Genomic DNA, 57313 nt, shown 5'->3' on the forward strand with positions numbered 1-57313 from the left:
CGATGGGCAGTCTTCAGATCGCCGGCGATATCACTGATTGGAAAGCCCGAGCTATTGCTCCCAATCGGAATATGTGAAGGGACTCTTTGATCGAGATCGGCGAAGATCTCCTTTTTAAGATCTAAGCGCTCAGAAATAGTTTCGATCACCAAAACAGTATCTTGCCAGTCATTCCAGTCAGCAATGCTCCCGGCAAGAAGCCTTGCTCCAAGCTTTTGCCATTCAGGATTAATGGAGGTGGCACATGCTTGGATTGCCTCAAAGCACTTTTCAGCCTTTTCTTGAGTGCGCCCAAGAATAATGGTATCGGTCCCATAGGCTATAAATCCTGCTGCTATGCCTACACCCATGGTGCCACTTCCAATAACGACAACTTTGCGCATAGTCCATCCACCGGTTAATTGCTGAATATCTTAATTATTCCCTATTCAGGCTGACGCCACACATTTAAATTATCGATACAATCGTTTTTTGAAATAAGGAGTCCAGATGCCAATTATTGAATCCGTTCAGGTTGCTTCAGTAGCAGTACCTTTAGATAAAGTCACTTCATTTTCTACTCGCACCGTTTCTGAGCGCCACTATTGCTTAGTCAAGGTTCGTGGTAAGGATGGCAATGAAGGTATTGGTTTTTGTTACGTTGGCAGTGCTGGCGGTGATATTGCCAAAATTGCTGTCGAGCAATTATTGGCGTCAAAGTTGATTGGGCAAAACAGTCATCGTAGCGAAGGTTTGTGGATGGAGATGTATAACGAATCCATCCTTCAGGGGCGTACCGGCGCCGTCATGCGTGGCATCTCTATTTTAGATACCGCACTGTGGGATCTCAATGCGCGCTCTGTTGGCCTACCTTTACATCAGTACCTTGGCTCTGTAGTGGATGATCGAGTCCCTGCATATGCAAGTGGCGGCTATTACCTTGAGGGCAAGACTCCAGCCAAGCTTGGCAAGGAAATGGAGTCTTATGTTCAGCAGGGATTTAAAGCCGTCAAGATGAAAGTAGGTCGTTTATCACCTGCTGAAGAAGAGGCTCGAGTGAAGGCTGCTCGCAAAGCGATTGGTGATGATATTTTACTGACTTTAGACGCCAATAATGCATGGCGTGATTTACCAACCGCACTAGAGTATGTGCGCCGTTTTGAAGCCTATAACCCATACTGGATTGAAGAGCCATTTTCACCAGATGCGATTGACTTACATGCTGCTCTCGCCCGCCTAACTAAGATCAATGTTGCTACTGGCGAAATGGAGGCTGGACGCTGGCGCTTTAGGGAGTTAATTGATGCGGGTGGGGCAAGGATTCTCCAATCGGATGCAGCGGTTTGTGGTGGCATTACCGAGTGGCGCAGGATCTCTGCCTATGCAGATTTGAAGGGCGTCACGGTTTGCCCACATTGGATGCATGATTTGCATGCACCATTAGTCGCTGCTACACCCAATGCCCGTTTTGTAGAGTTCTTCCTAGATGATCAGGTGCTCAATTTCCGTAGGCTCATTAATAAGCAACTGACTTTTAAGAACGGTGATTTGATTTTGCATAAAACACCAGGATTAGGGTTTGAGTTCGATGAGGCTGCAGTGAAAAAATATGCCGGTAAAGCAGCCTGGACAAAAATTACCTAAATCCCTAATTAGGAGGGCTTGCGATTTAACTTTAAATGGGTCAGTGTTTGCGTAATGAGCACTAAACCAAACCCAATAAAGCCAATCAGGTCAGCCTCACTGGATGGATAAGCTAAAGCAACTCCTGAGACGACCATGATGACGCGTTCAAAGATTTTGGTTTTTTCAATAAACCAGCCTTGTAGTCCACCGGCTAAACAGATAATGCCAACCACTGCAGTAAATGAGATCCAGCCAATCTGCATCCAATCTGCTTGTTCTAGGGCGCTACTAGATCCCATCAATAGTAGGCTGACCCCGGACTTGTCTAACACAAACATGAATGGCACCAGAATCGCTGGAGCTACATATTTCCAAGTTTGCAAAGTCGTCTTATAGGGGTTGCCTTTGCAAATCGCTGCAGCTGCAAATGGAGAGAGCGCTGTTGGAGGAGAAACCTCTGAGAGAACGGCGTAGTAAAAGATAAACATGTGAGCTGCAAATGCTGGCACACCTAAATTGATTAATGCTGGTGCTGCAATCACTGCGCAAATAATGTATGACGCAGTTACTGGAACTGCGAGACCCACAATCCAAACAATTAAGGCAGTGAAAATCGCGGTAAGTAATAGTGAGCCACCTGCATACTGAATCACAATGGAGCTAAATTTCAAACCAAGACCAGTTAGGGTCACGGTGCCAACAATCAGACCAGCGCCTGCACAGGTTGCAGCGATAGCCAACACACCGGTTGATCCTGAGGCAAGTGCTTTAGTCAGGTTAGAGTTATAAAGCCCTGAAAGAATAGGCTCCTTGCCCTTAAACCAGGCCCAAGGAATGATTGCAGTGTCTTCACGCAACATGCTAGAGAAAGCAGATACGACGGTTGCCCAAAACACCGACATCACAGGCGAGAAGCCATACATCATGAATACTACAATTGAAATGAGGGAGAAGAAATGAAACCAGTATTTTTTTGTAAGTGACCAAGCACTTTCTGCTGTTTCGAAATGAATATTCTTCATGCCGTATTTACGGACATCAATCTCAACCATTACAAATAAACCAAGATAGAACAGAATGGTTGGAATGGTTGCCATCAGCAACACATCTAAATAAGAGATCTTGAGAAAGTCTGCAATTAAGAATGCAGCAGCACCCAAAACTGGCGGTGAGATGATGGCACCAAGACCCCCTGCAGCTAAGAGACCGCCAGCAGCATTCTTTTCATAGCCCACTTTCTCTAGCATGGGCGCGGCAACTGAACCTACGGTAACAGTAGTTGCGACACCTGATCCAGATGGACCACCCATTAAGAATGAGGACAGCACAATAGTTCTACCAACCCCTGAGGATTTGCCACCCATTGCAGCAAAGGAAAAGTCAATAAAGAATTTACCAGCGCCAGTAAATTGCAAGAATGCGCCAAAGATCGTGAAAAGAATAATCAGAGTTGCAGAGACATCGACTGCAGTGCCATAGATACCCTCTAGACTCATATACATATAACCCACTAGGCGATCGAGATCATAGCCTTTGTGTGTCCATGGCGCAGGCAGGTAGTTGCCAAAGAAAGCGTAAAGTAAAAAGAGCACGGTAACGGTTACTAAGACCATGCCATTGGTTCTTCTAACGCTCTCTAGTATGAGTAGGATGAGGAAAATACCTACCATGACGTCAGTAGAGTTTGGCGCGGTGTTTCTGTCCATAAATTCATCGCCACCACTCAGGATGTAATAAGCGATAGCAACTGAGCCTATGGCAAATAAAACATCCCACAACATCAACTTGTTTTTAAAGCGAGCAGCAATAGGAAAGCTTAAGAACACTAAAAATAAAACTAAGGCAACGTGGATTACACGTAATTGCTGCGTTGGAACAATGGAGTAGGCAGCATAAAGATGAAATAAAGACATGCCGACTGCAACCAAGGTGATGAACTTGGCCAATAGACCCTTGTAATCATTAGAATCCCCCTCTTCTTGCTTAATGAAGGCATCTAATTTTTCTTGGGTTTCGTTGTCAATCACGTTTTGATTCATGTCCCAGCCTGTCTATATTTATATTTATGCACTGCACTAAAACAGAAGGGGTGAGATTAACTCACCCCGATATAACTTAATTTACCTTGACACCCTTTTCTTTAAGATACTTCAATGCACCTGGATGATAAGCAACTGGTGTTGCATTCGCTTTTTGGCTCTCTAATTTAATGTTTCTGAACTCAGCATGTGAGCGGACCAATTCAAGTTGATTATCAAATATAGCCTTGACGATTTTGTAGGCCTCTGCATCAGGCATAGAAGCGTTAACAACTAGAAGATTTGCAACTGCTGCAACGTTGTTATCTTTCGCCATACCACTGTAAGTTTGCTTTGTAATCACAGTTGGGAAGTAAAGGTTGCCATATTTTTTATTCATAGCAGGAACTTCAGCAGCAGTATCTACCATCACAATTTTCATACCAGGACTGTTTGCAAGATCAGTCACTGCTGCAGTGGGTAAGCCGCCTACCCAGAAGAATGCATCAATCTTGCGATCCTTTACCGCATTGACAGATTCAGCAACGCTTAAACGCTCACGCTTGACATCTTTATCCTTATCTAGACCTGCAGCCTCTAGCAAGCGAAAGGCCATGACTTCAGTGGCACTTCCTGGCGCGCCTGTACTGACACGTTTGCCTTTTAAATCCTTCATTGTTTTAATGCCGGTTGATTCAACGGTAGCTACGTGCATGAGGTTTGGATAGAGTATCAGTAAGGCTCTTAGATCCACTGGTTTATCTTTGAATTTATCGTCACCAACCGATGCGTCTTTAGCAGCATCAGCCATTGAGAAGGCAACGTAAGGTTTGCCAGTACCAACGAGTTTTAAGTTATCTACAGAGCCACCAGTAACTTCAGCCGTAGCTGACATACCTGGTACTTTGTTAGATAGCATGGCAGCAAGGCCGCCACCCATTGGGTAATAAACACCGCCAGTGCCACCGGTTGCAATCGAAATATTCTGTGCTTGTGCGCTTGCCCATAAGAAACTGAGGGAAAGAATAATGACTTTAAGTAGTTTCATTTTGTCTCCTGATTATTTTGTAATAAATCGAGTTAAAGACCTGGCATGCTGAAATTGGCCGCTTTAAGTTCACTCAATAATTTAGCTTGTTGATCAGCAGTCAATTGCATGAGTGGTGGGCGTACTCTTAACCATTCAGGATCTTTACTGAAATGGGCAACAGCAGTTTTCATCCCAGCAATCATTTGGTACTTGGCAAAAATACTGCGCAACCGATCTAGGTCTGCTTGGCGTTCATCGGCATCTGATTCTCTCCAGTGCGTTGCAACATCAGCAATTGCTTTTGGATTGACGTTTGCGGTTGCAGAAATACAGCCAACCCCACCAGCACGTAAGGTACGCATGAGGAATGTTTCACTACCGGCGTATACGCGGAAGCCTGAGCTAGCCAGTAGTTTAATAACGGATTCTGTGTATTCCCAATCACCAGAGCTATCTTTCATGCCAATAACAGTTTTTGGATACTCTTTAATTAAGCGTTCTAGCAACGAAAGGCTTAAATTGATTTTGGTGACAGGGGGTATGTTGTAAATATAAACTTGCAACGCTGAGTTACCCATCCTTTGAATTACTTCAGAGAAGTAGGCAAACAGACCATCATCGGTAATATCTTTGTAGTAGAAGGGTGGCAGCATTAATACGCCCGCACACTTATGGCTTACAGCATGGGCAGTCATCCGATAAGTGCTCTCGACAGAAGTCGAGCCAGTACCGGGCATCATATGTTCTGGATTTAAACCACCTTCAATCAGCGCGGTAAGCGTATTCATCTTTTGTGTGGCAGACATCGAATTTGCTTCGGAGTTGGTTCCAAAGATTGCCTGACCAACGCCATTTGCATCTAGCCATTTGCATTGTTTGAGCAATTTTTGTGCGTCTGGAGTGCCATCTGCTTTGAACGGTGTTAATACAGGAGATAACACTGCAGGTAGGGTGGATGGAATTAAAGAAATGGTCATGCTGACTCCGTTTTAATTAGATACTTCTGATAGAAGTGGTTGTTGTGCAAAAAAAGCTTCTAAATTATCTACAGCTAAATTGGTCATGGCTATCCGTGTTTCTGTGGTGGCACTACCTATATGAGGTGTTAGTAAAACATTATCCAACCTTAAGAAGGCTGGATTGGGATTTGGTTCATTCTCAAAAACATCTAGAGCAGCACCAGCAATCTTTTTATGTTGCAGCGCATATAAAAGGGCCTCCTCATTTACTACGCTACCACGGGCAATATTGATTAAAAAAGCTGCGGGTCCTAAAGCCTCCAAAACTTCTGCATTAACCATCTTGTTGGTCTCTGGAGTGGCAGGACAAGCTAAGAAGAGAACATCGCTATTGCGAGCTAAATCTTTAATATCTCGATAGTAGGTGTAGGGCACCTGTTTTGGGCTCGGGCCGCTATAGGCAATCTCAACTTTGAAAGGCTCAAGTCGTTTGGCTAAATCTTGGCCAATACGGCCCATACCCACAATACCAACAGTCTTTCCAGCCAGAGTAGTCGCTAACTTAAAAGGGGTTTTTGACCAGGCACCGCTTTTGAGAAAGGCCTCGGATTCAGGAATGCGGCGAAGAAGGCCAAGCATCATGCCAATAGCCAGTTCACAGACTGCATCATTGAGGACGCCCGGGGTATTGGTAGCTTTGATGCCGTGCTCTTTAAGGTACGCCAGAGGTAGATTGTCATATCCAACCCCGCAGGTGGCAACCATACGAATGCTGGGAATTTGTTTGACTAGAGCCTCAGGTAGCTTAGTATTGGAGCGCAGCAAGATAGCATCAAATCTTCCAGCAGGTGCGGGAGCTTGAGGATCTGGATGGTAAATGGGGGTAAAGCGGCGATTGATTTCTGCCTGCATTAATTCAGGGAAATGGCCTACCTGTAGCACCGAATTGACGGGGATCATGTCTCACAATGTTTTATATTGAATAATGACCCCCATTGTATGTGCATTTTTAGGTAAAAGTCTGTCCCTTTAGGAGAATGTGTGATGTTGTTTACCCCAGCTGAAACCAAGGTAGTGATCGTCGGCGGTGGCACGATGGGCGGGGACATTGCTGCAGTCTGTGCTCGCGGCGGCTGCGCTGTGCAAGTGGTGGAACCAACTACCGAGCGTAGAGCCTTACTGCCAGATTATTTTGCCAACACCATGACTGAGCTGGGCTATGAGAATCGCATTCATTTATTGAGTGTGGCGGGCTCTCTTGAAGAAGTAGATTGGTCTGATATTGATCTGGTAATTGAGTGTGTGCCAGAGCGCATAGATATCAAACAAGAATTATTTGCAAAGCTAGAAAAATATGCAAATCCTGAGGCGGTATTAGCTAGTAATAGCACTAGCTTTCCAATTAGTGAAATTGCCGACGGTTTAAAAACTGCTGCACGGATGATCGGTTTGCATTTCTTTATGCCTGCTCATTTGGTGCCCTGTGTAGAAGTGGTTTATGGAGCAAAGACATCCCCATTGGTAGGCGAAGGCTTGACAAAGTTGATGACTGCATGTGGCATGGTTCCAGTAGTTGTAAAAAAAGATTTACCTGGTTTTTTGGCTAATCGTTTGCAGCACGCTATCTTACGCGAAGCTTTTTCAATGGTTGATGACGGTGTCTGCAGTTTTGAGGATATTGATAAAGCAGTGCGTTTTGGTTTTGGCTTTCGTTATATTGCGGCCGGACCGATAATGCAGCGAGATCATGCAGGGATTGAGATCCATGCTGCTGGTGGTGCGAAGATTTATCCTACTTTAAATAATTCACCTCATGTTGCTAAGTGCGTGAGTGAGCGTGTAGCCAGTGGAAAGTTCGGCATGAAGACTGGCGAAGGATTTTTTCCATGGACCGCTGAAACGATGAAGGTGGAACGGGAGCGCTATCAAGAGGCTTTGCGTGCAGGATTAAAAATTATCCAAAAAGACTTGCCTCAGATCAAATAAAAGTAATTTTTTTGCCTTATCCTGAAGACATGAAGAAAATCATTCGCGTTTGGGATTTGCCGATTCGCGTCTTTCATTGGCTATTAGTACTCTGTATTGTTGGCAGCTTAGTGAGCGTCAATCTTGGCGAAAATGCTATAGAGTGGCATGCTTACTTTGGGTACAGCATATTGACCTTACTAATCTTCCGCATTGTTTGGGGTTTTATAGGCTCAACGCATGCGCGTTTTACTTCCTTCGCTCCTAATCCCAAAAGTATTCTGAATTATCTTCAAGGTAAGGCGCCACGAGTTCTAGGACATAACCCCTTAGGGGCAATGTCTGTGTTTGCACTCCTTTTGGTTTTGAGTATTCAGGTAGTTACTGGCTTATTCTCAGATGACGAGATTGCCTTTCAGGGGCCTCTAGCAAAATTTGTTTCAAACTCAACTGTGTCATCGCTTTCAGTTGTTCATGAATGGAATCACTTACTGATTTATGCCTTAATCACCATTCATATTGCTGCCATCATCTATTACCAGAAATTCAAAGGTGAAGATCTGATTACCCCAATGATCAGTGGCGATCAAGAAATAAACCCAAGCGAGGAAGCAAGTTACTTGCCTTCTGACTTGGGTCGTGCGTCCAAGGACGGTGCCTTACAGCGCGGTCTTGCTTTAGTGCTCTTGAGCTTGATTGGAGTAGTGGTGGGCTACTTGATCACTTCTTCTTAAAGTCATCATGGCAATTCTTACAACTTGCTCCTGCAGTACTAAAGGCCTTCTTAATACTTTCTAAGTCGCCTGATTGTGCCGCTTTATTCAGATCTACGACAGCTAATTGCATCTTTTCAGAAGCAGCTTTAAATTTCGCGTTATCAGACCAAATTTCAGATTGCGCTTTACCACCTTCAGTACCTGGACCAAATGCTTGCCATGGCAAGGTGGACATCATTGCAACAATAGCGGCATTCCTCGCTACTTCATCTTTGTTGAAAGGTGCCTCACCTTTTACTACTGCGCCAATTTTTCCAAAGGAGTTGGCCATCACAGTAAAAGCGCTCTGGCGATACTTAATGGCATCTTCCGGTTTTTGGAATTGAGCAAAAGCAAAGCCTGCACCAATAGCAAGGACTGTTGCAGTAGTTGCTAAAACAATCTTGTGTAATTTCATGTCAAACCTCTAATGAATAGTTATATAAGTGTTACCGCGGTGCTACTGCGCTACATACTAAGAATTAGCATACTCCAGAATAAGGTCTTTTGTCTGACTGCTAACCTAGAAGAGCATTTGCAGGGGGAGTGTTAGAAAGTAAATCAGAGATTTAAAGAGAGCCATCAGTGGTTCCATCCAAAGACTACCGATGATTCCAGTAAAAACGAGCGCTAAGACTATAAAAAAGCCCCAAGGTTCCAGTTTTCCTAAGGCAATCGATTGGCGTGTTGGCAGCAGGCTAGAAAGAATGCGGCCACCATCTAATGGTGGGAGTGGGAAGAGGTTGAAAACTAATAAGCCTAGATTCCACAGAATTCCTGCTTGCGCCATAGAGATTAAAAATTTTTCATCGATCCCAAAGCCCAGCAGAACAATAAGTAATACCGCCCAGATTAGGGCCTGAATAAAGTTGGATCCTGGGCCTGCTAAGGCTACCCAAATGGAGTCGATTCTGGGGTTGCGTAAGCGCCCAAAGTTCACTGGTACTGGCTTGGCATAGCCGACTAAAAAGGGTGATCCAGCTAAGATCAGTGCCAGTGGAATCAAAATAGTGCCCACAGGATCGATATGTTTGGCAGGATTTAAGCTAACTCTACCCAGCATATAGGCGGTGTTATCCCCGAACTTGCGGGCAGCATAGCCATGGGCTGCTTCGTGAATGGTGATAGCAAAAATCAGGGGAATCGCATTAATAGCGACGGCTTGGATAGAATAGTCAGTAATCATGGCAATATGATATCCATAGGAGCTAAAAGTGACTGAAGATAAGAAACCAGACCCAAAAACCCCGGCTAAGCCAGTAGTTGCCAAGCCCCCAGCTAGACCGCCAGCACCCAAGGGCCCATCTGGCCCAGCTGGAAGGCCTCAGGCCGGCTTTGGTGGTGGGAAAGGCATGATGCGTAAGGCTGGTCGCGGACGATAGTGGATAATTACATTACTAACTAATGTATCTACAAGGAATTTACCGTGAACGAATGGCATAACGAATCAAAAGAAGAAATTAATAAAAAGATCATTACCTTAGTCGTCATGTTAGCCGCAGCTACCAGTTTGGCCATTTTGTTTGCCTTAGTTGCTGCTCATACTGGTTACGTATTCGGTTAACCAGTGTTCATGACTAGCCATCGCCAACCTGCAGTATTTGCTGGCCATGGTAGTCCGATGTATGCCATAGAGCCCAACCGTTTTACAGCGGCATGGACAGCTCTCGGTAAATCATTAAAACGCCCAGATGCAATCTTAGTGATCTCTGCACATTGGGTTACTCGAGGTGTTTGGGTTACTGCAATGCCTAAGCCTAAAACGATTCATGACTTCGGCGGTTTTCCGCAAGAGCTCTTTGAGATAGAGTACTCAGCTCCTGGTAGTCCTGCTTTAGCAGATCGTGTGCAAGAGCTGCTTAACGTTCCCATCGTGATGGAAGAGAATGAGTGGGGCATTGATCATGGCGCTTGGTCAGTCCTCAAATATATGTACCCCAATGCTGATGTGCCTGTCGTGCAGTTGAGTCTAGATGGCTCAAAGTCAGCCCGCGAGCATTACGAGTTAGCTAAACAATTACGGCCTTTGCGTGATGAAAATATTCTGATTCTGGCCAGTGGCAACGTAGTGCACAATTTGCGAACTATCCATTGGCAAGAGGGTGCCGAACCTTATCCTTGGGCAAAGGAATTTAATGACTTCTTTATTGCCCAGATTCGTATCAATCATCATGAAGCTTTGATTGATTGGGAAAAATATGGTGAGGCCGCTAATATGTCTATCCCTACAGCAGAGCATTACTGGCCTGCTTTATATACTTTAGCTTTACAAGAAGAGGGTGAACATGCGACAGTCTACACAGACGGCATTGAGATGAGTTCAATTAGCATGCTGAGTTTTTCAATTCAATAAATACTAACTATGTGGCTATCCATTTTTGCAATTTTCTTCGGTGCAGGCTTCGGTGCTTTGCTCAGGGCGGGGTTTAATCTTCTAGCTGCAGGTACAGCATCAATGGTCCCCTTAGGGACTTTGCTTGCCAATTTGCTTGGTGGTTATCTAATCGGTATTGCCATCGCCTTTTTTGGTAATAATCCTAACCTCTCTCCCGAGTGGAAACTTTTTGTGATTACTGGCTTTCTGGGTGGCTTGACCACCTTCTCGAGTTTTTCTGCTGAGGTCATTACCCTCATACAGCGTGGAGAATTGACTTGGGCACTAGGCACGGCCTTACTTCACTTGATTGGCTCGCTAACTCTCACCTTCTTAGGCATTCTCACTTATCAAGCCTTGAAGTAAATATCAAGCCATTTACTCTGGCTTGATATTGGCTGTTTTAACAACAGCGCTCCACTTTGTAGATTCTGATTTTATCAGCGCCGCAAACTCTGCTGGGGTACCACCACCAATTTCATTTCCTTGTGAGAGCATGAGCTCTCGCAATACCGGATCTTTTAAAGCTTCATTCGCCGCAGCATTTAATTGATCAATAATTGCCTTAGGCGTTCCTTTGGGTGCGATCAGTCCCTGCCAATTTAATACCTCAACCTTTGGATAGCCAATTTCAGAGAAACTTGGAATATTGGGCAGAAGAGGCGAGCGCTTTTTGCTGGTAATTGCAATTGCGCGAAGTTTTTCAGCTTTGATACTGGGCATAGCTGAGTACATTTGGTCAAACATCATCGTGACATTACCTGCCATCAAATCAGTTAATCCTGCAGAGCCACTCTTATAAGGCACATGAATCATCTCGATGCCCGCATTTTGCTCAAAGAGTTCGGCAGAGAGTTGATGACTGCCACCAATTCCGCCGGATGAGAAGGTAAGTGTGCCTGGTTTTGCTTTAGCAGCTGCCACAATATCTTGTACTGTTTTATAGGGCGAGTTTGGGTTGACTACTAAAACCAATGGACCCTTTTCAATTAATACGATGGGAGTAATGTCTGTTTCTGGGTCATAACGTAAATTACCAAAGAGGGTTTTATTGACTGCCATCGGCGCAAAGTTGCCCATGCCAATGGTGTAACCATCCGGCGCAGCCTTAGCAATAAATTCTGTACCGATATTACCCCCAGCACCAGGTTTGTTATCGACGATGATGGGCTGTTTTAGGATCACACTCATCTTCTGGGCGATCTGGCGGCTACGAGAGTCGGCACCTCCACCTGCGCCATAAGGCACGATGAAGTTAATCGGTTTATTGGGGTAGTTACTTTGTGCAAAAGAACTGGGGATGATTAATCCAAGAGTAAGCGCACAAATAAATAGTTTTTGAATACATTGCATACCCATACCTCAATTTAAATTAAATAAAACCTAAGACGCCTAAGGCTCCACCAATTGCAATGAGATAAAGTGGATGCCAACGCGTTAAGAGAGTAATAGCGATTGTTCCTATCGTCAAGATATATGCAGCTTGACTGTGATTGATTTGCAAAGCGATTTGAAATGCAGAAGAGAGCACTAAGCCAATCGCTAGGGCAGCCGCAGCATATTGAATTGTTTTTTTGCTTAAGGGATTTTTCATTCCTGTGATCAAGCGCTGTAAGTAGTAAACCAGAATAGATGATGGCCAAGATACGGCAAATGTTGCTAGTAGCGCTCCAAGAACACCATAAATATGCCAGCCGATGAGGGTGACGGTCATAAAGTTAGGTCCTGGCGCAGCCTGGGCTATTGCAAAGTAATCAGAAAATGTTTGGACATCAATCCAATGCTCTTGATTAACAGCAAGATCAAATAAGACCGGCAATAAAGCGTTTACACCACCAAAGGCAATGAGCGAAAAGGCTGAGAGTTTTAAGAATAGGCTAAGCAGAATACTCATAGAGCCTGAGCCTTTTTTCTTGCTAAGAGTACTGCGATTGGGGCAACTAGCAGCACTACGTAGCCTAAGCCCAGATGAAATACTGTAGCAGCAATGATAGTGAGCGCTACCACTAAAAACATTGCCGGATAGCGTAACTCGTCGCGCATCATCTTAAAACCAGTTGAAGCGATTAAGCCAACACCTACTGCAGAAATGCCGCGAAGTAGCCCCTGAACAGTTTCAAGATAACTATAGTGTTCATATAAAAGGGCTAAACATAATACGATTGAAATGGGTCCGAGACATAAGCCAAGGGTTGCAGCCAATGCACCCCTTGCACCACCAAATCGAGAGCCAATACAAACAGCTAAATTCATAATATTGGGGCCCGGAACAATTTGGCAAATTCCTAAGATGGCGCTGAATTCTTCCGAAGTCAAAATTTTGTCACGCTCAACTAAAGTCCGCCGAGCCCAAGGTAGGACCCCCCCAAAACCAGACATCCCAATCTTGCTAAAGGTTAAGAATAGTTGCTTAGGTGTGAGCGTTTTCAAAATGAGTGGGACTTACGAGGACTTATTGCGGCTTGAATGGGTGTGGTGCTGGTTTGTGATCTAGCCAAGCCTCCAAAGTTTCTGTAATACCCTTAGCAAAGGCTGCAAAAATTGGCTCAGCAATAAATCCTAAATGGGGCGTCACTAATAAATTGGGCGTATTACGTAATGGATCGTTTTCAGGCAGCGGCTCAATATCAAATACGTCAACTGCAGCTTGCCCAGGTCTACCTGCAGCAAGTGCTTTTTGCAGATCACTCATGTTGATCAAAGCAGAGCGTGAGGTATTTACCAGTATCGAGTCGGGACGCATGAAAGCCAATTGATCTTCACTAAGAAGCCCCTTGGTTCCAGGGCCTGCTACGAGATGCATGGTGACAATCTTAGAAGTTTTGAGTAACTCTTCCATGCTGACAGCTTTAGCATTCTCAGCCGCAGCGCGTTCGGGTGTCATGCGCGGACTCCAGGTCACTACTTCCATGCCAAAGGCTGCGCCTACACGAGCTACGCGACTGCCTATGGCGCCAAGCCCCATAACACCCAAGCGCTCTCCAGAGAGCATTGGTAGAACCGAGAGTTGATCGCGCCAGCCACCAGAAGTGATCAGCTTATTTTGTTCAATCAGACGCTTAGACGCCCCCAAAATTAAAGCCCAAGTAAGTTCTGCAGTCGTTTCTTTAGAGGGGCCACCAGGTGAGCATGCCATTGGGATATTACGTGCTACTAAAGCAGACGCTTCGAGGGTGCCATTACGCTCACCAGTAAACATCAGAAATTTCAACTTTGGTAAGCGCGCAATCATGGCCTCATTAAAAGGTGAGCGATCGCGTACGATCGCAATTGCATCAGCATCTTTGACGGCTTCATACAAAGGCTCATCACGCAAAGGCTTGTGATGGAAAGTAAGATTTGCGCGTTGCTCTAATTTATTCCAATCAGAAAACCGACGTAAAGCCTGTTCGTAATCTCCAAGGATGACAATGTTTGGTAATGAAGCCATATCAAATACTTTCTAATAAATTAATCTGGAGTACAAAGACTCAGGATTTTTTTGAGATCGGATGCTTGGCCTAATTTCCAGAGTTCAGAGATGAGTTGGCTAGTCTTTTCTTTGCCGATCACTGGCTGTGCTAGGTTAGTAAACTTCTGTTCTAAATTAGCATCTGTCATAGGGTTTTCTACAGAGCCAATCGCGTTCTTCACAAAAATGTGAACTTCTTTGCCATTCTTCAAAAAGGCTTTGACATCTACAGAGGCCTCGCTGATCGATGTATCTGTCGTCGCATTCACCTTGGCGCGTAAGGCTACGACATCTGCGCGATTAACAATGTCATCTGCATATTCACCTTCACCGGCTTGACCAAAAATTAAGCCAACAGCACAACCGTGATAAACGCTGAACTTCCCTTCTAGACCATCTTTAGGAGTCTTCTTGCCAGTGAGTTCTAAAACAAGGGGATGAGCGCGTAATTCGATACGCTCTACATCTTCCGCCTTAACGCCTTGGGCGCGCAATTGGGCGCAAGCATCTATTGCTGGATGAATCACAATTCCACACGCAAAAGGTTTGTAAGTATTTAATGAAATCTCAAAAGATTTACCTAAGGCGCGATCAATTTCTGACCAATCACATTTAGTAGATACAGTTTGCATATAGCCACGACCCGCTTCTAATGCTTTTGTGCTCGCAGTAAAGCCATGCTTAGCTAAGAGTGCTGAGAGCTGACCGGCGCGTGCAGCACCACCTGGGTGGAAAGGCTTAGTCATCGTGCCAAACTGTTCTCGCATACCAACTGGTTGTGAAGCTGCAATACCTAAAGCCATAGTGGTTTTCTGAAGATCAAGACCCATTAGGCGTGAGCATGCAGCTGCAGAACCTAACATGCCAGTAGAGCCAGTAATATGCCAACCACGATGGTAGTGGTCTGGATACATGGCATTGCCAACACGGCATGCAACATCAATACCCAAGACAAGTGCGTCAATCATTTGGCGACCACTGACATTGGTGTGTTCGCCCAATGCCAGGATAGCTGAGGCTACTGGGCCTGCCGGATGAATCACAGTCTTGAGATGAGTGTCATCAAAGTCAAATGTGTGCGAGCTAATACCATTAATGAGTGCGGCACCACCCATATCCACTTTGTCTTTCCGCCCCAAGATGCTAGCTTGAGCAGCGGGCTGAAATTCTCGAATAGCTGCCAAGGATGATTCAACACTTTCATGGTTAGCAGCCCCAATAGCGCAGCCTAGCCAGTTTAAGAAGGTGCGATGAGCCTCATGATCAACTTCAGGCGTCCACCCTTGACTTGGATGGGAGCTAACAAACTCCGCCAGAATTTTAGTGACTGGTGGTGCGTTTAGATCGGCTGCAGCGGCAATAGCTTGAGACATATGATTTCCTGTGAATAGTATTCAGTTGTTAGGTGTAGATTGATTTAATCAATTTCAATATGGCGGTCTTTAGCCACTTTAGCCCAGCGCGCAATATCGTCTTTGATGTAATTGCTAAATTGGGATGGAGTCATTGGCATGAGTGTCATAGCCTCACTCGTCATTTTTTCGGAGAAGTCAGGCAAGGCAAGCACCTGATTAAGTTCTGTATTTAATTTTGCAATGATGGCAGGTGGCAGATTGGCTGGGCCAACTAAGCCATACCATTGCTGTCCATCAAAACCGCTATAACCCAGCTCTTTAAATGTGGGGATGGTAGGTGCTGCTGAACTTCGCTTGGCTCCAGTAACAGCAAGGCCACGGACTCGATTTGAGTTGATATAAGGCAGCGCTGCAAACAGGGTTGGGAACATGGCTTGAGTTTGCCCCGCTAACAAGTCTGTATAAGCAGGGCCAACACCGCGATATGGCACATGAACCATGAATATCCCTGCAGCTAATTTCAACTGCTCCATGCCAAGATGAGTAAGAGTGCCAGGGCCTGCTGAGCCGTAACTGAGTTTTGCTGGATTCTTTTTGGCGTAATCTACAAATTCTTTAAAGTTTTTAATCGGTAGTTCTGGGTTAATGACTAAAACGTTTGGCGTAGCACCAATCATGCCAATGGGCGTGAAATCCTTGATGGCGTCGTAGGGAAGTTTTCGAACTGCAGGGTTGGTGCCATGTGTGCCGACATAGGCGATCATCAGAGTGTAGCCATCAGCAGGCGCTTTAGCAGTTGCTTGGGAGGCAATCGATCCACCCCCACCACCCATATTCTCAACTACAACTGTTTGACCTAGAGAGCGAGAGAGTTTTTCTGCAACAGCTCTAGCAATATTATCTAGACCTCCACCGGCAGCAACTGGGGCTATGAGTTTGATAGGTTTTACGGGGTAAGCAGTGGCGCTTTGAGCTTGAGCTCCGATACTAAGCGTCAGGCTAGCTATGGCGACAATAAAAGATAAAAAAATCGGCATTGACCGATTGCTTGTTTTAGGCATTTTTTAAATCCAGATGATTGTGATGAATTAATGTAATCTTACGGAGTAATTTTACTATTGATGACAAATCTATTTGGATAGAGGAAATAGCATGATTTTGGAACATTGCGACATAGAAATTGACCCGGCAAAGCAGAAGGAGTTCGAGGAGGCTATTTTGCGGGGCGTAGAGACAGTAATATCGAAGGCTAAGGGTTTTAGGGGTTACAAGGTAAATCACAGCATAGAAAGACCAGCGCGCTATTTATTACTCATTTACTGGGACACCTTAGAGAGTCATACAGTCGATTTTCGGGGATCTGCATCCTTTGCGGATTGGCGCGCCATTGTTGGACCTTTCTTTGCAAAGCCACCCCATGTGGAGCATATGACTTTGGTTGGCAAATCAACTTAAATTATTTAGCCCACTTTGAGTTTTTTTCTGATGGATTCCTCAATTGGGATGGAATCCAGAGTGGGCTCAAGAGCTTCGCGCTCATCAAAGACAAAACAGCTACCCTTGTAGTGTGCTGAGCCAACTTCTTCAAAATATTTAAGAATGCCACCCTCGAGTTGGTAGCTATGTTGCATACCAATCTCACGCATATAGAGTCCTGATTTTTCACAACGAATTCCGCCAGTGCAAAAACTCACTAGCGTTTTATCTGCAAGTGCTTCTTTGTGTGCAGCAATCGCCTTCGGGAATTCTGTAAACTTTTCGATATTAAAGTGCAGAGCATTTTCAAAAGTACCATAGTCAACTTCAAATGCATTGCGTGTATCTACCATGACTACAGGGCGACCTAAGTCATCGGTGCCACGATCAAGCCACTCTCGTAACTTCTGAGGTTTAATGAAATTTGCGCGGCCTTCTTCAGGACGAATCGCAGGGTGATTCATGCGAATGATTTCATTTTTGAGTTTAATCAACATCTTTTTAAACGGCTGATCTTCTGACCAACTTTCTTTTACTTCGAGAGGTTTAAAGCGAGAGTCTGCACGCAACCAATCCAGAAAGCCGCGCAGCTCCATTTCTTTGCCAGCGAGAAAGAGGTTGATGCCTTCGCCAGTGAGTAAAATGGTGCCTTTCAGTCCTCGGTTATTACATTCATTCAGCATTTTGGTGCGCAAGTCTGATAGACCATCAAGGCTGACGAATAAATAGGCGGCAATATTCAGAATCAACTTCATTTTTCCTCTCTCCAAGCTACCCGTGCATTATCGAGCAAATAGGTCTTAGGGGTGGTAATCTTGAGGTCTTATTTAAAGGAGGCAATCCATGCTGTATCTAGCCAAAATGGCCAAAAGAGCCCTATTTATAAGCCTGGCCACCTTGGGATTGGGCAGTTTAGCAGTAGCCCAAACTACTGGAGTAGGAACTTGGCCAAGCCAAAAACCCATTCGTTTGATTGCGGTATTTCCACCCGGTGGATCGGTTGATCAAGTAGCCCGTGTTTTCGCCCCCGCTTTGCAATCAGAATTAAAGCAAAACGTGATTGTTGAAAACATTGGTGGCGCATCTGGTGTGATTGGTACTTCTGCAATGACGCGAGCTGATGCCGACGGCTATACCTTTGCGGTTGTGTTTGATACTCATGGCGTTAATCCAAGTCTCAAAGACAAACTTCCCTACGATACGATTAAAGATATTGCGCCAGTCATTCTGGTGGGTACCTCACCAATGGTGTTGGTAGCAAGCAAGAACTCAGGTATCACTAGCTTCAAACAACTTGTAGAAATGTCTAAGGCAGGTAAACAATTTAGTTATGGCTCAATTGGCATTGGTAGCTTAGGCCACTTAGCAATGGCACGTCTTGCTAAGCAAGCTGGCTTTGATTGGAATCACATTCCCTATCGTGGTGGCGGTCCTTTAATGCAAGATGCTCTTGGAGGTCAGGTGCAGTTGGCTATTGGCTCAGAGTTTTTAGTTAAACCCCATATCGAGAGTGGCAGCATCATTCCTTTAGTAATTACGACTACCAAAAGAGTTCCAGGTTTACCTAATGTACCTACGGTTTCTGAAAGTGGTTTCCCTGGTTTTAGTGCCCCAGCTTGGTGGGCAATCTTAGCTCCAGGAAAAACCCCGCCTGCGATTGTAGATGCGATGAATAAAGCTCTGAATAAGGCTTTGAAAACTCCAGCCGTTGCCGAGAAATTTAAATCCCAGGGAATTGAAATTGTTGGCGGCTCCCCTGAAACTGCACGTGAATTTATTGGCAAGCAAATCGGTATTTGGGGTAAGTTCGTGATTGAGAACAATATTAAAGAAACTAGTCAATAGAAAGCGTCTATGTCTGAACGTTTAATTCCCTATCAACCAATGGATTTAGCTGAGCCAGCTGAGCTGGTTGCAGCAATTCGCCAAAGACGCGGTGGCCAGTTTATTAATTTAGATCGCATGCTTTTGCATAGCGTACCGATCGCTGAGGGCTGGAATCATTTCATCGGTGAAATTCGCAATAATCTTTCTTTGGATCCGAAGTTACGTGAATTAGCAATGTGTGGGGTAGCAGTGCTCAATGGGGCTGAGTATGAATTCTTTCACCATGCGCCACCATTTAAGAAGGCTGGTGGCACTGAAGAGCAAGTGCAAGGATTGCGTTTAATTGGTCAAGCAAGCTTTCCTAGAAATCTTTTTACTCAGACAGAAAATGATGCTGCTGATTTAACGTTCCAAATGACTCGTAATATTAAAGTCGATTCCGAATTAATGAGGCGCCTACAAAAACAGTTAGGAAGTACTGATGCAGTGGAGCTAGTGACAGTAATTGCTGCTTACAACATGGTGTCTCGTTTCTTGATTGCTCTGGACGTTAATCCAGAAGATCATCCTCCGGCTTGATGAGCTAATGATTCATTGGAGCGAAGGTGAGTACTCTTATTCTGCAAAGTGGCATTCAGAAAATGGCATTGCCGCCCATAAAAAAATCCAAATCGTTGATGACACCCTAACTGCTGATATAGCTTATCGCTTAGCTTGTGCAGGAACTGCAATGCTTTATAAGGGTGATTTTCAGAATGCAAGGCAGCTATTGCAGGCCTTAGTGAGAAGGGTTGATAAGCCTTCTAAGAAATCAAACAGGGTTGATAGGCTTGCAAAAGATAAGACAAAAAGTCCCTTAGATACCTTCAATCTTTATCGCTTGGCCCAGTCACAGCGGGCGCGTATTCTAGGGATGCTACTGATTCCAGTGAATGCGGATCATAGTATTTCCTTAAGGCGTGCACCCGATGTTATTCAGGCGTGTTTAGAGGCTTATGGAGAGCAGTCTGAGCCCTACGTTATCTCCTTAAGGGAGTTACTTGGCGTTATTAGCGCGCATGAGTGGCGTAAGAAGGGTGTGCCAGTTTTGGCGAGAGATGATGAAGAGATTCGCATTTATCCGCACTATGGTGTGTTCTCCCCTGTACGAGGAGAATATATAGAGCTAGTTCTCAAGGCGCCTTTACCAAGTGCGCTACAGAATCACTCTATAGCCTTTGATATCGGGACAGGTACTGGCGTCTTGTCAGTTGTCCTAGCAATGCGAGATATACAAAAGATTATTGCAACTGATCAAGATGTCCGAGCTATTGCCTGCGCGCAAGATAATGTTGATCGCTTAGGTCTGCAATCTCGAATTGAAATTTTGAAGACGAATTTATTCCCTGCGCAAAAAGCGGCACTCATTGTTTGTAATCCGCCTTGGTTGCCTGCAAGACCAAGCTCCTCTCTGGAGCATGCGGTATATGACCTAGAAAGTCAGATGCTGAAAGGCTTTCTAGATAAATTGAAGGATCATTTATCACCTGGTGGTGAGGGCTGGCTTATCCTCTCCGATCTAGCAGAGCATTTGGGGTTACGTTCTAGACCAGAGTTATTGAGCTTGATCGAAGCTGCGGGGTTAAAGGTAGTAGGGCGTTTAGATACTAAGCCTGTGCATCAGAAAGCGTTTAATCAAGAAGATCCCCTATATTTAGCTCGCTCCGCTGAGATTACCTCCCTGTGGCGTCTAGCAATTTAACAATACGTTCTGAAGTTAAAGGTCTTAAGGATATATGTAATGCAGGTGGGATTTGATATTTTGAACGCACTTGCTGGTGATAATATTATTTACTTAAAAAACATTGATTTTTAATGAACACGCAAACCCCATCTGATTCTGATTTAACGGTTCTGTTAGAGCACTACCAAAATGCACGCTATGACAATGCTTATAGCTTAGCAACTTCTATAACGGAACAATATCCAAATCATCCATTCGCTTGGAAGGTTTTAGGTGCAGTACTAATGACAGCAGGAGATATTCAAGGAGCATTATTTGCTAATGAAACGGTCTCTAGATTAGCCCCCCAAGATGCGATAGCGCTTTATAACTTAAGTAATACTCTGAAAGAGCTTGGGAGACTAGATGATGCTGAAGCTGGCTTCAGAAATTCCATCCTCCTTAAACCAGATTTTGCTGAAGCTTATCTGAATTTAGGCGTTCTCCTACAAGAGTCAGGAAGATTTGTAGATGCCGAAGCTAGCTATAGAAAAGCAATAGCTGCTAATTCATCTTATGCTCAACTCCATAATAATTTAGGTAATGTGCTTCGAGAGTTGGATCGATTTGAGGATGCAGAGGCCTGCTATATAAACGCTATTACACTAAATCCAGAATATGTCGAGGCCCATAGCAATCTCGGAATTGCTCTACAAAGCTTGGGGAGAATGCATGATGCAGAGGCTTGCTACCAAAAAGCAATTGCACTAAAGCCAGACTTTGCTCAGGCTCACTACAATCTTGGTGTTGTACTGCAAGAATCATCACGGTTTATTGAGGCTAAAGACTGTTATAGCAAGGCCATCGCTCTTAGAGTTAACTATTATGAGGCCCGCTACAACCGAGGTATTGTTCTTTTAGCTTTAGGCGACGTAATGGCAGCCCTTCAAGAGGCTATTGATTTAATAGAGCTAAAGCCTACTATTGATGCCAAAGGTCTCTTTGTAGAGGCTCTTAAAAGTATCAGCGTTACTTTTTGGGATTTGTCGCTATCAAATATGCTTACTACCGCGCTGCTGGAGCCTTGGGGTAGGCCTTCCGACATAGGGCCTTTTGCGTGCCAACTGCTGAAGTCAGATCCAGAGATTCAAAAAGTGCTTGATGACTTAGCGAGTAATTTACCGCAAGATGCTGATGGAAAGGATCGGGAATATGCTTTCCCTAAAAATCACTTTCTATCTCTACCCCTACTTAATGCAGTTTTGACATCTGGGCCAATTGCTGATGTAGAGCTGGAGAAATATTTCACTAGCTTGCGTTACCAATTGTTAAAAATTGCTAATGCCAATTTGAGTGACCAAATTAATAGTAATGGTAGGGAGTCTTTTTATTGCGCTCTTGCTCAGCAATGCTTCATTAATGAATATATTTATTATCAAACCCCACAGGAGATTGATTTATCGATTGCCCTTCGTGATAACTTTCTCAAGGCGCTTTCAGATCATGGTGAGGTTCCGGTCAGCCTGCTGCTTGCCGTTGCTTGCTACTTTCCTCTGCATACGCTTCAGCATTCTGAGGCGCTACTTGGTAAATCTTATTCCACTGAGGTGATGGCTGTTTTGAAACAGCAGATTCAAGAGCCCCTTGAAGAAATTCGCTTAAGGCAGTTCATCCCGTCATTAACAGATGTAGATAATCAGGTTTCCTTGGCAGTTCAGGGTCAGTATGAGGAAAACCCATATCCCAGATGGGTTCGTTTACCCCATCTGTTTGCTGACAAGTTTCTAAATTCCTGGATTGCTAAAAAATACCCTTTGGCCGATTACCACCCACAGGCAGATGATCAGAATCTTGAAGTTCTCATTGCAGGTTGTGGTACTGGTCAGCATTCTATCGGCTGTGCTCAACTCACTAAAGGAGCAAAAATACTTGCAGTAGATTTAAGTATCGCAAGCCTTGCGTATGCGAAGAGAAAAACGTTGGAAATGGGCATTGACTCAATAGAGTATGCACAAGCTGATCTCTTGAAATTGCCTTCTATTGGAAGAAAATTTAACCTGATCGAATCTGTCGGCGTCTTGCATCATATGGATAAACCTTTTGAAGGTTGGGAAGCCCTCATTTCGATGCTTAAGCCAAACGGATTGATGAGACTCGGCTTTTATAGTGAGCTTGCCAGGCAGGACATTGTTCAGGTGAGAAGCATGATCAGTCAGGGTGACATTGAATCTTCTTCGCAAGGCATTCGAAATTATCGCCACCATTTACTTGGGCTGACTAACTCTCAAGAGCTTCAATACGCTAGGAAGGGGATTGATTTCTATAGTATGAGCGCATGTCGCGACTTGATTTTTCATGTGCAGGAACACCGCATGCAGTTAGACGAAATCGCTCAATTTTTAGATACCCATCAATTGACATTCTTGGGGTTTGATATTGGGAAGGGAATACTCGAGTCTTATAAGCTACGTTTTCCGGACGATCCTGCTGCATCAAATTTGAAGTACTGGCATATATATGAACAAGAAAATCCCCATACATTTACCACTATGTATCAATTTTTAGTGCAGAAAAAACTCTGAAATTCTATCTAATGAATTGATATGTGGTCTGGCTGCAAATCTTCTTGATAGCGCTGATAAATTTTTGTATACACCGCTTCAATATTTTTCGCAAATAGTGATGTATTAAATAGCTGAGTGGAGTTCCGATTTTGGGCTAACTTCTGTTTAATGCTGGCGAGCTTATCAGGGTTGTGAGCCAGTTCAATAGCTGTAGCTTCATAAGCAGACTGTGTTGTTGTGATGAGTTCTGGTAGGTCGATTGCATTTAAAAGGCTGGCAGCTACACGACTTGCAAAAGATTTTCCTATCAGAGTAAGCACGGGTAACCCAGCCCATAGAGCATCGCTAGCAGTTGTTCCTGCATTGTAGGGCGCGGTATCTAAAAATAAATCACAGGCTTGGTAGCGAGCAAGATATTCATCGGCAGGCAGGTGCTTACCGAAGATAATTCTTTGACTCTCAATTCCTCTTACTGCGGCTTCCTTGAGTAGATTTTTCTGTGCCCATTCATTTTCAGCATATAAGAACAGGACGCTTCCTTCAATTGTCTTTAAGATCCGCATCCAACTGTCAAAGGTAGCAGGTAGTATCTTGTAATTATTGTTAAAACAGGCAAATACAAAACTATCCTGGGGTATGCCTAACTCTGCTCGTGTAAACACTTTGTCAGCTATTTGTCTATGGGAGTCATTGACTTGATAGCTTGGCAGATAAGCAATCTTTTCTAAGTAGAGTTGTTGAGAATCCTCCGGAACAATAGTCTTGTCTGCAAATAGATAATCTATGTATTGGGTGCCCATTGTTCCCAAGTACCCAATGTAGCTCATTTGAACTGGGGCGGCACGTAAAGCAAAAATGCCGGTGCGATTATCCATCGTGAACCCCCCCAAATCAACAGCAATATCAATCTCTAACTCTCTAGCCAGCCTGGCAATTTCAAGGTCTGACATGCTGCTCACATCAATGAATTGATCAAAAGATTGGCTTAGGCGCTCGCGCAGTGGACTTTTATCATCAAGACCAAATGAAAAGGCAATAATTTCAAATTGATTTTTATCATGCAGCTCAAATAATTCTGCAGTCAGCATAGAGACTGGATGATGTCGAAAGTCTGCTGAAAAATAGCCAATACGAATTTTTTCATGCTTAGGAATTTTTGGAATTGCTCCTAAAGCAAGGTCGGCTGGGTATAGGGCTTGAGCGTAAATTTCAGCGGATTGTTTTTGTAATGTCCCATCATCAACTAAGGCGAGTATTTGAAAGGGGTGTGATTTTTTTTTATTTGACTGGATCTCGCTTTGAAGTTTTTCTATACTTTCTGGTAAGTTATCCCAGGCACACATTTTCATTTTTAGGTGCACTACCGTTCCTAATCCCCAGTCAATTTCAGAATTGAGATTAAGCGCCTTCTCATAATCAGTTACAGCCGCTTCATACTGTTTGAGAAGCTCCAGGGTATTGCCTTTATTGGACCAAGCCTCAGCTAAATCAGGATTGAGATTGAGCGCCTTTTCATAATGAGTTACAGCCTCTTCGTAGCGCTTGAGCTGCTGTAAAGCACTGCCTTTATTGGACCAAGCTTCAGTAAAAGTAGGTTTAAGATTGAGCGCCTTATCAAAGCAGTAAATAGCTGCCTCATAGCGCTTGAGCTGTAGCAGGGCATTGCCTTGATTAGACCAAGCCTCAGCTAAATCAGGATTGAGATTAAGCGACCTATCAAAGCAGTCGAGCGCCTCTTCATAGCGCTTGAGCTCATTTAAGACGTTACCCTTATTAGACCAAGCAGCTGCAAGATTGGGCTGATGACTTAGTGCTGTATCAAAGCACTCGACAGCTGCTTCATAGCGCTTAAGCTCATACAGAGCATCGCCTTTATTAGACCAAGCCTCAGCTAAATCGGGCTTAAGATTGATTGTCTTATCAAAGCAGTCAATCGCCTCTTCGTAGCGCTTGAGTTCATGAAGAGCATTGCCTTTATTAGACCAGGCTTCAGCAAAATTAGCATTCAGAGCAATCGCTTTTTCGAAGTTCATTAGCGCCTCTTCATGTAGCCCTAATTGAGATAATGTTTTTCCGTAATTTAGCCAAGCCTCTAAGTTATTGGGATTCAATTCCACTGTTTTTTTGTGATGCGGTATGGATTCTTTGATTGCGCCAGAATCTGCCATCGCTTTTGCGAGGTTATATTGGATCGATGCATCATTCGGACTAATGCGTGCAGCTTTAGTCAGTAGCTCAGCAGCCTCTTTGAATTTTTCTTGAGATGCTTTAATTAAGCCAAGAATATGCAAGGCAGGCAAATTCTTAGAATCCGCCTGCAATACTTTTTTGAGTATTGAATCAGCCCTATCAAAATTGTTACTTTCAAAAGCTTGAAGGGCTTGTTGAAGCATAAAGTTTAATTGGGGATTCATGGCTTAATTTTATCTCCTCTACTTTTAGGACTACGCTAAAAATAGAAAAACCCCTTAAGGCTATATTCCTTAAGGGGTTCATCATTAATGCTAGGTAAGGCTACTACTAATAATGGTGGAGTCGGCGGGAATCGAACCCGCGTCCGCAAATCCTCCACAACAAGTTCTACATACTTAGTCATATCATTTAATTTAATCAGTAAGGCACAGATTGACACGTTCCTGACTAACGATCCACTAAGTTTTCGTACTATTCCTCGTGGCACGAAATAGTCTTATCTCTTGTAAATGACCCTGATGTAGCTTGCGCTACCTGACCCAAGAGAGAATCAGTTCAGGGGCAACCGCAATTAAGCGGCTAGTGCGTAACGTTCGTCGTTAGCAGTTATTACATTCCCATTGATTTACGAGATAACGGGTCCTCGGTATGCCCTTGATGCTTTGTAATCCACGTCGAAACCATGTCGACCCCAGAGTTCATGCATAGGAAGCCATATTTTAAAGCCGCTAGCCTTAAATTGCCCAATATCTTTTAGAAGTGTTGTTATCCCCTATTGGGGAAGATGATTTGTAATAAATCAAGAGGGCTCTGAATGATGTAATCCGCACCCCAGGCCTCGGGAGGCTCTTTGCAGCCACAGTAGCCATATGCAGCAGCAACTGTCAGCATGCCCGCAGCTTTGCCTGCAATCACATCACGAATGTCATCACCTACATAAATTGATTTTGTAGGATCGACATTAGCAATTCTGGCGGCATGCAGAATTGGCTCTGGATGTGGTTTTGGGTGTGGCGTTGTATCACCGGAGACTGTTGAGGCTGCTCTTTGGCGCAAACCCATCAGCTCAGTCAGTGGATGAGTGAAGCGCTCACTTTTGTTGGTCACAATTCCCCAAGGAAGGTTTGCCTGCTCTAGTTGTTCGAGCAAATGATCCATTCCATCAAATAATCTACTGTGGACGAGGAGTGCCTTTTCATAGTTGCTCATGAACTCATCGCGCAAGGTGATGTAATCAGGATGATCTGTGGCAATTCCAAAGGCGCCCTCAAGCAGTCCGCGTGCACCAGCAGATGCATAAGGACGCAGAAATTTATAAGGCTTAGGAGCTAGGTTACGAGCTACTAGCAATTGATTAGTGGCTGCAACTAAATCAGGCGCTGTGTCCGCTAAGGTGCCATCTAGATCAAAAAAGATCCCGTGATAGGGGCTTGATAGATTATTCACACCCTTTATTCCTTGCGAACTGCAATCATATAGTTCACATCCACGTCATCACTAAGGCTATAAACCTGAGTGAGAGGGTTGTAACTTAGTCCTTTGATGCCATTCATCTCTAAGCCTGCATTACGGGTGAAGGCCACCAGCTCTGAGGGCTTAATAAATTTGGCGTATTCGTGTGTACCCTTGGGGAGTAGTTTGAGTATGTACTCAGCACCAATAATGGCAAATAAGTAGGACTTGGGGTTGCGATTCAGAGTGCTAAAAAAGAGCGTACCACCGGGCTTGCAGAGCTTTGCGCAGGCACGAACTACTGAGGCAGGGTCAGGCACGTGCTCAAGCATTTCCATGCAGGTGACTACATCATATTGTTCTGGCTGTTCATCCGCTAGCGCTTCTGCTGAGATCGAGCGGTAAGTGAGCTTTGCACCCACTTCTAAGGCATGAAGTTCAGCAACCTTGAGGGCTTTTTCAGATAAATCAATGCCAGTAGTATCGGCGCCGCATTGTGAGATGGATTCGGCCAAGATGCCACCACCACAACCAATATCAACGACCTTTTTACCTTCTAAATTAACGAAGGACTTGATCCATCCAAGGCGCAGAGGATTAATGGCATGCAGCGGCTTGAATTCACTATTAGGATCCCACCAGCGATGGGCTAGGGCGCTAAATTTGGCAATTTCAGATTGGTCTACGTTCATATGGGTTGTGTTGTGAATACGACTGATAAAGGATTCTACGAATATAGCGGAAATAAAAAAGCCCGCAAGAAGCGGGCTTTTTTACAAGTTAAGTGAATTACTTAGCAGCTGTACCAACAACTTCGATATCGGTACGGCGGTTCTTAGCGCGGCCTTCTTCAGTTGCATTAGTTGCAACTGGATTGCTCTTGCCTTTTGATTCTGTGTAGATACGGCTACCGTCAACACCTTTGCTTGTCAGATAAGCTTTAACTGACTGAGCACGACGCTGACCGAGGGCCATGTTGTACGCATCTGTACCAACGCTGTCAGTGTTACCAACAGCAATGATTACCTCTAACTTGATCTTGCTCAAATCACGAGCGATCTTGTCCAAAGTAGCTTTACCTTGTGGTTTCAAGTCAGACTTGTTGAAGTCGTAAAGTGTGTCAGCTTGCAAAGTGATTTTGCTTTGGCTAACGCCAGAAGCAGCACCAGCAGCTTTAGGGGCTAACGCACCGTCACAACCTTTAGAAGCTGTAGCAGGTGTCCAGTTAGCATCACGCCAGCACAATGTGCCAGATGCATCTTTCCAATTCAGGGTACCGTCAGCATTGACCCAGTTATCAGATGCCATTGCTGCGGTAGCAGAAACGGTAATAACAGAAGCGAGCAACAGTTTTAGGGTTTTGTTCATTTTTAGTCCTCAAAAATCTCTTTTTAATTAAAGTCAAACTTAAATGTAATTCGCCCTACTTTGAAGCAAAAGACCGCAAAGCGACACATCTCAATTTCGTACAAACTGACAGAATCTTAGCATAGGGGCCACCTGTCATCAAAATGATATTATTTATAGATGGAACAAGCCGCTAAAGAAACACTACCAATATCCCTCGAAGACGAAATGCGGCGGTCCTATTTGGACTACGCAATGAGCGTCATAGTCGGCAGAGCCCTGCCAGACGTGCGTGACGGCCTCAAACCGGTTCACCGCCGGGTCTTATTCGCAATGTATGAATTAAACAACGATTGGAACCGAGCTTACAAGAAATCTGCCCGTATAGTTGGCGATGTTATTGGTAAATACCATCCGCACGGTGATTCTGCGGTGTATGACACTATCGTTCGGATGGCTCAGGATTTCTCCCTGCGCTATATGCTGGTTGACGGGCAGGGTAACTTTGGCTCCGTAGACGGCGATAACGCTGCTGCAATGCGGTATACCGAGATCCGGCTGCGCAAGATTGCCCATGAGCTTTTGGCCGATTTGGACAAGGAAACCGTCGATTTTGGGCCAAATTACGATGGTAGCGAGAGAGAGCCCCTCATTCTGCCTGCCAAAGTGCCTAATTTGCTGATTAATGGCAGCTCTGGCATTGCTGTGGGTATGGCGACCAATATCCCCCCTCATAACTTAGATGAGGTCGTTACAGCCTGTTTACACGTCCTCCACAACCCAGAGTGCACGATAGACGAACTGATTGAGATTATTCCAGCCCCAGATTTCCCAACTGCCGGCATTATTTACGGCGTTCAAGGGGTGCGTGAGGGCTATAGAACTGGCCGCGGTCGTGTAGTAATGCGCGCCAAGACTCACTTTGAAGATATCGACAAAGGCGCACGTCAAGCCATCATCGTGGATGAGTTGCCATATCAGGTTAATAAAAAGAACTTACTCGAGCGTATTGCTGAATTAGTCAATGAGAAAAAAGTAGAAGGCATTTCTGATTTACGTGATGAATCAGATAAATCCGGTATGCGCGTTGTGATTGAACTTAAGCGTGGTGAAGTGCCGGAAGTTGTTTTGAATAATTTGTATAAGAGCACTCAGCTACAAGATAACTTCGGCATGAACATGGTGGCCCTGGTAGATAACCAACCGCGCTTGTTGAACTTGAAGCAGATGCTGGAGTACTTCTTGCAGCATCGTCGCGAAGTAGTGACACGTCGCACTATTTTTGAATTGCGTAAAGCACGTGAGCGTGGCCACGTCTTAGAAGGTTTAGCGGTTGCCTTAGCAAACATTGACGAATTTATTGCGATTATTAAAGCTGCTGCAAACCCAGTCATTGCGAAGCAAGAGCTGATGAGCAAAGCGTGGGATTCTTCGATGGTTCGTGAGATGTTGGCGCGGGCTGAGACTGATACCCCGGGCGGCCGCAATGCATACCGTCCTGAAGGCTTGCTGCCTGAGTACGGCATGCAGACTACTGGCTTGTATCGTCTCTCTGATAGTCAAGCGCAAGAAATTTTGCAGATGCGTTTACAACGCTTGACAGGACTTGAGCAAGATAAGATTGTCAATGAGTACAAAGAAGTGATGTCAGAGATTTCTGATTTGTTAGATTTGTTAGCAAAGCCAGAGCGTGTTACTTCAGTAATTGAGAGCGAGCTAAAAGAAGTTCAAGCAGAGTTTGGTAAAGCAGGTGGTGATAGTGGTCGTCGTTCCTTCATTGAAATGAATGCTACTGAACTCTTCACGGAAGATTTGATCACGCCGCAAGATATGGTGGTCACACTTTCGCATACTGGTTATATGAAGAGTCAGCCGCTGAGCGAGTACCGTGCTCAAAAACGCGGTGGTCGCGGCAAGCAAGCCGCAGCTACTAAGGATGAAGATTGGATTGATACTTTGTTCGTAGCCAATACGCATGACGCCATCCTGTGCTTCTCTGATCGCGGACGGATGTATTGGTTGAAAGTGTGGGAAGTGCCGCAAGGCAGCCGTACTTCACGCGGTAAGCCGATCGTCAATATGTTCCCATTGATCGAAGGCGAAAAGATTACTGTGATTCTCCCAATTAAGGGATATCAGGATGATCAGTATGTCTTTATGGCAACGAGCTTAGGTACTGTGAAGAAAACCCGTCTGTCTGATTTCTCTAACCCTCGTAAAGCCGGCATTATTGCTGTCGACTTAAATGAAGGCGACTTCTTAGTTGGTGCAGCCATTACTGATGGCCAGCATGATGTGATGCTCTTCTCGGATGCTGGTAAAGCAGTACGCTTTGATGAGAATGATGTTCGTCCAATGGGCCGTACTGCTCGTGGTGTACGTGGTATGAACTTAGGCGATGGTCATCAAGTGATTGCAATGCTTGTTGCTCCAGCAGAAGCTGAGGGCCAGCAAGCTGCAGTAGTTGATGCAAATGGCATTGCGATGCCAAGTAGCGTATTAACTGCTACAGAGAATGGTTATGGCAAGCGCACTCCGATTGCTGAGTACACGCGTCATGGTCGTGGCACTAAAGGCATGATTGCGATTCAGACATCTGAGCGAAATGGCAAAGTTGTTGCCGCTGCATTGGTATCAACAGAAGATCAAATTATGTTGATTACCACTGGTGGTGTTTTAGTGCGTACTCGTGTTTCTGAAATCCGTGAGATGGGTCGTGCAACACAAGGCGTTACCTTAATTAACGTTGATGAAGGTACCCGTTTATCTGGTTTGCAACGGATTGCTGAAAGCGATTCAGACGATGAGGGTGATGAAGTAGAAGAGGACGATGTATCTGCCGATCCAGCAACTGATGCAGAAGGTGACGCGTAAGGCGTCACCAAAAGATGATCTAAGACGATGAGCTTTGACCACCGCATCTTCAATTTCGCTGCGGGGCCAGCCACTTTGCCTGAGGAGGTGCTCAAGCAGGCTGCTGATGAAATGCTCAATTGGCGTGGACTTGGCACTAGCGTACTAGAGATTAGCCACCGCAGTAAAGAATTCATGGAAGTATATGAAGAGGTGGTGCAGGATCTGCGCTCCTTGATGAATATCCCAAACAACTATGAAATCTTGCTCCTGCAAGGCGGTGGCCTTGGACAAAATGCAGCCATTCCAATGAACCTCATGCCTTTGGCTAAGAATGGCCCCAAGGCAGATTACATTGTGACTGGTATCTGGTCAGAAAAATCGTATAAAGAAGCGCAAAAGTACGGCACAGCAAATTTAGCTGCTTCGTCTGCTGCGGAAAAATTCAATACGATTCCCCCAAGAAATACTTGGAAGCTATCTGATGATGCCGCTTATGTTCTCTACTGCGCCAATGAGACGATTGGCGGCGTCGAGTTCCCGGATGTGCCAGATGTGGGTAAGACTCCTTTAGTTGCAGATATTTCTAGCAACTTCCTGTCTAAAGAGATGGATGTCACGCAGTGTGGCGTCTGGTTCGGTGGGGTGCAGAAAAACATTGGCCCAGCAGGCGTGACGATTGTGATTGTCCGTAAAGACTTAATAGGTCACAGCATGGGGATCACCCCATTGATTTGGGACTGGTCTGTCCAGGCTGGCACCCAATCGATGATCAACACCCCACCCACTTTCTCCGTTTATATGGCTGGCTTAGGATTTAAGTGGCTTCTTAAGCAGGGCGGTGTTAAGGTTATTGAAAAGCGTAATCAAGAAAAAGCCGACTTGCTCTATCAGTTTTTGGATCAAAGTAGCTTGTATGAGAATCGGGTTGAAAAACAGTACCGCTCTCGTATGAACGTGACTTTCTTCCTAAAGGACGAGTCTTTGAATGCACAGTTTTTAGCGCAATCTAGTGCTGCGGGATTAGTTGCTTTGCGCGGTCATAAAGCTGCAGGTGGTATGCGTGCCAGTATTTACAACGCAATGCCTATCGAGGGCGTTAAGGCTTTAATTGAATTTATGCGTGATTTTGAAAGGCGGGCTTAATGAGTACTGAAGAACAGCGCTTAGCTCCCCTGCGAGAAAAAATCGATGCATTGGATGCAGAGATTTTGGATTTACTGACGCAGCGTGCTAAAGCAGCGCAAGAAGTTGGTCATGTTAAAGGTGGCTTCTCATCCCCAGTGTTTCGTCCTGAGCGTGAGCGCCAAGTGATTGCTCGTTTGCAAGAAAGTAATACTGGACCTTTATTGCCTGATGGTATTGCCGCTATATGGCGTGAGGTTATGTCTGCCTGTAGAGCCTTAGAGGCGCGTCAAACTATTGCGTATCTTGGGCCAGCAGGTACCTTCTCAGAACAAGCTGCCCAAACCTATTTTGGTCACTCGATCGCTGGTCTGCCTTGCGCAAGTCTGGATGAAGTCTTTAAATCGGTAGAGAAGGGCGCTGCGCAATTTGGCGTAGTGCCGGTTGAGAACTCTAGCGAAGGTGCCATCTCTCGTACCTTAGATTTACTTTTAGACTCTTCAATGCGCATTAGCGGCGAGGTAGTGCTGCCGATTCATCATCATCTCTTAACTAAGAGTGGAAACTTAGATGGCGTAACAACGGTTTGCGCTCATGCACAAGCATTGGCACAGTGTCAACAATGGTTAAGCCTGCATGCACCAAACTTAAAGCGCCAAGCGGTGAGTAGTAATGCTGAGGCTGCACGTTTAGCGGCAAATGATTCATCTTTAGCTGCCATTGCTGGCGATCCTGCACAAGAGACCTATGGTTTACAAGCTGTCGCTGCACAGATTCAGGACGATCCTCATAACCGCACTCGCTTTGTTGTCGTCGGTGCTTATGAATGCCAGCCAACAGGTAAAGATCAAACCTCTCTAGTCTTGTCGATTGATAACCAGCCGGGCGCGGTGCATCGCCTACTGGCTCCTTTAGCAAAGCACGGAGTGTCGATGAACCGTTTTGAATCTCGACCTGCTCGTAAAGGCACTTGGGAATATCACTTCTATATTGATATTGCTGGTCATGCGGAAGATGCCAAAGTCGTGAAAGCTTTAGAGGAATTAAAAGCTACTGCAGCGTTCTATAAGAACCTGGGTTCTTATCCTCACTCAGCTTGAGTATTTAAAAATAAATTAGTAACTACATTAGTTAGCCTGCGAATGACTTCCAAGATTGGTTTAAAACACATTCACGCGATTGCGCCATATGTTGGTGGTCGTCCCATCAGTGAAGTGGCACGTGAGTATGGCTTAGACGAAAATAAGATTGTGAAACTGGCTTCTAATGAAAATCCATTAGGAATGCCAAAGTCTGCGCTAGATGCCATGCTGAAAGCCGCTAGTGATCTAGGTCGTTACCCAGACTCCAATGGCTTTGAATTAAAAAAAGTTTTATCCAATCGCCTAGGTGTTCCAAGTGATTGGATTACGCTAGGTAATGGTAGTAATGACATCCTAGAGCTTGCTGCCCGTGCAGTTGCGCAAGCAGGCGATGAAGTATTTTTTTCTAGGCATGCATTTGCTGTGTACCCTCTGGCAACTCAGGCTGTGGGCGCTAAAGCAATTGAGGTAGCTCCCACAGATAGTTATGGCCATGACTTGCCAGCAATATTGGCCGCAATCAAAGCTGCTGGTGATAAAGCGAAGTTGGTGTTTGTTGCCAATCCAAATAATCCAACGGGTAGCCATCTCTCAGCAAAAGAGATTGAAGATTTTCTGATAGCGCTGCCTTCACATGTAGTGGTTGTTTTAGATGAGGCGTATAACGAGTACCTCAGTCCAGAGCAACGCTATGACGCCATTGCTTGGGTGAAACGTTTCCCCAACATGATTTTGTCTCGCAGCTTCTCAAAAGCATACGGCTTAGCTGGACTACGAATTGGATATGGAGTTGCACAACCCCATTTAACCGATTTACTGAATCGCATTCGTCAACCGTTCAATGTGAATAGTCTGGCCCAAGCTGCAGCAATTGCCGCGTTTGGAGACACAGCATTTTTGCAAGCAGGTTTTGAGCTCAATCGTGCTGGTTATCAACAACTCACTAAGGCATTTGAGCAATTAGATCTTACTTATTTACCCTCTGCTGGAAACTTTGTGCTGGTAAAGGTAGGTGATGATGATCAAGCAGGTGAGCGTATTAATTTGGAATTACTTAAACGCGGCATTATCGTTCGGCCTGTGGGTAATTACGGTCTACCACAATGGTTGCGTATCTCAATTGGTTTGCCTGAAGAGAATGCCGCTTTTATTGAAGCACTCAAAGCTATTCTGGCGTAACAGTAAGAAGACATTTACCTATGACCACCAAGCATCCTACAAGTAATTACGGCACCGTCTCCATTGTGGGAGTTGGTTTAATTGGCGCATCTTTAGGCTTAGCGCTCAAGCACGCTGGAGTAGTGAATAAAGTCTTAGGTGTTGGTCGAAGTAAAGAAAATCTAGATCAAGCGCAAAAGATGGGTGCGATTGATGGGGTAGTAGATCTAGTTGAGGCAACTAAACAGTCTGATGTCATTGTGCTTTGCATGCCTGTTGCGCAAATGCGCGCTGCCTTTGAAGTGATTGAACCGCATCTTGAGCCCAGAACTATGGTTACCGATGCAGGCAGCACTAAAGGCGATGTGATCTTGGCTGCAAAAGAAGTATTAGGTAAGAAGGCGTGTCAGTTTGTGCCCGCTCATCCGATTGCTGGTGGTGCGCAGCATGGCGCTAGCGCTGCAAAAGTAGATTTATTTCAAGGCAAACAAACTATTGTTTGCCCCTTACAAGAAAACTCTCCCGAAGATATCGCCTTGATCATAGGCTTTTGGGAGTCAGTTGGTTCAGCCGTAAAAAAGATTGGTAGCGTACAACACGATGCTATTTATGCCGCCGTATCCCATCTCCCGCATCTGCTTTCTTATGCCTTAATGGCTAGCGTTCTTAACTCAGAGGATGCCGATCAAAAACTTGGTCATGTAGGCGCAGGGTTTAAGGATTTCACTCGCATTGCTGCTTCTAGCCCAGAAATGTGGCGCGATATTTGTTTAGGTAATCGCACTGCCATTCTGAAAGAGTTGGATCAATACGTATTGATCGTGACCCATCTGCGCAAATTGATTGCTGAGGGTGATGGCGCTGGTTTAGAAAAGTTATTCAATCAGGCAAGTAAAGCGCGTCAAGATTTGGATGAGGCTTAATGGCTCATTCGCCTAGCATTCAGATTGGACCATTCAAACGAGCTCAAGGCTCGATTATTTTGCCTGGTTCTAAAAGTATTTCTAATCGGGCTCTACTTCTAGCGGCGCTTTCTACAGGCACTACCACTTTAAAGAATTTGCTTGACGCAGATGACACACAGGTCATGCGCAATGCTTTGCGTCAGCTTGGATTATCTGTCGATGACCAGGCCAATAACGTTTGTGTAGTCGAAGGTTGTGGTGGCCGCTTTGCGGTGCGCAAAGCAGATTTGTTTATGGGCAATGCAGGTACTGCCATTCGGCCATTGACTGCAGCGCTTGCAATGCAGGGCGGCGACTATCGACTTTCCGGTGTTGCTCGCATGCATGAGAGACCGATTCGGGATTTAGTCGACGGTCTGCGTCAAGTGGGAGCTAAGATTGAATACGAACTACAAGAAGGTTATCCGCCGATTCAGATTTTGGCTGCAGATATTCAAATTAAGGATGTCGTTAAAGTACGCGGTGATGTATCAAGTCAGTTCCTAACCGCATTACTGATGGCTTTACCACTCGTTGCGGTACAGCCTGTTCGCATTGAAGTTGTTGGTGAGCTGATTTCACGTCCATACATTGATATCACCCTAAAACTGATGACGCATTTTGGGGTCAATGTTGCTTGCCCAGATGCACAGTCATTTGTGATCCCCGCCAAAACATCAGATGCTGTTTATAAGAGCCCTGGAGAGTTATCGGTCGAAGGTGATGCCTCCTCTGCCTCCTACTTCCTCGCCCTTGGCGCCATTGGTAGCGGCCCTGTCCGAGTCTTGGGTGTTGGTAAAGATAGCATTCAGGGTGATGTGGCATTTGCTGATGCACTTGCTTTGATGGGCGCCAATATTACTACTGGTGACGAATGGATTGAAGTAGCTGGTGTTAAGAATGCCAATGGCAAGCTTAATGGCATCACGATGGATTGCACCGAGATACCTGATGCAGCAATGACTCTCGCTGTTGCTGCACTATTTGCCGAGGGTCCCACACGCTTAAATCATATTGCGAGCTGGCGCGTTAAAGAAACCGATCGTATTGCAGCCATGGCAACAGAATTAAGAAAGCTTGGCGCAACTATTGAAGAGGGTGCTGACTATATTGTTGTTCAAGCACCATCACAAAAAGATTGGAACTCTCCGAGCGAAGGCATTGATACTTATGATGACCATCGTATGGCCATGTGTTTCTCTCTGGCGGCTTTTGGTCTAAACGCTTTACAAATCAATGATCCCGATTGCGTTGCTAAAACTTTCCCAACTTACTTTGCAGAATTTAAGAAGATAGTTAGCTAATCTCATGAGTACTTACCCAGTTATCGCAATCGATGGGCCTACCGCTTCTGGTAAAGGTACGGTTGCTTCTTTGCTGGCAGAAAAACTGGGCTTTCATTATTTAGATAGCGGTGCGCTCTATCGCTTAGTCGCCTTAGCTAGTGAAAAACGAGGAATTGACCTTAAAAATGGCCCTGAACTCGGTCTTTTAGTTCCTAAATTATTGATTTCATTCAAAAAAAGTCAAATTTTCCTAGATGGCGAGGATGTTACAGAGGCGATTCGCACTGAAAACATTGGCCTCAGAGCCTCTGCTGTAGCGGTTCATCCTGAGGTTCGGTCTGCTTTGGTAGGTCTTCAGCGCAGTTTTCGGCAGTCTCCTGGCTTGGTGGCTGATGGTCGGGATATGGCCAGCATCATCTTCCCAGATGCAGTTTTGAAGGTTTTCTTGACCGCTACAGCGGCTGCCAGAGCAGAACGTCGCCATAAGCAATTGATAGCTAAGGGAATTTCTGCTAAACTTTCCGACTTACTGCAAGATTTGCAGGAGCGCGATGCCAGAGACAGTAGTCGAGGTACCGCACCCTTGTTAGTTGCAGATGGTGCAAAAGTGCTTGAAACATCAGAGTTATCGATAGATCAAGCAGTTAAGACAGTTTTGGATTGGTATCAATCTGCGATTGTTTAGTTTTTTAGTAGCGAGTTGTAAGAAGTAGTTTTGGTGTCTGAAGAAACTCCACAACGCGATCATTTCATTAGCGTGTTTCTTAAGATTTTTTTAACCTAACCCGTTGGGCCTTCTGACGGTAAAAAGTGAATACACATGTCTGAATCATTTGCAGAATTATTTGAAGAATCATTAACCCGATCGAATATGAAGACCGGCCAAGTTATTTCGGCTGAAGTCCTTCGCATCGACCATAACTTCGTCGTTGTTAACGCTGGCTTAAAGTCTGAAGCGTTTATTCCTGTTGAAGAATTCCATAACGACGCTGGCGAGATTGAAGTAGCTCCTGGCGATTTCGTTTCCGTTGCTATCGACGCCCTTGAAAACGGCTATGGCGATACCATCCTCTCCCGTGACAAAGCGAAGCGCTTGGCATCATGGATGAATTTGGAAAAAGCACTCGAGCAAGCTGAGATTGTTACCGGTACTGTTACTGGTAAGGTCAAAGGTGGCTTGACTGTGATGGTGAACGGTATCCGCGCATTCTTGCCTGGCTCACTCGTTGACACACGTCCAATCAAAGACACCAGCCCTTACGAAGGTAAGACGATGGAGTTCAAGGTTATCAAGCTTGACCGTAAGCGTAACAACGTAGTGTTGTCACGTCGTGCAGTGGTTGAAGCCAGCCAAGGTGAAGAGCGTGCTAAGTTGATGTCTAACCTTAAAGAAGGTGCAGTAGTTACCGGCCTGGTTAAGAACATCACTGATTACGGTGCTTTCGTTGACCTCGGTGGTATCGATGGCCTCTTGCACATTACCGATTTGGCATGGCGTCGTGTGCGTCACCCAAGTGAGATGTTGACTGTTGGCCAAGAAGTGACCGCTAAGATTTTGAAGTTCGATCAAGAAAAGAACCGTGTTTCACTCGGCGTGAAGCAACTTGGTGATGATCCATGGGTTGGTATCGCTCGTCGTTACCCACCAAATACCCGTTTATTCGGCAAAGTAACGAACTTGACTGATTACGGCGCATTCGTTGAAATCGAATCTGGCATCGAAGGTTTGGTACACGTTTCTGAGATGGATTGGACTAACAAGAACGTTGCTCCAAGTAAAGCTACTGCACTAGGAACTGAAGTTGAAGTAATGGTTCTGGATATTGATGAAGACAAGCGTCGTATTAGCTTGGGCATCAAGCAGTGCAAAGCAAATCCATGGGAAGAGTTCTCACGTGCTCAGCAAAAAGGCGACAAGCTGACTGGCGCAATCAAGTCTATTACTGACTTTGGTGTGTTCATTGGCTTGCCTGGCGGCATTGATGGCTTAGTGCATCTCTCTGACATCTCTTGGAATGAACCAGGCGAAGAAGCTGTTAAGAAATACAAAAAAGGTGATGAAGTTGAAGCCACTGTATTGGCAATTGATGTTGAGAAAGAGCGTATCTCTCTCGGTATTAAGCAATTGTCTGGCGACCCATTCAATAACTACACATCCGTAAGCGACAAGGGTAGCCTTGTCACCGGTACTGTGAAAGCGGTTGATGCTAAGGGTGCAACGATTCACTTGGCTGATGAAGTTGAAGCTTACTTACGCGCCTCTGAGATCTCAACTGATCGTGTTGAAGATGCACGTAATGTATTGAAAGAAGGCGATAGCGTTACTGCAATGATCATTAATATTGATCGTAAGTCACGCGTCATCAATCTTTCAATTAAAGCAAAAGACAGTTCTGATCAACAAGATGCAATGAGCAAGCTCCAAGGTGATGCGCAGTCTGGCACAACCAATTTGGGCGCTTTGTTAAAAGCAAAAATGGACAATCAGGGTTAAATCAACATCGCCGCTTTCCTCTAGGAGAGCGGCGATTTTTTTTGATAGATCATGACAGATCAAGAGCAACAAGCAATTACTCGCTCCGAACTAGTGGAGAGCCTCGCGGAACAATTTCCGCAGCTTTTACCTAGGGATGTGGAGTTGGCAGTAAAAACTTTGTTAGATACGATGACTCATGCTTTGGCTGAGGGGAAACGCATTGAGTTGCGTGGCGTTGGCAGCTTTGTACTGCATCATCGTCCTGCACGTACTGGCCGCAATCCGAAGTCTGGCGATAAGGTCTTGATTCCAGAAAAACGCGTACCGCATTTCAAGCCCGGCAAAGAGTTGCGCGAGAGAGTAGATTACAAGCCACTGAAACAGGCGGGCCCCAAAGAGGGTTCCGGTGCCTAACATTCAGGCTCATCCTCAGTGGTCCATTCGGGCCATTTTTTTATTTAATTTCTTTCTGCCATGATTCAGATAGCGACATCTTGGCTATTACTCATCCCAGTCATGTTTGGGATTGGCTGGTTGGCGGCACGCTGGGACCTGCGCCTTGAAAATCGCATGGATGAGCGTGAACGCATGCAGCAGCAGCGCTCAACCTTTAAAGGTCTAAGCCTTTTATTAAATGAGCAACCTGATCAGGCGATTGAGACGCTCGTCAAAATTGCGCAGTTAGACCCAGAGACTATCGAGTTACATTTTTCATTAGGTAATTTATTTCGCCGCCGTGGTGAAACTGAGCGTGCTATTAAAGTTCACCAGCACCTCGCTAATCGAGATGACTTAAAACCACGTGATCGTGATCATGCCGCTTATGAGTTAGGCCGTGATTTTCTGCGCGCAGGCCTATTAGATCGTGCTGAAGCTTCATTAAACCGGGTGGGTGAAGGCAAGTTTGCCGTTCCAGCAAAAGAAAGCTTACTAGAGATGTATCAAGTTGAGCGTGACTGGAAAAAAGCCATCATCGCCGCGCATGAGCTTGCAACATTACAAGGAAAATCTCATCAAACTGAGATTGCTCAGTTTCATTGTGAGTTAGGTCAAGAGGCCTTACGTCGTAAAGATTTACAGGAAGCTGAGCAGTCGATACAGCGGGCTTTGCAAGCGATCCCGAACCATTCTCGTACCTTGATTTTGCAGGGTGATTATCTAATGGCGATGGAGCGTCCAGCACAAGCAATTGAGGCTTGGAGTTTAGTGGCTGCATCACATCCCGCTTACATGCACTTATTAGCCGATCGTTGGATGATTGCTCATACGATGATCAATCAGGTCGATGCAGGGTTAGATCGTCTATGCGAGCTGCTCAAGACCCAAGGTTCTGGCGAGTTGTTAGATGTAGTGCATAAGCAGCTCATGGCAATTCGTGGACCTCAAGCAGCTAATGTGATGCTCGCTGATGTGATGCAGCATTCACCTAGTTTGAGTGCTTTATCTAAGCTGGCTGAAACCCGCCTAGCCCTAGAGGAAGGTAGCGCCAATCCTGATAGAGTCTTAGAGTTGCAGTCGATTCTGAATCTCTTGCGTCAGCGAACCACTAGTTTGGCTAGATATACTTGTGGTAATTGTGGTTTTAGGGCGCGTCGATTCTATTGGCAGTGCCCTGGCTGTAATCATTGGGAGGCATACTCCCCAAGACGAACTGAAGGTGCTGCGCCTAGCGGCCCCTCAATGTAAAGAAGAGTGGAGATCCATTGAAAGTCACCATCATTGGCAGCGGTTACGTAGGTTTAGTTACTGGCGCTTGCCTTGCTGAGCAAGGTAATACTGTTTTTTGTCTAGACTTAGATCCTAAGAAGATCGAGATTCTCAATTCTGGCGGCGTTCCTATTTACGAGCCTGGATTAAAAGAAATGATTGAGCGCAATCGCGCAGCTGGTAGATTGCAGTTCTCCACTGATATCGCTGCATCTGTTGCTCATGGTGACATCCAATTTGTTGCAGTGGGCACTCCTCCTGATGAAGATGGCTCTGCTGATCTCCAATATGTAGTTGCAGCAGCTCGCAATATTGGCCGCCATGCAACCACTCCTAAGGTAGTAGTGGATAAATCGACTGTGCCTGTTGGAACTGCAGATAAAGTATCTGCTGCGATCAAAGAAGAATTAGAAAAAAGAGGCCAACCAGCGGACCTATGCTCGGTAGTTTCTAATCCAGAGTTCTTAAAAGAAGGTGCTGCTGTAGAAGACTTTATGCGCCCTGATCGCATTGTGATCGGTACTGAAAATACTCCGGCAGGTCTTAGGGCTAAAGAGCAAATGCGCAAACTCTACGCCCCATTTAACCGCCACCATGAGCGTACCTACTACATGGATGTTAAAAGCGCTGAGCTAACCAAGTATGCAGCGAATGCCATGCTAGCAACTCGGATTTCTTTCATGAATGAGTTGGCAAACTTGGCTGATTTAGTAGGCGCCGATATTGAAGCGGTACGACAAGGAATTGGCTCTGACTCACGTATTGGTTATGGATTTTTATATTCAGGAACTGGTTACGGTGGTTCTTGTTTTCCGAAGGATGTTTCAGCACTTTCAAAGACTGCTAAAGAACATGGTAGGGATTTAAAGATTTTGGATGCTGTAGAAGCGGTTAATGAACAGCAAAAATATATCCTGATTGAGAAGATTGAAAAGCGCTTCGGCAAAGATTTATCCAAGATGAAGTTTGCACTATGGGGTTTGGCATTTAAGCCGAATACTGACGATATGCGTGAAGCACCTAGCCGCGTGATCATCCAGGAATTAGTGAAGCGTGGTGCCTCAGTACTTGCCTATGATCCAGTAGCTATGCCAGAAGCAAAGCATTGTCTGGAGTTGGACTTCAAAGCTAACCCTGAAGGGCTTAAGAAGGTGGCGATGGTAGATAAGCCAATGGATGCTTTAGATGGCTGTGATGCTCTAGTGATTGTGACCGAGTGGAAAGCCTTCCGTAGCCCAGACTTTGACCAAGTGATGCAAAAACTGACTCGACCAATCATTTTTGATGGCCGTAATCTATATGAGCCAAGTGCGATGCAGGAATTAGGTATTGAGTACTATGGCATTGGGCGACATAATTAAGTAAATACAAAAATAGTCCTATGGAAAAAGCGAACCGAGACCAGTTTTCTAAAGCACGCCTACTAGTGGTTGGCGATGTCATGCTCGACCGCTATTGGTTTGGCGATACCAATCGTATTTCTCCTGAGGCGCCTGTCCCTGTAGTGCAGGTTGGCAAGATCGATGAGCGTTTAGGTGGCGCAGCTAACGTTGCTCGTAACGTAGCCGCATTAGGTGCAAAAACAACCATCCTTGGCATTGTTGGTAATGACGAACCTGGTAAGCGCGTAGTTGAATTACTGAAGTCATCCGGTGTTGATAGCCAGTTAGAAGTTGATGTTAAGGTGCCAACGATTGTGAAGTTGCGTGTGATTGCACGCCAACAGCAATTAATTCGTCTTGACTTTGAAGAGACCCCAAGTGAACAAGCCTTAGCCCATAAGTTAGAGCGCTATGAAAAATTGGTTGGCGCTGCCGATGTGGTGATTCTGTCTGATTACGGCAAGGGCGCTTTGGGTCAGGTGGCTCATATGATTGAGCAGGCCAGAGCGCAGAAAAAAGTCATCTTGGTTGACCCTAAGGGCGAAGACTATGAAAAGTATCGTGGTGCTACTGTCTTAACTCCTAACCGTAGTGAATTGCGTCAGGTAGTTGGTAAGTGGGCTAGCGAAGAGGATCTGACTAATAAAGCTCAAGCTCTTAGAAAGTCATTAGATTTAAAGGCGCTATTACTCACCCGCTCAGAAGAAGGAATGAGTTTATATACCGAAGCAGGCGTGAGTCACGTTAAGGCTCAGGCACGCGAGGTATTTGATGTTTCTGGTGCTGGCGATACCGTGATTGCAACTTTAGCAGTTGCTTTAGCAGCCCAGTGGCCATTAGAACAAGCGATGGCTTTAGCAAATCGTGCAGGCGGTATTGTGGTTGGCAAGCTTGGCACAGCAACTGTTACTTCAGAGGAGCTACAGTGACTATTATCGTAACTGGCGCTGCTGGTTTTATCGGCGCAAATATCGTTCAAGCCCTGAATGCGCGTGGTGAAAAAAATATCATTGCCGTGGATGATCTTCGCCCCGCAGATAAGTATCGCAATCTTGCTGATTTAGATATCAGCGACTATCTTGATAAAGATGAGTTCTTAGAGGCTTTTAGAAGCGGTAAGTTTGGCAAAGTAAAAGCAGTATTTCATGAAGGTGCATGCTCTGACACCATGGAGACTGATGGCATTTTCATGATGGCAAATAACTATCGCTACACCATGGACCTGCTAGATATTTGCACTGCTCAAAAAGTGCAGCTCTTATATGCATCATCAGCCGCTATCTATGGTGGTTCTGACGTGTTTGTGGAAAGTCGTGAACATGAGAAGCCACTGAATATCTACGGCTACTCGAAATTTCTATTTGATCAAGTGATGCGTCAGCGTTTTTCTGAGAAAGCCAATACTGCGCAAGTAATTGGCTTCCGCTACTTCAATGTGTATGGCCCTCGTGAATCACATAAAGGCCGCATGGCGTCTGTAGCCTTTCATCAATATCACCAGTACAAGGCTAACGGCCACGTAAAACTCTTTGGTGAATATGGTGGTTATGGTCCGGGCGAGCAAAGCCGTGACTTTGTCTCAGTTCAAGACGTAGTGAAAGTAAATCTCTTCTTCTTAGATCACCCAGAAATCAGCGGCATCTTTAATTTAGGTAGCGGCAAGGCACAACCTTTTAATGATGTTGCATATGCAGTAGTCAATGCCATGCGTAAGCTGGATAAAGCCAAACCAGCGACTCTACAAGAGTTGGTAAAAGAAAAAGCGATTGAGTACATTCCATTTCCAGATGCACTCAGAGGTAAATATCAGTGCTTCACTCAAGCAGACCTCACGAAACTTCGTGCTGCTGGCTATACAGAACCCTTCCTTGATGTTGAGCAAGGCGTCACTCGCTATATTGAGTGGTTAGAGGCGAATTCAGGCTTCCTGGCTAATCCCCTTTAGGCTATAAAAGCATCGTTTATAGGTGCTAATTCGCAGGGGTAACTAGGCATCTCTACTAAGCGCCCGTTTACTAGTTTTGAGCTACCATATTGCTTATAAAAACTAGGGGATTCCTATGCGCAAGATACTTACTGTTATCGCATTCATGCTGTTCTGCAACATAGTTCTCTTTTCATCTCAATCATTCGCAGCGCCGAGCAAAGATGATGCTGATGTAGAAAATATTAAAGCGCCACCAAGGGACGTAAAGGATATTTTACAAATCCTCAGTCAAACTCGCCAGGATCAGTCCCTTATAGATAAAGCGAAAAAGACGCTTGCAAAATCCCCTCCATCGACAAGTGACACTAGCGCTCTTAATCACTACTACTATCAGCGTGCTGTTGCAGAAAATGCATTAGAAAACAGTAAAGAAGCTTTAGAAAATTTTAAAAAAGCTGCGATTGATTATCCTAGTCTCGACATAGCGATGCAACTAGATGAAAGAATGCAGTATGCCCAGCAAGAGCAAAAAAGGGGTAACTTAGTGCTTGCCAAAAAACTAGTAGAAGATACAAAGGCAATGATTCCCAATAATCTGAGTGGATGGAAGATAAGCTCTGGGCAAACTATGGTCGCTATCTGTTTGCAAATGGGAGATTTTGATTGTGCAAATAAAGCGCTTGCTACCCTTGAAGCAGATTACTCTAATCTGATTAGCGTAGCTAGGAATCCGAATTTTATCTACAGGACGAACTGGCAGTTGGGTTATGAGCGGGCTCGTGGCAGAGTTTTCATGTCGGAAGGCAAATTTGTTGAGGCTGAGAGGAGTTTTAGAACTGCTCTAGGTTTAAATAAAACAATTCTTGAGAATGTCAAAGATAGTAATAAGGACGCATTAGATAATGATGTCAGGGTATTACAGGATATTTCTAGCACTCCAAGATACGCTTATGGTCAAAGGGCTTCTCTATATAACCAGTTGGCAAATGCTTTTTTGGGTCAGCGACGCTTGATGGATGCTGAATATTGGGCAAGAGAGTCGGTTGTATTGGCGATTAATCGTGAGGGAGTTAATTCTGCAGGCACCTGTTTTGCACTATTAACACTATCAAAAATTATTAGTGAGCAAGGACGTCAGGCTGAGGCGGTGATGTTATCTCAGGCAGCTCTCAAGGTAGCTATGCAATCGACGAATTATTCTGCGTCTCCCTTGATTGCTACATCAAGGAAAGTTTTGGCGACATCTCTAGCTGCGGATGGTAAGTACGCCCAAGCAGATAAAGTCTTTAGTGAGATGGTTGAAGGTCTTAAGGCCGACCCTGAGATTGCCGCGCGTTATCAATCTGGCGATTTAGATTGGGCGATTGCATTAATTAAAACAGGCAAGGCACCTCAGGCTGTGACAATGACTGCAGATATGTTGTCTAAGGCCGACGCTCGAATGGAAAAAGGCTCCCCCCGATTGGCAACGATCAGAGCATTTAATGCCTCTGCACTCCAAGTGTCTGGGCAGGGATCTCAGGCACTAACACAGTTTAAGCAATCTATTCCGATATTGATTGACCAAGCGCGCAATGATTCAGAAAATGGCTCTTCAACAATACGTCAAACACAAAGAATGACATTTGTTTTAGAGGAGTATTTAGCCTCACTCGCTCAACAAGCGAAATCTGATCCATCGGGTGCTACAGCAGCTGAAGCCTTCCAAATTGCTGACCTGGCTCGTGGCAGCGGTGTGCAGCGTGCCTTAACTTCTAGTGCTGCGCGGGCCAACATCTCTGATCCTCAACTTGCTTCACTTGCTCGTCGTGAGCAAGATTTACAGCAGCGTATCAATACTTTGACAGAGCTCTTAACTGGATTACTCTCTGCACCGCCTGCGCAACAGCTGCCTGCTGCTCAAACCAAAATTCGTTCTGACATCACTACCTTTAAAGCTCAACGCGAAGATCTTAAAAAAGAGATTGAGCGTAAGTATCCTGATTATGCTGAATTGGTTGAGCCTAAACCCGCCTCAGTAGAGCGCACTCAAAAAGCCCTTAAGCCTGATGAAGTGCTGATCTCTTGGTATTTTGGCGATAACGTGGGTTATGTTTGGGCTATTACTAAAGATAAGCCTGCGCAATTTGCCCAGCTTACTATTGGTCGTGCACAAATGGCCAAAGAAGTTGCTCAGTTGCGTAAAGCCTTAGATCCTGGCGTTGCTACTATTGATGAGATTCCCGCTTTTGATGTGGCGCTTGCCAATCAACTCTATCAACAGGTACTCGCTCCAGTACAAAGTGCCTTTGCTGGTAAAAAAGTGATGTTGACTGTGCCTCATGCTGAGTTAGGCCAGCTGCCTTTATCACTGTTGGTAACTAAGCCAACTACTCAACCTGCTAAGGGGGGTGCAACCCCGTTCCTTGGATACAAGACTGTTCCTTGGTTAACGAGAGACATTGCTGTTGCTCAAGTGCCTTCCGTTACTGCCCTGACTGCACTACGCTCCTTGCCAGTAGGCAATCCTAATCGCAAGAACTTTATTGGGTTTGGTGACCCTTACTTTAGTGCCCAGCAAGAGCAGCAAGCTGACAAACAGGTAAAGGCTACTCAGCTAGCAACCCGAGGAGTGCCACTGAACTTACGTAGCGCACCTAAGACCTCCGGTGTGAGTTCTGCTGAGTTAGCACTCTTGCCACGCTTACCTGATACCAGCCTTGAGTTAGAAGAGATTGGTAAAGCGATTGGTGCGGGTGATGGCGATATCTTCTTGCATAAACAAGCTTCAGTAAAGCAAGTGATGTCGACAGACTTATCTAATCGCAAGGTAGTGATGTTCGCTACTCATGGTTTAGTCCCAGGGGAGCTCAACGGTCTGACTCAACCAGCACTAGCACTATCGTCTCCTGATGTCACAGGCGATAAAGATGATGGCCTCTTAACGATGGACAAAGTTCTGACCTTAAAGTTAGACGCTGACTGGGTAGTACTCTCTGCTTGTAATACGGCAGCGGGTGAGGGTGCTGGCTCTGAAGCAGTCTCTGGTCTTGGTAGAGCCTTCTTCTTCGCTGGTGCTAAAGCCCTCTTGGTCTCTAACTGGCCAGTAGACTCGGTTGCCTCTAGAACCATGATGACCGATCTCTTTAAGAATCAGCAAAAGGCCCAAGGTACTAGTAAGGCTGAACTCCTCAGACAAGCCATGCTCAACCAAATTGACCAAGGTGGCATGAAAGAAGGCGCTAATATGAAGTATGCCTATGCCCACCCCTTGTTCTGGGCTCCCTTTGTAGTAGTGGGGGATTGATTTAAGATCTAGTTATCGATCCTATTTAATTATTGAAAGCCTTTATGAAATTGAGTCATATATTACTTGCTGCATCACTGCTCGTTTCTTCCCAGTGGAGTATTGCTGCTGCTTTGATTAGTGCAAAAGAAGCAGCTTTGCCACCGGCAGCAGGCGCACTTGCTACTCGCGGTATTTCTCGTGGGCCAGCGATTAAGTTGACCTCACCAGAAGCCGATACACCAGTAGCTGCTCCATTCGATTTCAAGGTGAGTTTTGAGCCACGCGGTGATGCAAAGATTGATCCAAGTTCTGTCAAAGTGGTTTACATGAAATCACCTTTTGTAGACTTAACTCCCCGCCTGAAGAACGCTATCTCTGCTAATGGTATTGATTTTGCAAAAGCAGATGTACCTCCAGGAACCCATACCATCCGTGTAACGGTTAAAGATACCGAGGGACGCGAAACAAATTCAGTATTGAATTTGGTAGTTAATAAATAATGAATTGCCCATATTGCCTATCTGAGGTTTCAGAAGAGGCTCACGTCTGCAAGACTTGTAGTCGTGACCTGTATCTTTTGAAACCGATGATGACTAAAATTGCTAGCCTAGAAGGTCAATTGGCTAAAGCTCCTAGCCAAGAAGTGAATGAACTCAGAATTGCTGAGCTTGAATACTTGCTGGATGAACAAAATCAGAAACTTGCAAATAGGTCTTTATTCACCTGGATAAAAGATATTGCTCTTTATCTGATCGTGCCATTACTTTTATTGTTGCTAGCACATTGGTTGATTGCGATTGTTTATGACACCAAGATGATTTATCTGCGCATCATTTCCATGATTCTGCCGCTACCCTTTGCCTATTTCTTATTTAAGGCCCATGCGCACAAGCTTTTCCCCTGGTTTATTGGTGTAGTCTTTCTGGCGATTGCTTCCGTGATTGGTATGAGTTGGATTACTAGCTTGGCGGATCATTCGCCTGTTTGGCCACAGAACCTATTTGAATGGAGAGAAGTTTTAGAGTATTCCGCGAGTATTGCTTTCAGTTTCTTAACAGGAATGCTGCTTGGCGGAGTTGCCTATGCAAATAAACAGAGGCGTCGTCAATCTGGCATCATGAGTGCGCTGATTAAAGTAGCATCAACTCAATCTGCAGGTGGTGTTTCTATTCAAGGTATGCATGGTCTTATGAAGGCCCTCCAAGAGTATGGTGGCACAGTGGTTGCATTGGGAACCACAGCTGTATCCATCTACACAGGTCTTAAAGGAATTATTGGTTAAGTAGGTATTAGCTTATTTTTTTGTAATCCCTAAAATATAGTCATCACTATCCATCTTCATTCGTTATAAATGATCCACGTGCACTTTGTGTCCGTGGATTTTTTATTTACTTTTGGAGAACAAATGATGAGACATTTTAATAATTTAATCCGAGCTGCCGCTCTTTCAGCAACTTTAGCATTTGTGTCTTTAGGTGTTACTGCATCTCCGATCAATGTGAATACTGCTTCGCAATCTGAATTAGAGAGTATTAAAGGAATTGGGCCATCTAAGGCAAAAACAATTATTGCTGAGCGCTTGGATGGTGGCCATTTTCAAGATGCAAATGATTTACAGAAGCGGGTACGAGGCATTGGCATGAAATCAGTGGAAAAGATGGTAGATAACGGTTTAACGATTGAGGCTCCTAGCTCCTTTCGAGAGCCCAACGGCAGAACTAAGAAAGAGGGTGGAGCCTCTAGTAGACGCAATTCTCGTACTCAAACTGGTAATCGCCATCAGCCGGAGCGTTCGGGAGCAGGTCGCAGAAATTAAGCCCTTACGCATATAGGTTTGCTTATGGCTAAAATGGCTACATGAGCAAACCTTCTTACCTAACTATTTCACAAACTGTAGGCAATACACCTTTAGTACAGTTACTACGGATTCCAGGGCTCGAGAACTCGACTCGTAATAATGTAATTTTGGGTAAGTTAGAAGGTAATAATCCAGCCGGGTCGGTGAAAGACCGACCTGCGCTGTCGATGATCATGCGTGCACAAGAGCGCGGTGAAATTAAACCTGGTGATACCTTAATTGAAGCAACGAGTGGGAATACTGGTATTGCTTTGGCTATGACAGCCGCGATGTTGGGCTACAAGATGGTATTGGTGATGCCAGAAAATCAAAGTATTGAGCGCCGTCAAAGTATGGCTGCCTATGGAGCTGAACTGATTCTGACTGCTGCCTCTGGTGGTATGGAGTTTGCTCGAGACTATGCACTCCAGCTCCAACGCGAAGGACGCGGTAGATTATTAGATCAGTTTGCCAACCCTGATAATCCGCGAGCCCATATTGAAACTACTGGGCCTGAGATTTGGCGCGATACCGATGGGCAAGTTACCCATTTTATTTCTGCGATGGGTACTACCGGAACAATTACTGGTGTCTCGACTTATCTCAAGTCGATGAATGCCGCTATTCAGATTATTGGTGCGCAGCCTGAAGAGGGTTCACAAATTCCAGGGATCCGCAAATGGGCTCCCGAATATCTCCCCAAGATTTACCAAGGCGATAGAGTAGATCGAATTGAATACGTCACGCAAGCGGACGCTGAAGAGATGGCACGTCGTTTAGCAGCAGAAGAGGGTATCTTCTGCGGCATATCCGCTGGTGGTGCTTTAGTTGTAGCCCTGCGCATTGCGCGTCAGGTTGAGAATGCTACGATTGTCTTTATTGTTTGCGACCGTGGTGACCGCTATTTATCTACCGGGGTATTTCCGGCCTAACTTGCTTTAGGCTTTTTCTTTGTGTGAGATTTCTTGTGCTTAGGTTTTTCACTGGCACTTGTTCTGTTTATTGTTTTGCTAGTGCTGTCTACTGGCACTACGCTTTGATTCTTATATCCCAGAGCCTCTGCAAACTCAGCAACACTTTGTGCATAGAAGTAACTCCGGTTGTATTGCACAATCGAAAGAAAGTTATTTAAGCCTACAAAGTATTGAACTTGGTCTGTGCCATCTTTATCTGGGTAGGGTAGATCCACAATAAAGGCTTTACTGTTAGGTTCAACACCACCACTTTGCAGATCACCTTGTTGTTTAGTCAAAATCCCTTTTTCAATCAGCTCTTGAACTGTATGTTTTAGCTGTGGTTCTCCATCAGCCAGATCATTGGCGGCTAGTATGGCATTGGCTTGCACAGGAAAAGAAATGGGCATGCCAGTCTGCCAACCATGTTTTTTCATGAAGTTGCCAACACTAGCAATGGCATCTTTTGGGCTTTGCTTTAAATCGATTTTGCCGTCGCCATCACCATCGATTGCAAAGCTACGAATACTGCTGGGCATAAACTGCGGAAGACCTATCGCACCCGCATAAGAGCTATTCTGGTTTAAGCAGGCACTAAAGCGAGCACTATTGACGCTTTGGATATTGTTCTTTGCTGGTAACTTGCCGCCAGCTTCGGTCCAACATAAAAGGATGAGTTCTTTGAGTTGGTCTTTAAAAAGTTGCTCACGGGCAGGTTTATTGGGCGTCTCAGGGTAACTAAAGGCTAGGGTAGATAAGACATCCTTTACCCGGAAATTACCAGTCTGGCGTCCATAGATGGTCTCAATGCCAATAATGGCAACAATGATCTCGGCGGGAACCCCAGAATCCTGTTCAACTTGGCTCAAAAAGGCCTGATTTTCTTCCCAAAAGGCCTTTCCAGCCTTCAGGCGGACAGGTTCAATAAAGCGCTTACGGTAGGCCAGCCAATTTTTCTTAAAAGTGCCCGATGGGGGTAATACCAATTTGCGTATTGAAGGAATCGTTTTAGCATCTACAAAGCCCGATTCTAGGCTTTGCAGGGGAATTTCTTGGGCCTGGGAAACTTGGCTGAGTAATTCATTGAGGTTTTGACTGACTCGCACTTCAGTAGCTGCATCATCAGCTTGGTTTACGATGGATTGCTCTGGCTTGGTTGGTGGCGTTGGCATGCTAGAGCAGGCGGCGAGAAGCAAGGCTAGCATTAAGCAGCAAACACGAAGATGCATGCGCGCTGTGATGGATTGTTGAGAAATAAACACGTTTTCTGAGATTATAAAAATAAGAATTTTGCTATTAAGGATTTAGAGTAATGACAACAGGATACATAACTCATCCAGACTTTCTGAAACATGAGATGGGAAGTCATCATCCAGAATGTCCCGAACGAATTCAGGCGATCAATGATCAATTGATCCGTAGTGGCGTAGATCGCTTCCTTCATCATTTGGATGCCCCCTTAGCAACCGAAGATCAATTGGAATTAGTACACAGTCCAGACCATGTTGCATTTGTCAAAGATAGCGCTCCAGAGAGTGGTTACTTCATGCTTGATGGTGACACTATTATGAACCCTCATACCTATAGGGCATCATTGCGTGCAGCAGGCGCTGCAATAGCGGGCGTTGATGCAGTGATGAAAGGTGAAGTCAATAACGTTTTTTGTGCTGTCAGGCCACCTGGACATCATGCTGAGCCAACGCGCTCTATGGGTTTTTGTGTGTTCGATAACGTTGCAGTTGCAGCCCGTTATGCTCAGGAAGCCTATGGCATTAAGCGTGTCGCGATTATTGATTTTGATGTGCATCACGGTAATGGCACCGAGGCTGCGTTTTTCAACGACCCCAGCGTCATGATGTGTAGCTTTTTTCAGCACCCTTTTTATCCATACAGCGGATTAGATCCTTCGGACAATATGGTGAATGTACCTTTGCCTGCATCTACTCGCGGTGATGTAGTTCGCTCGATTGTGGAAGAGCGCTGGTTGCCAGCCTTACGCAACTTTGAGCCAGAGCTCATCATCATTTCTGCAGGATTTGATGCGCATCGTGAAGATGACTTAGGTCAAATGGGTTTAGTGGAAGATGACTATGTTTGGATCACTCAGCGTCTTAAGGAAATTGCAAAAGATTACGCGCAAGGTCGTATTGTGAGCTGCCTAGAAGGAGGCTACAACCTTTCTGCCCTAGGCCGAAGCGTAGTAGCTCATGTCAAGGCGCTAGCAGACATTTAACTTACCCCAATGGAATTAAAGAACGGTTATTGAAAGTGCATGATGGCAAATATTTATGAACAAGGGCTGGATCGCAATTCGGCAAACTTCACCCCGATTACCCCACTGCTATTTTTAGAGCGTTCAGCGCAGACTTACCCCAATAAGACTGCCATCATTCATGGGCAGCTACGACAAACATGGCGGCAAACATATGTGCGTTGCCGTCGTCTTGCGAGTGCTTTGCAAAAGCATGGCATTGGCCTAGGGGATACGGTTGCAGTGATGCTGCCCAATACACCACCGATGGTAGAAGCGCATTTTGGTATTCCGATGTCAGGCGCCGTATTGAATGCCTTGAATACCCGTCTAGATGCAGAGTCGATTGCCTTCATGCTCAATCACGGTGAAGCCAAAGTCGTGATCGTTGATCCAGAGTTTTCAGCGGTGATGAAAAAAGCACTAGAAATCGCTCAAAAAGAAAGTGGCCGCAATATTTTGGTCATCGACGTTGAAGAAACAGAATTTGAGGTAGCGGGTGAGAAGCTCGGCAAACTCACTTATGAAAAACTACTCTCTGAGGGTGACCCAAACTTTGTATGGCAGATGCCTGCAGATGAATGGCAGGCAATTTGCCTGAACTACACCTCTGGTACTACAGGTAATCCTAAAGGGGTTGTCTACCACCATCGTGGTGCTGCAATTAATGCAGTATCCAATATATTGGATTGGGATATTAATAAGCATCCGGTGTATTTGTGGACACTGCCCATGTTTCATTGTAATGGCTGGTGTTTTCCGTGGACTATCGCAGCGCGTGCAGGTGTTAATGTTTGTATGCGCCGCGTGGATGCACCCAATATTTTTGCTGCAATTAAAGAGTATGGGGTAACTCACTACTGCGCCGCACCGATTGTTCATAACCTTTTGGTTAATGCCCCAGATGAACTGAAGGTAGACGTACCTTCAGGCGTGAGGGGCCTCATTGCAGGGGCTGCACCGCCAGCCTCCATCATTGAAGGTATGGAAAAACTGGGCTTTGATTTAACGCATGTCTATGGTTTAACTGAGACTTATGGCCCAGCCGCAATTTGTGTGAGACAAGATGAGTGGGATGATTTAGATATTGGTGAGCGCGCTCGCTTGAACGCACGTCAAGGGATGCGTTATCACCTGCAACAAGCAATTGATGTGCTGAATCCAGAAACCATGCAGCCGGTTCCTGCTGATGGTGAAACGATGGGTGAGATTATGTTCAAAGGGAACATCACTATGAAGGGCTACCTGAAGAATGAGAAAGCCACTCAAGGAGCATTTGAGGGTGGTTGGTTTCATTCGGGTGACCTAGCGGTGATGAACCCGGATGGTTACGTTAAGATTAAAGACCGCAGTAAGGACATCATCATCTCTGGCGGAGAAAATATTTCTTCTATTGAAGTGGAGGATGTTCTGTATCGCCACCCTGCGGTGATGGCTGCCGCAGTAGTTGCCAAACCTGATCCAAAGTGGGGTGAGACCCCATGTGCTTTTTTAGAAATCAAGCCTGGTGTTGAAGTAACTCCAGCGGAGATCATCGCCCACTGTAAAAAGCATTTAGCTGGATTTAAGGTACCCAAGGCCATTGTATTTGGGGAGCTACCGAAGACCTCAACTGGAAAAATCCAGAAGTTTGAACTGCGCAAGCAAGCTGGGTCTGCCACCGCTATTGATGTCTAGTTCTTAAGGCTTGGTGCGGATAAAATAAGAAGTTAAGCAAATGCTTGTAAATTTTTGTCAATATTGAGAATTCCAAATGAAGATCTTAGTTGCAGTAAAACGCGTCGTTGATTACAACGTCAAAATTCGAGTGAAGTCTGATGGTTCTGGCGTAGATCTTGCCAACGTCAAAATGAGTATGAATCCTTTTGATGAAATTGCTGTTGAAGAAGCAGTGCGCTTAAAAGAGGCGGGCATTGCAACTGAAGTAGTGGTGGTTAGTGCGGGCGCGACACAATGCCAAGAAACATTGCGGACTGCTTTAGCGATTGGTGCTGATCGCGCCATCTTGGTAGAGTCTGATGCTGACCTACAGCCACTCGCAGTCGCCAAGATTCTAAAGGCACTCTCTGAAAAAGAAGCTGCTCAAATCATCATCTTGGGTAAGCAAGCGATTGATGATGATAGTAATCAAACAGGCCAAATGCTGGCAAGTCTATTGGATATCCCGCAAGCAACTTTTGCATCTAAAGTGGTGGTAGCTGATGGTAAGGCTACGGTCACTCGCGAAGTTGATGGTGGTTTAGAGACGATTGCTCTCACATTGCCCGCAGTGATTACTACTGACTTACGTCTGAATGAACCTCGTTATGTGACTCTGCCCAATATCATGAAGGCCAAGAAAAAAATTATTGATATTGTGAAGCCTGAGGATCTTGGCGTCGATATTGCTCCACGTCTTAAAACTCTGAAAGTCGAAGAGCCGCCTAAGCGGAGCGCTGGCGTCATGGTAGCTGATGTAGCGGCCTTGGTAGACAAACTTAAAAATGAAGCGAAGGTAATTTAAATGGCTACTCTCGCCTCCCTCGTGATTGCTGAACACGATAATCAATCCTTAAAAGCAGCAACCTTAAATACTGTAGCGGCTGCCTTGCAATGCTCAGCCGATGTGGATGTACTAGTTGCTGGCAGTAATACGGATGCCGTAGCAAGCGCAGCAGCTCAAATTACAGGTGTGCGCAAGGTCATTCAAGTAGATGCCCCCAATCTTGCTGATCAATTGGCTGAGCCTTTAGCAGCGCAGATTCTGTCGATTGCAAATCATTACACTCATATTTTGGCTCCAGCAACTGCCAATGGTAAGAATGTGTTGCCACGGGTTGCTGCTAAGTTAGATGTTGCTCAGTTATCCGATATTACTAAGGTTGTCAGTAGCGATACTTTTGAGCGGCCTATCTACGCTGGTAATGCGATTGCTACTGTGCAAACAAATGATCCAATCAAGGTGATTACAGTCCGCACTACTGGCTTTGATCCTGTGGCCGCTACAGGTGGCTCAGCAGCGATTGAAAAACAAGCTGCCGTGCAAAGTAAATCTTCATCATCCTTTGTGGGTCGTCAACTGACGAAGTCTGATCGTCCAGAACTGACCGCTGCCAAGATTATTGTTTCTGGCGGTCGCGGTTTGGGTTCTGGTGAGAAGTACCAGGAGCTCATTGCTCCATTGGCTGACAAGCTGGGCGCTGCTCTAGGTGCTTCGCGTGCGGCGGTGGATGCAGGTTACGTACCCAACGATTATCAAGTTGGCCAAACTGGCAAGATTGTGGCTCCCGAGCTCTATATCGCGATTGGTATCTCGGGAGCGATTCAGCACTTGGCAGGTATGAAGGACTCTAAAGTGATTGTTGCTATCAACAAGGATCCTGAGGCTCCAATCTTTAGCGTTGCTGATTATGGTTTGGTAGCCGATCTCAATACTGCAGTGCCAGAACTGACTAAAGCGCTTGGCTAAGAGTATTTGCATTATTTGATTTGAATCAAGAGGAGCGGTAATGCCATACGTAGCCCCAGTAAAAGACATGTTGTTTGTGATGAATGAGTTAGCTGGGCTAGCAGATGTGGTGGCTTATCCTTCTTATGCACAAGCAGGCGCTGATGTTGATTTGGCTCCAGCAATTCTGGAAGAGTCTGCAAAGTTCAATCAAGACGTTGTTGCACCACTCAATTGGCCCGGTGATCAAAATCCAAGCTCATGGAAAGATGGTGTTGTTACTACAACGCCTGGTTTTAAAGAAGCGTTTGCGCAATTTGCTGCTGCTGGTTGGCAGGGTGTAGTACATCCAGCTGAGTTTGGTGGCCAAGGATTACCAAAGTTAATTGCCGCTGCTTGTTTTGAAATGGTGCACTCAGCCAGTTTGTCTTTTGCTTTATGTCCCATGTTGACTGATGGCGCAATTGAAGCCTTGTTAACTGCAGCTAGCCCAGAAATTCAAGAGCAATATGTGCCGAATATGATTTCTGGCGAGTGGACTGGCTCCATGTGCTTAACCGAGTCGCAGGCAGGCTCTGATTTATCGATGGTCCGCTCTAAAGCTGTACCTGAAGGTGATGGCACCTACAAAATATTTGGTACCAAAATCTATATCACCTATGGCGAGCACGATATGGCAAAAAATATTGTCCATTTGGTGCTGGCAAGAACTCCAGATGCGCCAGAGGGGGTTAAAGGGATTTCGTTATTTGTAGTGCCCAAATTTTTAGTCAATACTGATGGCTCTTTAGGCGAGCGTAATGATGTTCACTGTGTATCGATTGAGCACAAGCTGGGCATTAAGGCGAGCCCAACTGCTGTTCTGCAGTTCGGCGATCACGGCGGTGCTATCGGCTACCTGGTTGGTGAAGAGAATCGCGGCCTCGAATACATGTTTGTAATGATGAATGCCGCTCGCTTTGCAGTAGGCATGCAAGGCATTGCAGTGGCTGAGCGTGCTTATCAAAAAGCCGTCCAATATGCCAAAGATCGTGTACAAAGTCGTGATCTCTCAGGCTCAGATGGACCGGTAGCAATTATTCATCAACCAGATGTTAAGCGCATGCTGATGACAATGCGTGCTTATACAGAAGCTTCTCGTGCATTGGCTTATTACGCTGCTGCTGCTTATGATGCGCAACATGCAGCACCTGACGAACCCGAGCGCAAAACGAGCCAAGCTATTTATGAATTCTTAGTGCCGATTGTGAAAGGATTCTCAACAGAGATGTCAATCGAGGTCGCTAGCTTAGGAATCCAAGTACATGGTGGCATGGGCTTTATTGAAGAGACGGGCGCTGCTCAACATTATCGCGATGCGCGTATCTTGACGATCTATGAAGGGACTACTGCCATTCAGGCAAATGATTTGCTTGGTAGAAAAACAGTACGAGATGGCGGTGCTACTGCGAAGGTATTTTCACAAAAAATAGCCCAAATAGAAAAAGAGTTAGCAGCGAGTGCTTCAGCAGATGCTCAGGCAGTACTTAAGCAGTTAACTGCAGGACGCAAAGCATTTGAAGAA

General features: G+C 45.3%; 53 protein-coding genes, 1 other RNA gene and 2 pseudogenes (2 of these 56 running past the window's edge). 35 read left to right on the forward strand and 21 right to left on the reverse strand.

Annotation, left to right across the window (positions count from 1 at the left end; all coding sequences use genetic code 11):
* Positions 1 to 383, reverse strand: the start of a protein-coding gene (locus ICN29_RS08930; protein ID WP_216132400.1) for a 3-hydroxyacyl-CoA dehydrogenase NAD-binding domain-containing protein. 544 nt of this gene lie to the left of the window's left edge; only the first 383 of its 927 coding nucleotides appear in the window; it begins with the start codon at positions 381 to 383; the stop codon falls past the left edge of the window.
* Between the two features lie 106 nt (positions 384 to 489).
* Between ICN29_RS08930 and ICN29_RS08935 the strand changes: the two genes are divergently transcribed.
* Complete coding sequence (locus ICN29_RS08935) at positions 490 to 1623, forward strand: mandelate racemase/muconate lactonizing enzyme family protein (protein ID WP_216132402.1); 1134 nt, start codon at positions 490 to 492, stop codon at positions 1621 to 1623.
* 8 nt (positions 1624 to 1631) lie between these two features.
* Here ICN29_RS08935 and ICN29_RS08940 read toward each other — a convergent pair whose 3' ends face one another.
* The 4 genes from ICN29_RS08940 to ICN29_RS08955 form a co-directional block, all read right to left on the reverse strand.
* Entirely contained in the window at positions 1632 to 3644 is a 2013-nt protein-coding gene (locus tag ICN29_RS08940; protein ID WP_216132405.1) for a TRAP transporter permease, read from the reverse strand.
* A 76-nt stretch (positions 3645 to 3720) separates the two neighbouring features.
* The gene (locus ICN29_RS08945; protein ID WP_216132407.1) at positions 3721 to 4671 is read right to left on the reverse strand and encodes a TAXI family TRAP transporter solute-binding subunit; all 951 of its coding nucleotides are present in this window, start codon (positions 4669 to 4671) and stop codon (positions 3721 to 3723) included.
* A gap of 32 nt (positions 4672 to 4703) precedes the next feature.
* Positions 4704 to 5630, reverse strand: a complete 927-nt coding sequence (locus ICN29_RS08950; RefSeq protein WP_216132410.1) for a dihydrodipicolinate synthase family protein — start codon at positions 5628 to 5630, stop codon at positions 4704 to 4706.
* Between the two features lie 12 nt (positions 5631 to 5642).
* On the reverse strand, positions 5643 to 6572 hold the full coding sequence (locus ICN29_RS08955; protein ID WP_216132413.1) for a 2-hydroxyacid dehydrogenase: 930 nt from the start codon (positions 6570 to 6572) through the stop codon (positions 5643 to 5645).
* A gap of 84 nt (positions 6573 to 6656) precedes the next feature.
* On the opposite strand from ICN29_RS08955, the gene ICN29_RS08960 reads away from it, so the two are divergent.
* Complete coding sequence (locus tag ICN29_RS08960) at positions 6657 to 7598, forward strand: 3-hydroxyacyl-CoA dehydrogenase family protein (RefSeq protein ID WP_216132416.1); 942 nt, start codon at positions 6657 to 6659, stop codon at positions 7596 to 7598.
* 29 nt (positions 7599 to 7627) lie between these two features.
* A complete protein-coding gene (locus ICN29_RS08965) occupies positions 7628 to 8311 on the forward strand; it encodes a cytochrome b/b6 domain-containing protein (protein ID WP_216132419.1) in 684 nt (227 codons plus the stop codon).
* Here the strand turns inward: ICN29_RS08965 and ICN29_RS08970 are convergent.
* On the reverse strand, positions 8298 to 8750 hold the full coding sequence (locus tag ICN29_RS08970; protein ID WP_216132421.1) for a c-type cytochrome: 453 nt from the start codon (positions 8748 to 8750) through the stop codon (positions 8298 to 8300). The two genes, ICN29_RS08965 and ICN29_RS08970, sit on opposite strands and share 14 nt — an antisense overlap.
* A 105-nt stretch (positions 8751 to 8855) precedes the next feature.
* Positions 8856 to 9518 (reverse strand): site-2 protease family protein, encoded by a 663-nt coding sequence (locus ICN29_RS08975; RefSeq protein WP_216132424.1) that lies wholly within the window; start codon positions 9516 to 9518, stop codon positions 8856 to 8858.
* Between the two features lie 28 nt (positions 9519 to 9546).
* Between ICN29_RS08975 and ICN29_RS08980 the strand changes: the two genes are divergently transcribed.
* Genes ICN29_RS08980 through crcB form a run of 4 tightly spaced genes read left to right on the forward strand, consistent with a single transcriptional unit; the run spans position 9547 to position 11072 of the window.
* Positions 9547 to 9714: a hypothetical protein gene (locus tag ICN29_RS08980; RefSeq protein WP_216132427.1), complete on the forward strand. Its 168-nt coding sequence runs from the start codon at positions 9547 to 9549 to the stop codon at positions 9712 to 9714.
* A gap of 44 nt (positions 9715 to 9758) precedes the next feature.
* Positions 9759 to 9896: a hypothetical protein gene (locus tag ICN29_RS08985; RefSeq protein WP_169709848.1), complete on the forward strand. Its 138-nt coding sequence runs from the start codon at positions 9759 to 9761 to the stop codon at positions 9894 to 9896.
* A gap of 9 nt (positions 9897 to 9905) precedes the next feature.
* Positions 9906 to 10685, forward strand: a complete 780-nt coding sequence (ygiD, locus tag ICN29_RS08990) for a 4,5-DOPA-extradiol-dioxygenase (RefSeq protein WP_216132430.1) — start codon at positions 9906 to 9908, stop codon at positions 10683 to 10685.
* Positions 10686 to 10694: 9 nt separating this feature from the next.
* Positions 10695 to 11072: a fluoride efflux transporter CrcB gene (gene crcB / locus ICN29_RS08995; RefSeq protein WP_216132433.1), complete on the forward strand. Its 378-nt coding sequence runs from the start codon at positions 10695 to 10697 to the stop codon at positions 11070 to 11072.
* Positions 11073 to 11084: 12 nt separating this feature from the next.
* Here crcB and ICN29_RS09000 read toward each other — a convergent pair whose 3' ends face one another.
* From ICN29_RS09000 to ICN29_RS09025, 6 genes are read right to left on the reverse strand one after another with little or no spacing between them, the layout of a single operon-like run.
* Positions 11085 to 12059 (reverse strand): Bug family tripartite tricarboxylate transporter substrate binding protein, encoded by a 975-nt coding sequence (locus ICN29_RS09000; RefSeq protein WP_216132960.1) that lies wholly within the window; start codon positions 12057 to 12059, stop codon positions 11085 to 11087.
* Between the two features lie 19 nt (positions 12060 to 12078).
* The gene (locus ICN29_RS09005) at positions 12079 to 12600 is read right to left on the reverse strand and encodes a chromate transporter (protein WP_216132436.1); all 522 of its coding nucleotides are present in this window, start codon (positions 12598 to 12600) and stop codon (positions 12079 to 12081) included.
* On the reverse strand, positions 12597 to 13136 hold the full coding sequence (locus ICN29_RS09010; RefSeq protein WP_216132439.1) for a chromate transporter: 540 nt from the start codon (positions 13134 to 13136) through the stop codon (positions 12597 to 12599). Before ICN29_RS09010 ends, ICN29_RS09005 begins: the two co-directional genes overlap by 4 nt.
* Positions 13137 to 13158: 22 nt before the next feature.
* On the reverse strand, positions 13159 to 14136 hold the full coding sequence (locus ICN29_RS09015; protein WP_216132444.1) for a D-2-hydroxyacid dehydrogenase family protein: 978 nt from the start codon (positions 14134 to 14136) through the stop codon (positions 13159 to 13161).
* Positions 14137 to 14156: 20 nt separating this feature from the next.
* Positions 14157 to 15530, reverse strand: a complete 1374-nt coding sequence (locus ICN29_RS09020) for an MmgE/PrpD family protein (protein ID WP_216132447.1) — start codon at positions 15528 to 15530, stop codon at positions 14157 to 14159.
* A gap of 44 nt (positions 15531 to 15574) precedes the next feature.
* Entirely contained in the window at positions 15575 to 16573 is a 999-nt protein-coding gene (locus ICN29_RS09025; protein ID WP_216132450.1) for a Bug family tripartite tricarboxylate transporter substrate binding protein, read from the reverse strand.
* 91 nt (positions 16574 to 16664) lie between these two features.
* Between ICN29_RS09025 and ICN29_RS09030 the strand changes: the two genes are divergently transcribed.
* Positions 16665 to 16967, forward strand: a complete 303-nt coding sequence (locus tag ICN29_RS09030; RefSeq protein WP_216132453.1) for an antibiotic biosynthesis monooxygenase family protein — start codon at positions 16665 to 16667, stop codon at positions 16965 to 16967.
* A gap of 5 nt (positions 16968 to 16972) precedes the next feature.
* Here ICN29_RS09030 and ICN29_RS09035 read toward each other — a convergent pair whose 3' ends face one another.
* Complete coding sequence (locus tag ICN29_RS09035; protein WP_216132456.1) at positions 16973 to 17743, reverse strand: sulfurtransferase; 771 nt, start codon at positions 17741 to 17743, stop codon at positions 16973 to 16975.
* Positions 17744 to 17831: 88 nt separating this feature from the next.
* Here ICN29_RS09035 and ICN29_RS09040 point away from each other — a divergent pair, with 88 nt between their 5' ends.
* From ICN29_RS09040 to ICN29_RS09055, 4 genes are all read left to right on the forward strand, one after another.
* Positions 17832 to 18833 carry a tripartite tricarboxylate transporter substrate binding protein gene (locus ICN29_RS09040; protein ID WP_216132459.1) on the forward strand — a complete coding sequence of 334 codons (1002 nt, stop codon included), beginning with the start codon at positions 17832 to 17834 and terminating at the stop codon, positions 18831 to 18833.
* 9 nt (positions 18834 to 18842) lie between these two features.
* On the forward strand, positions 18843 to 19394 hold the full coding sequence (locus ICN29_RS09045; protein ID WP_216132462.1) for a carboxymuconolactone decarboxylase family protein: 552 nt from the start codon (positions 18843 to 18845) through the stop codon (positions 19392 to 19394).
* Positions 19395 to 19401: 7 nt separating this feature from the next.
* Complete coding sequence (locus ICN29_RS09050) at positions 19402 to 20556, forward strand: methyltransferase (protein ID WP_216132465.1); 1155 nt, start codon at positions 19402 to 19404, stop codon at positions 20554 to 20556.
* Positions 20557 to 20669: 113 nt separating this feature from the next.
* Positions 20670 to 23099 (forward strand): class I SAM-dependent methyltransferase, encoded by a 2430-nt coding sequence (locus ICN29_RS09055; protein WP_216132468.1) that lies wholly within the window; start codon positions 20670 to 20672, stop codon positions 23097 to 23099.
* Between the two features lie 8 nt (positions 23100 to 23107).
* Here ICN29_RS09055 and ICN29_RS09060 read toward each other — a convergent pair whose 3' ends face one another.
* The 5 genes from ICN29_RS09060 to ompA all read right to left on the reverse strand — a co-directional run bounded on the left by ICN29_RS09060 (position 23108) and on the right by ompA (position 28094).
* A complete protein-coding gene (locus ICN29_RS09060) occupies positions 23108 to 25495 on the reverse strand; it encodes a tetratricopeptide repeat protein (RefSeq protein ID WP_216132470.1) in 2388 nt (795 codons plus the stop codon).
* A 113-nt stretch (positions 25496 to 25608) separates the two neighbouring features.
* Positions 25609 to 25967: a transfer-messenger RNA gene (gene ssrA, locus ICN29_RS09065) on the reverse strand.
* Positions 25968 to 26039: 72 nt separating this feature from the next.
* Entirely contained in the window at positions 26040 to 26720 is a 681-nt protein-coding gene (locus ICN29_RS09070; protein WP_216132472.1) for an HAD family hydrolase, read from the reverse strand.
* Between the two features lie 5 nt (positions 26721 to 26725).
* Positions 26726 to 27418 (reverse strand): bifunctional 2-polyprenyl-6-hydroxyphenol methylase/3-demethylubiquinol 3-O-methyltransferase UbiG, encoded by a 693-nt coding sequence (gene ubiG / locus ICN29_RS09075; RefSeq protein ID WP_216132474.1) that lies wholly within the window; start codon positions 27416 to 27418, stop codon positions 26726 to 26728.
* A 97-nt stretch (positions 27419 to 27515) separates the two neighbouring features.
* Complete coding sequence (gene ompA, locus ICN29_RS09080; RefSeq protein WP_216132476.1) at positions 27516 to 28094, reverse strand: outer membrane protein OmpA; 579 nt, start codon at positions 28092 to 28094, stop codon at positions 27516 to 27518.
* A 159-nt stretch (positions 28095 to 28253) separates the two neighbouring features.
* Here ompA and gyrA point away from each other — a divergent pair, with 159 nt between their 5' ends.
* Positions 28254 to 30947, forward strand: a complete 2694-nt coding sequence (gyrA, locus tag ICN29_RS09085) for a DNA gyrase subunit A (protein ID WP_216132477.1) — start codon at positions 28254 to 28256, stop codon at positions 30945 to 30947.
* Here the strand turns inward: gyrA and ICN29_RS10790 are convergent.
* A pseudogene (locus tag ICN29_RS10790) lies at positions 30942 to 30989 on the reverse strand (hypothetical protein); the annotation flags it as partial. The gene gyrA and the pseudogene ICN29_RS10790 sit on opposite strands and share 6 nt — an antisense overlap.
* Between ICN29_RS10790 and serC the strand changes: the two are divergent.
* The 17 genes and pseudogenes from serC (at position 30975) to cysM (ending at position 50050) form a co-directional block, all read left to right on the forward strand.
* Positions 30975 to 32072 carry a 3-phosphoserine/phosphohydroxythreonine transaminase gene (gene serC, locus ICN29_RS09090; RefSeq protein WP_216132478.1) on the forward strand — a complete coding sequence of 366 codons (1098 nt, stop codon included), beginning with the start codon at positions 30975 to 30977 and terminating at the stop codon, positions 32070 to 32072. The pseudogene ICN29_RS10790 and the gene serC sit on opposite strands and share 15 nt — an antisense overlap.
* The gene (pheA, locus tag ICN29_RS09095) at positions 32072 to 33151 is read left to right on the forward strand and encodes a prephenate dehydratase (RefSeq protein WP_216132479.1); all 1080 of its coding nucleotides are present in this window, start codon (positions 32072 to 32074) and stop codon (positions 33149 to 33151) included. Before serC ends, pheA begins: the two co-directional genes overlap by 1 nt.
* 42 nt (positions 33152 to 33193) lie before the next feature.
* A complete protein-coding gene (gene hisC, locus ICN29_RS09100; RefSeq protein WP_216132480.1) occupies positions 33194 to 34312 on the forward strand; it encodes a histidinol-phosphate transaminase in 1119 nt (372 codons plus the stop codon).
* Positions 34313 to 34332: 20 nt separating this feature from the next.
* The gene (locus tag ICN29_RS09105; protein WP_216132482.1) at positions 34333 to 35214 is read left to right on the forward strand and encodes a prephenate dehydrogenase; all 882 of its coding nucleotides are present in this window, start codon (positions 34333 to 34335) and stop codon (positions 35212 to 35214) included.
* Positions 35214 to 36539 (forward strand): 3-phosphoshikimate 1-carboxyvinyltransferase, encoded by a 1326-nt coding sequence (aroA, locus tag ICN29_RS09110; protein WP_216132484.1) that lies wholly within the window; start codon positions 35214 to 35216, stop codon positions 36537 to 36539. Before ICN29_RS09105 ends, aroA begins: the two co-directional genes overlap by 1 nt.
* A 4-nt stretch (positions 36540 to 36543) precedes the next feature.
* On the forward strand, positions 36544 to 37206 hold the full coding sequence (cmk, locus tag ICN29_RS09115; protein WP_216132486.1) for a (d)CMP kinase: 663 nt from the start codon (positions 36544 to 36546) through the stop codon (positions 37204 to 37206).
* A 135-nt stretch (positions 37207 to 37341) separates the two neighbouring features.
* Entirely contained in the window at positions 37342 to 39015 is a 1674-nt protein-coding gene (rpsA, locus tag ICN29_RS09120) for a 30S ribosomal protein S1 (protein ID WP_087909260.1), read from the forward strand.
* A 51-nt stretch (positions 39016 to 39066) separates the two neighbouring features.
* A pseudogene (locus ICN29_RS09125) lies at positions 39067 to 39405 on the forward strand (integration host factor subunit beta); the annotation flags it as partial.
* A gap of 66 nt (positions 39406 to 39471) precedes the next feature.
* A complete protein-coding gene (gene lapB / locus ICN29_RS09130; protein WP_216132489.1) occupies positions 39472 to 40683 on the forward strand; it encodes a lipopolysaccharide assembly protein LapB in 1212 nt (403 codons plus the stop codon).
* A 17-nt stretch (positions 40684 to 40700) separates the two neighbouring features.
* Positions 40701 to 42065 carry a UDP-glucose dehydrogenase family protein gene (locus ICN29_RS09135; protein ID WP_216132491.1) on the forward strand — a complete coding sequence of 455 codons (1365 nt, stop codon included), beginning with the start codon at positions 40701 to 40703 and terminating at the stop codon, positions 42063 to 42065.
* Between the two features lie 20 nt (positions 42066 to 42085).
* A complete protein-coding gene (gene rfaE1, locus ICN29_RS09140) occupies positions 42086 to 43015 on the forward strand; it encodes a D-glycero-beta-D-manno-heptose-7-phosphate kinase (protein WP_216132493.1) in 930 nt (309 codons plus the stop codon).
* Positions 43012 to 44031: an ADP-glyceromanno-heptose 6-epimerase gene (gene rfaD, locus ICN29_RS09145; protein WP_216132494.1), complete on the forward strand. Its 1020-nt coding sequence runs from the start codon at positions 43012 to 43014 to the stop codon at positions 44029 to 44031. Before rfaE1 ends, rfaD begins: the two co-directional genes overlap by 4 nt.
* Before the next feature lie 115 nt (positions 44032 to 44146).
* A complete protein-coding gene (locus ICN29_RS09150) occupies positions 44147 to 47299 on the forward strand; it encodes a CHAT domain-containing protein (protein ID WP_216132496.1) in 3153 nt (1050 codons plus the stop codon).
* Between the two features lie 44 nt (positions 47300 to 47343).
* The gene (locus tag ICN29_RS09155; RefSeq protein WP_216132497.1) at positions 47344 to 47781 is read left to right on the forward strand and encodes a hypothetical protein; all 438 of its coding nucleotides are present in this window, start codon (positions 47344 to 47346) and stop codon (positions 47779 to 47781) included.
* An 86-nt stretch (positions 47782 to 47867) separates the two neighbouring features.
* On the forward strand, positions 47868 to 48563 hold the full coding sequence (locus tag ICN29_RS09160) for a hypothetical protein (RefSeq protein ID WP_216132499.1): 696 nt from the start codon (positions 47868 to 47870) through the stop codon (positions 48561 to 48563).
* A gap of 123 nt (positions 48564 to 48686) precedes the next feature.
* Positions 48687 to 49097, forward strand: a complete 411-nt coding sequence (locus tag ICN29_RS09165; protein ID WP_216132501.1) for a ComEA family DNA-binding protein — start codon at positions 48687 to 48689, stop codon at positions 49095 to 49097.
* Positions 49098 to 49138: 41 nt separating this feature from the next.
* Positions 49139 to 50050: a cysteine synthase CysM gene (gene cysM / locus ICN29_RS09170; protein ID WP_216132503.1), complete on the forward strand. Its 912-nt coding sequence runs from the start codon at positions 49139 to 49141 to the stop codon at positions 50048 to 50050.
* Here cysM and ICN29_RS09175 read toward each other — a convergent pair.
* On the reverse strand, positions 50047 to 51333 hold the full coding sequence (locus ICN29_RS09175) for a lytic murein transglycosylase (protein ID WP_369411665.1): 1287 nt from the start codon (positions 51331 to 51333) through the stop codon (positions 50047 to 50049). The two genes, cysM and ICN29_RS09175, sit on opposite strands and share 4 nt — an antisense overlap.
* A 50-nt stretch (positions 51334 to 51383) precedes the next feature.
* Between ICN29_RS09175 and ICN29_RS09180 the strand changes: the two genes are divergently transcribed.
* The 5 genes from ICN29_RS09180 to ICN29_RS09200 all read left to right on the forward strand — a co-directional run.
* Positions 51384 to 52304 (forward strand): histone deacetylase family protein, encoded by a 921-nt coding sequence (locus ICN29_RS09180; RefSeq protein WP_216132506.1) that lies wholly within the window; start codon positions 51384 to 51386, stop codon positions 52302 to 52304.
* A 42-nt stretch (positions 52305 to 52346) separates the two neighbouring features.
* Positions 52347 to 53999: an acyl-CoA synthetase gene (locus tag ICN29_RS09185; protein ID WP_216132964.1), complete on the forward strand. Its 1653-nt coding sequence runs from the start codon at positions 52347 to 52349 to the stop codon at positions 53997 to 53999.
* A 76-nt stretch (positions 54000 to 54075) separates the two neighbouring features.
* Positions 54076 to 54825 carry an electron transfer flavoprotein subunit beta/FixA family protein gene (locus tag ICN29_RS09190; protein ID WP_216132507.1) on the forward strand — a complete coding sequence of 250 codons (750 nt, stop codon included), beginning with the start codon at positions 54076 to 54078 and terminating at the stop codon, positions 54823 to 54825.
* Complete coding sequence (locus ICN29_RS09195) at positions 54826 to 55770, forward strand: electron transfer flavoprotein subunit alpha/FixB family protein (RefSeq protein WP_216132509.1); 945 nt, start codon at positions 54826 to 54828, stop codon at positions 55768 to 55770.
* A 40-nt stretch (positions 55771 to 55810) separates the two neighbouring features.
* Positions 55811 to 57313, forward strand: the 5' portion of a protein-coding gene (locus ICN29_RS09200; RefSeq protein ID WP_216132511.1) for an acyl-CoA dehydrogenase. 285 nt of this gene lie beyond the right edge of the window; the window shows 1503 of its 1788 coding nt (coding positions 1-1503); its start codon is at positions 55811 to 55813; its stop codon lies beyond the right edge, outside the window.

It is taken from the genome of Polynucleobacter nymphae, assembly GCF_018882155.1.
Taxonomy (GTDB): domain Bacteria; phylum Pseudomonadota; class Gammaproteobacteria; order Burkholderiales; family Burkholderiaceae; genus Polynucleobacter; species Polynucleobacter nymphae.

What these genes read in the sequence shown, in the direction of transcription:
- ICN29_RS09180 (WP_216132506.1), top strand. Translation starts at nt 51,384, where the DNA reads ATGACAACAGGATACATAACTCATCCAGACTTTCTGAAACATGAGATG.
- ICN29_RS09105 (WP_216132482.1), top strand. Translation starts at nt 34,333, where the DNA reads ATGACCACCAAGCATCCTACAAGTAATTACGGCACCGTCTCCATTGTG.
- ICN29_RS09165 (WP_216132501.1), top strand. Translation starts at nt 48,687, where the DNA reads ATGATGAGACATTTTAATAATTTAATCCGAGCTGCCGCTCTTTCAGCA.
- rpsA (WP_087909260.1), top strand. Translation starts at nt 37,342, where the DNA reads ATGTCTGAATCATTTGCAGAATTATTTGAAGAATCATTAACCCGATCG.
- crcB (WP_216132433.1), top strand. Translation starts at nt 10,695, where the DNA reads ATGTGGCTATCCATTTTTGCAATTTTCTTCGGTGCAGGCTTCGGTGCT.
- ICN29_RS08955 (WP_216132413.1), bottom strand. Translation starts at nt 6,572, where the DNA reads ATGATCCCCGTCAATTCGGTGCTACAGGTAGGCCATTTCCCTGAATTA.
- ICN29_RS08945 (WP_216132407.1), bottom strand. Translation starts at nt 4,671, where the DNA reads ATGAAACTACTTAAAGTCATTATTCTTTCCCTCAGTTTCTTATGGGCA.
- ICN29_RS08970 (WP_216132421.1), bottom strand. Translation starts at nt 8,750, where the DNA reads ATGAAATTACACAAGATTGTTTTAGCAACTACTGCAACAGTCCTTGCT.
- ICN29_RS09150 (WP_216132496.1), top strand. Translation starts at nt 44,147, where the DNA reads ATGCGCAAGATACTTACTGTTATCGCATTCATGCTGTTCTGCAACATA.
- ICN29_RS09055 (WP_216132468.1), top strand. Translation starts at nt 20,670, where the DNA reads ATGAACACGCAAACCCCATCTGATTCTGATTTAACGGTTCTGTTAGAG.
- ubiG (WP_216132474.1), bottom strand. Translation starts at nt 27,418, where the DNA reads ATGAACGTAGACCAATCTGAAATTGCCAAATTTAGCGCCCTAGCCCAT.
- ygiD (WP_216132430.1), top strand. Translation starts at nt 9,906, where the DNA reads ATGACTAGCCATCGCCAACCTGCAGTATTTGCTGGCCATGGTAGTCCG.
- ICN29_RS09195 (WP_216132509.1), top strand. Translation starts at nt 54,826, where the DNA reads ATGGCTACTCTCGCCTCCCTCGTGATTGCTGAACACGATAATCAATCC.
- ICN29_RS08975 (WP_216132424.1), bottom strand. Translation starts at nt 9,518, where the DNA reads ATGATTACTGACTATTCTATCCAAGCCGTCGCTATTAATGCGATTCCC.
- ICN29_RS09155 (WP_216132497.1), top strand. Translation starts at nt 47,344, where the DNA reads ATGAAATTGAGTCATATATTACTTGCTGCATCACTGCTCGTTTCTTCC.
- lapB (WP_216132489.1), top strand. Translation starts at nt 39,472, where the DNA reads ATGATTCAGATAGCGACATCTTGGCTATTACTCATCCCAGTCATGTTT.
- ICN29_RS09190 (WP_216132507.1), top strand. Translation starts at nt 54,076, where the DNA reads ATGAAGATCTTAGTTGCAGTAAAACGCGTCGTTGATTACAACGTCAAA.
- cmk (WP_216132486.1), top strand. Translation starts at nt 36,544, where the DNA reads ATGAGTACTTACCCAGTTATCGCAATCGATGGGCCTACCGCTTCTGGT.
- ICN29_RS09025 (WP_216132450.1), bottom strand. Translation starts at nt 16,573, where the DNA reads ATGCCTAAAACAAGCAATCGGTCAATGCCGATTTTTTTATCTTTTATT.
- ICN29_RS09000 (WP_216132960.1), bottom strand. Translation starts at nt 12,059, where the DNA reads ATGCAATGTATTCAAAAACTATTTATTTGTGCGCTTACTCTTGGATTA.
- ompA (WP_216132476.1), bottom strand. Translation starts at nt 28,094, where the DNA reads ATGAACAAAACCCTAAAACTGTTGCTCGCTTCTGTTATTACCGTTTCT.
- gyrA (WP_216132477.1), top strand. Translation starts at nt 28,254, where the DNA reads ATGGAACAAGCCGCTAAAGAAACACTACCAATATCCCTCGAAGACGAA.
- ICN29_RS08950 (WP_216132410.1), bottom strand. Translation starts at nt 5,630, where the DNA reads ATGACCATTTCTTTAATTCCATCCACCCTACCTGCAGTGTTATCTCCT.
- ICN29_RS08965 (WP_216132419.1), top strand. Translation starts at nt 7,628, where the DNA reads ATGAAGAAAATCATTCGCGTTTGGGATTTGCCGATTCGCGTCTTTCAT.
- hisC (WP_216132480.1), top strand. Translation starts at nt 33,194, where the DNA reads ATGACTTCCAAGATTGGTTTAAAACACATTCACGCGATTGCGCCATAT.
- ICN29_RS09005 (WP_216132436.1), bottom strand. Translation starts at nt 12,600, where the DNA reads ATGAGTATTCTGCTTAGCCTATTCTTAAAACTCTCAGCCTTTTCGCTC.
- ICN29_RS09045 (WP_216132462.1), top strand. Translation starts at nt 18,843, where the DNA reads ATGTCTGAACGTTTAATTCCCTATCAACCAATGGATTTAGCTGAGCCA.
- ICN29_RS09060 (WP_216132470.1), bottom strand. Translation starts at nt 25,495, where the DNA reads ATGAATCCCCAATTAAACTTTATGCTTCAACAAGCCCTTCAAGCTTTT.
- serC (WP_216132478.1), top strand. Translation starts at nt 30,975, where the DNA reads ATGAGCTTTGACCACCGCATCTTCAATTTCGCTGCGGGGCCAGCCACT.
- ICN29_RS09185 (WP_216132964.1), top strand. Translation starts at nt 52,347, where the DNA reads ATGGCAAATATTTATGAACAAGGGCTGGATCGCAATTCGGCAAACTTC.
- pheA (WP_216132479.1), top strand. Translation starts at nt 32,072, where the DNA reads ATGAGTACTGAAGAACAGCGCTTAGCTCCCCTGCGAGAAAAAATCGAT.
- ICN29_RS09050 (WP_216132465.1), top strand. Translation starts at nt 19,402, where the DNA reads ATGATTCATTGGAGCGAAGGTGAGTACTCTTATTCTGCAAAGTGGCAT.
- ICN29_RS09160 (WP_216132499.1), top strand. Translation starts at nt 47,868, where the DNA reads ATGATGACTAAAATTGCTAGCCTAGAAGGTCAATTGGCTAAAGCTCCT.
- cysM (WP_216132503.1), top strand. Translation starts at nt 49,139, where the DNA reads ATGAGCAAACCTTCTTACCTAACTATTTCACAAACTGTAGGCAATACA.
- ICN29_RS09030 (WP_216132453.1), top strand. Translation starts at nt 16,665, where the DNA reads ATGATTTTGGAACATTGCGACATAGAAATTGACCCGGCAAAGCAGAAG.
- ICN29_RS09015 (WP_216132444.1), bottom strand. Translation starts at nt 14,136, where the DNA reads ATGGCTTCATTACCAAACATTGTCATCCTTGGAGATTACGAACAGGCT.
- ICN29_RS08960 (WP_216132416.1), top strand. Translation starts at nt 6,657, where the DNA reads ATGTTGTTTACCCCAGCTGAAACCAAGGTAGTGATCGTCGGCGGTGGC.
- ICN29_RS09020 (WP_216132447.1), bottom strand. Translation starts at nt 15,530, where the DNA reads ATGTCTCAAGCTATTGCCGCTGCAGCCGATCTAAACGCACCACCAGTC.
- aroA (WP_216132484.1), top strand. Translation starts at nt 35,214, where the DNA reads ATGGCTCATTCGCCTAGCATTCAGATTGGACCATTCAAACGAGCTCAA.
- ICN29_RS09035 (WP_216132456.1), bottom strand. Translation starts at nt 17,743, where the DNA reads ATGAAGTTGATTCTGAATATTGCCGCCTATTTATTCGTCAGCCTTGAT.
- ICN29_RS08940 (WP_216132405.1), bottom strand. Translation starts at nt 3,644, where the DNA reads ATGAATCAAAACGTGATTGACAACGAAACCCAAGAAAAATTAGATGCC.
- rfaE1 (WP_216132493.1), top strand. Translation starts at nt 42,086, where the DNA reads ATGGAAAAAGCGAACCGAGACCAGTTTTCTAAAGCACGCCTACTAGTG.
- ICN29_RS09040 (WP_216132459.1), top strand. Translation starts at nt 17,832, where the DNA reads ATGCTGTATCTAGCCAAAATGGCCAAAAGAGCCCTATTTATAAGCCTG.
- ICN29_RS08935 (WP_216132402.1), top strand. Translation starts at nt 490, where the DNA reads ATGCCAATTATTGAATCCGTTCAGGTTGCTTCAGTAGCAGTACCTTTA.